The following is a 54,911-nucleotide window of genomic DNA, read 5'->3' on the forward strand; positions in this document are numbered from 1 at the left end:
ATGTCGAGCCAGGTATCATTCATGGCGCGGCTCCCCCGTTGGCGGCCAGGTCACTGGCAATCACCGCCCTATCGCCAGGTGACGGCGGCGGTTGCCAGTCGAATGCCTTGGTGACTGTTAAGGGGGTGGCCAGGGCCGCCGGCGTCAGACCACCGATGCCCATGGGCAGGCCGATAACACCGGCCGGCAGGGCCGCGGTGATGCGCACGCCCAGGCAAAACTCGAGGCCGGCGGCGCTGAAACTGATGCCGTCGCTGCTGCAAACCTGCAAGCGGGCGGCGTCATCCGGGTGCAGGGCGATATAGTCCCGGGGCCGGCGCGCCTGAATCGGTTCGGCCCGCTGGCTCAACTCTTCGCTGCCGAAGATATGGTAGAGGGGAACGGGTTGCAGCTTATCGCCGGCGGCCCGAAACGCGGGTGGTATCTCGGTAAACCAGGTTGCGGCAGCAGCGGCGGCCGGCTCATCGAGCAGCCGCACGCCGCTGGGGCCGCCCGCCAGTTCGCCGTTGACTTCCTGTTGAAACTTGTGGATCGACTGGTTCGAATTCCAGCCCGGTGCCCAGGTTGAGGGGCGCAGTGCCGGCGGCAGGTGGGTGGGATCGCCTTCCATGGTGAAACCCAGCGCTGACATCGGGTCCGGTGTCTGCTTCGGTTCGCTGACATTGATATGGGCGCGAATCGCGGTGCGGCCGCTGTAGCGGTGCGGCATACGCGGTACCTGTCGCCCCTGCGATCGCGCCTCGGCCGGCGGCGCGGCGGCGACAATCTGTGCCAACAGCGGCTGGCTGGCGGCGCAGGCTTTGGTGACCGCGTCGATTGTTACGTTACCGGCAGCCACTTTCCCGACAGCCACTTTCCCGACAGCCACTTTCCCGACAGTTGCTTTCTCGGTAGCCACTTGCTCGACAGCTACTGTCTCAGCAGATGCTCTATCGGCAGTCACTGCATCGATAGCTGCCCAGGCCCCGGGGTTGGCCGCGGTGAGCCACTGCCAGCCGGCGCGGACGTCGGCGACGCCGGGAAATACAGCGAAGAAACGCTGCGCGCGAGCCTCGCTGTTGACCAGCGTACCCTCGCTTTCGGCGAAGGTGGCGGCGGGCAGCACCCAGTCGGCTTTGGCCGCCGTTGCGGTCCATTGATGATCGATAACGATCAACTCGTCGAGTCGGTCGAGAGCGGCGTCCAGGCGCCGGCTGTCGCAGCGCCGGTACAGATCGTTTTCCAGCACCAGCAGGCGTTTGATCGCACCGTCTTCAACCCCTTCGAGCGTCTGCTCCAAAGTCGCACTGTCGGCGGCGAGCATTGCCGCGCCTAGGCTGTTGCACTCCGCCAGGCACTGGTGCAGCGGGCAGGGCGCATCGAGTTTGCGTGACAGGGACTTGGCGATATTAGCGGCAGCCTCTAATACGGCGGTCGACAAGAGCGCGGTGCCGGTAATCACCAGCGGGCGGTTGGCATGGTTCAGCAGCGCACACACCCGGTCTGCCAGTTCGGTTTCCGCCGCGGTCAGGTCGTTGGGGGCGGGTGCTTCTGAGTTGATACCGTGGGCGATGGCAAAACCGAGGCGGGCGATATCCGCCGGTGCCAGTTGCCGGTTGATGGCCGCGATAGCGTCGAGATCGGTATTGTCGACGGTGAGTTGTATCAGCGGGTTGCGCGACTGTTGCGCCAACTCCTGAACTGCGGCGTCCTGCCAGGCGGGAATCCCCGCCGCGGCGGCCAGATCCCGGGCCCGATTGCGCACCGCCTGACGCACTCGCAGCGCCAGTACCGGCGCGGTGTTAAGGATATCTTCACCGAGAATTAAAATGGCGTCGGCGGTCTCGATATCCGCCGGCGAGGGAATACCGATATCCGGCTGGCGGTAGTTGGTGACGGCAGTCTGCATAATCTGCTGTTCCGCCGCGCTAAAGCCGCCGCAAAAATGCTGCCGGGCGGCGGTGAGCAGGGCAAAATTATTTTCCAGCGACGTGCGCGGCGAACCGATAACGGCACTGTCGGATCGGGCCAGCAATTCAGCCAGCGCCCGGTGACCCGCGGCGGCCGTGGCCACCTGTGCCGCTTGGCCGGTGGTCTCCTCGCTGCCGCCCTGGCGGCGCATCACCTGGTGCAGGCGCTGGTCGCCGTTGACAAAGCCGTAACCAAAGCGCCCGCGATCGCAGAGAAAATAACCGTTCACGTCATTGTGATAGCGGTTGACGATACGCTTCAGGCGACCGTAACGCTCGCCGGGGCTGGTGTTGCAGCCTACGGCGCAGTGTTGGCAGATGGAGGGCGCACACTGTAGGTCCCACTTGCGGGTGTAGTCCTGGCTGAAGGTTTTGTCGGTAAATACTCCGGTGGGGCAGACCTCCACCAGGTTGCCGCTGAAGGGGTTCTCGAGCGTACCGTCGCAGTGGCGGCCGAAGTAGACGTGGTGGTGTGCACCCAGCATTTGCAGGTCGCTGCCGCCGGCGTAATCCTGGTAGTAGCGCACACACCGGTAGCAGGCGATACAGCGATTCATTTCGTGGTTGATAAAAGGCCCCAGATACTGATTGCGGTGGGTGCGTTTGGTCTGCTCGTAACGGCGAAACGTGTGCCCGCTCATTTCGGTCATATCCTGCAGGTGGCACTCGCCGCCCTCTTCGCACACGGGGCAGTCATGGGGGTGATTGGTCATCAACAGTTCGATAATGCCGGCGCGAAAGTCCCGCGCCTGGGGGTCCGCCACACTAATGCGGGCGCCTTCGCTGGCGGGCGTCATACAGGCCATGACGATGCGGCCGCGGCTATCGTTTTCGTCCTGGTACTGCTTGACCGCGCACTGGCGGCAGGCGCCCACCGAACCCAGGCAAGGGTGCCAGCAAAAGTACGGGAGATCGAGCCCGAGCGACAGGCAGGCGTGCAGCAGGTTGTTGCCCGCCGGCACTTCATACGCTTTGTCGTCTACGATAATTTTGGTCATGGCGCCTTCAACGGTGAGTTTGGTAAATGAGTCTTCAACGGTGAGTTTGGTAAATGAGTCTTCAACGGTGAGTTTGGTAAAGGAGCCTCCAACGGCGAGTCCGGTGGAGCGGTCTGTTCCGTCACGGACTTGCGCCGGGCAGCGGACTGCGCGAGCCGCTGCTCGAACTCGTCGGGGAAATATTTCAGCGCGCTTTCCAACGGCCCCATGGCGCCCGGCGCATGGGCGCAGAAGGTGTTGCCCATATTCAGCATCCAGGTGGCGCGCTTGAGCCAGTCGAGATCGGCGCGGCTGCCGCGGCCGTGTTCGAGGTTGTCCAGCGCTTTTTCCACCCAGGGCAAGCCGTCGCGGCAGGGCGTGCAGAAACCGCAGGACTCCTGGGAAAAGAAATGTTCCAGATTTTTCAGCGCGCCGATAAAGTCCACCTGATCGTCAATGACAATCATAGTGCCGGTACCGAGGCGGCTGCCGAGTTTGCCGATCTCGGTGTAGTCCATCGGGGTGTCCAGGTGTTCGGGCAATAACAGGGGTGTGGAGCCGCCCCCGGGTAGAAACGTTTTCAGTTGATAACCGTCGCACATACCCCCGGCGTGTTCCTCGATCAGTGTTCGCGCCGTGGTCCCCATCGGCAGTTCCCAGCAGCCGGGGTTGTTGACGCGACCGCTGACGCCGTAAAGTTTAGTGCCGGCGTCCCCGGTGAGGCTGAGCTGTTTGAACCAGTCGGCGCCGTGCTCGATGATCGGTGGCAGGTTGCACAGGGTTTCGACATTGTTGACGATGGTGGGCTTGCCCCACAGGCCGCTGACCTGGGGAAAGGGCGGTTTTGCCCGCGGCGTTGCGCGCTTGCCTTCCAGCGAGTTGAGCAGCGCGGTTTCCTCGCCGCAGATATAGCGCCCGGCGCTGGTGTGCACGTGGAGTTCGAAGCTCCAGTCGCCGCCGAGAATATGTTTGCCCAGGTAGCCTTTCTTGCGGCACTCGGCGATGGCGGCGTTGAGCAGTTGCGCCGCCTCCACATACTCGCCGCGGATAAAGATATAGCCGATATCGGCCTGCAGGATATAGCCGCCGACCAGCATACCCTCCACCAGCAGGTGCGGGCAGCCTTCCATCAACAGGCGGTCCTTGAAGGTGCCGGGTTCCATTTCGTCGGCATTGGCGACGATATACTTCGGGCGCGGTGCTTTGTCCCCGTCTTTATCCCCCTTTTTGTCCTTATCCCCCTTGTTGTCCTTATCCATAGGGACGAAACTCCACTTCATGCCGGTGGGAAAACCGGCGCCGCCGCGACCGCGCAACCCCGAATCCTTGAGCAGTTGCAGGCCCTCGGCAGGCGTCATACCGGTAATGACTTTCCTGGCGCCGCTGTAACCGCCGGCATCTTCATACTGCGCCAGGTCGTAGGGCGGGCGCGACAAATCGATATGCCGGGTCAGCGGTCTGGTGATCATGAGTTTTGCTCCGCCGCTGTATCGGCCAGCAGCGCGTCGATGCCCGCCGCTGACAGGTGCGTGTACAATTGCATATTTTTCAGCAGCACCGGTGCCCGGTCACAGGCGCCCTGGCAGGTGACCGGCAGCAGCGTAAATTTGTTGTCGGGGCTGGTCTCGCCGTAGTCGATGCCCAGTCGTTCCTGAATACGGGCTTTCACCTGCTCGCAGCCGAGCATCCAGCAACTGATACCGTCGCACAGCATCAGCATATTTTCCCCCACCGGGCGGCGGAAAATCAGGCTGTAAAACGTTGCCACACCGTCGAGTTGTTCCGCCGACATCTCCAGCAGTTTGGCCACCGCCCGCAGCGACTCGTCGGAGACCCAGCCGCGATATTTCTGCACCACCTTCAGCGCTTCGATGGAGGCGGCCTGGGGGTACTCGTAGTGAGAGACTTCGGCGCGAATCTCGGCAATTTCCGCTTCGCTGAGACTGCTTATCAGTGTCGGTTGCGCGTCTGTCATCGAATAACCTCACTTGGTTTGTCGGTTGTTACCCGGTGCTATCTGTCCACATCCGCCATCACGAAGTCGATACTGGCGATAATCGCGATCAAATCGGCGATAAACAGATCGCGGCTGATCAGCGGAATCATTTGCAAGTGCGGGAAGCTCGGGGTGCGAATCCGGGTCCGGTAACTGCTGGTGCCGCCATCGGACACCAGGTAATAGCTGTTGATTCCCTTGGTGGCTTCAATGCCCACGCAGGCCTCACCGGCGGGGATGACCGGTCCCCAGGTGGTGTTGACGAAGTGTTGGATCAGCGTTTCGATATCGCGCAGGGTGCGCTCTTTCGGCGGCGGCGTGGTGAGCGGATGAAACGCTTTGTAAGGGCCCGCCGGCATATTCTCGAGACACTGCTCGATAATGCGCAGGCTCTGGCGGATTTCCTCGGCGCGCACCGCCGCCCGGTCGTAGCTGTCGCCGCTGGCGCCGACTGGAATTTCAAACTCGAACTGGTCGTAGCCGCTGTAGGGGCGCTGTTTGCGGTAGTCCCACGCGTAGCCGGTTGCGCGCAGGCCGGCGCCGGTGACACCCCAGTCCAGGGCCTCGGCGGTGGAGTAGTCGCCGATGGCCCGGGTGCGCTGTTTGACGATGCTGTTGTCCATCACCATTTTCTGGTAGTGGTCGAGGCGTTTGGGCATCCAGGCGAGCAGTTCGCGGATGGCGATGTCCCAGCCCTTAGGCAGGTCCTGAGCCACGCCGCCGATGCGAAACCAGCCGCTGTGCATGCGCCCGCCGGTGATCGATGAGATGATATCGAACACTTTTTCGCGGTCGATAAACATGTAAAAGACGGGTGAGAGCTGGCCCACATCCTGGGCGAAGGTGCCGTAGAACACCAGGTGGCTGGCGACCCGGTAGAGTTCGCTCAACAGGACTCGAATCACTTGCGCCCGCGGCGGCACCTCAATGCCGGCAAGCTTTTCCACTGTCATTACATAGGGCAGGTTGTTCATACAGCCGCCCAGGTAGTCGACGCGGTCGGTATAGGGGATAAATGTGTGCCAGCTCTGGCGTTCCCCCATTTTTTCGGCGCCGCGGTGGTGATAGCCGATATCCGGCACGGCATCGACGATCTGTTCGCCGTCCAGTTGCAGGGCGATACGAAACACGCCGTGCACACTCGGGTGATTGGGGCCGAGGTTGAGAAACATAAAATCGCTGGTGTCGCGGGTGCGCCGCATACCCCAGGCCTCGGGATCGAAACGCAGCGCCTCCTGCTCGCGCTCCAGCTTTTCCTCCGGCAGGCTGAACGGTTCCATCTCGGTGGCTCGCGCCGGGTGATCCTTGCGCAGCGGATGGCCCTCCCAGGTGGGCGGTGTCAGGATACGGGCGAGAAAGGGATGGCCCGTGAATTCGATGCCGAACATATCCCAGACTTCGCGTTCGTACCAGTTGGCGTTGGGCCAGATATCGCAACAGCTCGGCAGTGTCGCATCGTCGATTGGCAGCGCCACTTTCAGGCGCAGGTCGCGGTTGCGGGAGAAGGACATCAGGTGGTAGACGGCTGTGAAGTCCGCCGGCGGCTGTCCGGCCCGGTGCTGGCGCAGGCGCTCGTCGATGGCGGTGAGGTCCAACAGCATCTCATAGCCCTGGCGTTTGGCGTCGGCCAGGGCGCGGTGGATATGGTCGCGCCCGATCCAGGCCGTGCTGATGCCGTCGGCGGTGTCCTGGGTGCTGACGCCGTCGTCGCCAAAGAGTCCGGTGAACAGCGCTGCCGGTGAGTCAGCGTTTGTTTGTTGCTGTTCGGCCAAGGCCATGATTTTTCCTTTGTTCTAAACTTGCTCCAGCCTGAGTAGCTCTTGCATTGGGTGCCTACTTTCGCCTAACGCGCCTAATTCTGGTGGCGCTTTAGCAACGATGTGCCAACTGACCCGGTCTGCCTCGGGATAGGGCTTTCAGAAACACGCCGTTAACCCCTCCCTGGGGACTCTCTTCGGCATCCGTGCCTCAGAAGGTTTCTGAAAGCCCTATCCCGAGGCAGACCTACCCCCGAAATTTTTAATCGAGATCGCTTAACCTAGTGTGACGGTCCATAGACTATGCAAATCCCCTCGATTACCACCAAATTTAGACGCCTGAAGCGACAGCAGGTGTTCGAAGCGAGCGCCAGTCTGGTCCGGCCTCAAACTTGATCCGGCGGCCGCAGTGTGGTCACCTGCCGGCGCTGTTCACGCAGTTCGTCGCGAAAACAACGGGCGCCGTCCTTGTCCATATGCGCCTGGTAAACACCCTGGTCGCCCACCAGCCACGACAGCGGTCGCCGCTCTTTGCCGATGGCCTCCTGCAGCAGTGTCAAACCCTGCAACAGGGCCTCCGGGCGCGGCGGGCAGCCGGGCACGTAGACGTCTACCGGTAAAAATTTGTCCACCCCCTGCACCACGGAATAAATGTCGTACATGCCGCCGGAGTTGGCGCAGGAGCCCATGGAGATAATCCAGCGCGGCTCCAGTAACTGGTCGTAGAGGCGTTTGACCACCGGCGCCATCTTGCGAAACACGGTGCCGGAGATCACCATCAGATCGGCCTGGCGCGGCGTTGCGCGGATGACCTCGGCACCAAAACGGGCGATATCGTGGCGACTGGTAAACGCGGTGGCCATCTCCACATAGCAACACGACAGGCCGAAGTTAAACGGCCACAGGGAGTTTTTGCGACCCCAGTTGATCATGTCGTCGAGGCGGGCGAATAACATGTTGCGCTTTAGCGCTTCGTCAAAGCTCTGGTCCGCGATCTTGCCCTCGGCATTGGGGCCGCTGGCATTGCCGCCGGCGAGCGGGGCGCCGCCGGGAAGCTGCTGGGCGGGAATTAAATCTTCCGGTTTGGTGAGACTCCAGCGCATTATTGCCGCTCCTGTGTCGATGCCGGCGGTTCGGGTGCAAGGCCGGGGGTGGGCGAGCCGGGTGCCGCTAAGTCGTCTGCAAGGTCGGCCGCACGCCGCTCGCGGCCGCTCAGGCGGCGGCTGTCGCGGCGCCAGTCGAGAGCGCCGAGCTTCCACAGATAGGCGAGACCGGTCAGCAGTATCACGATAAAGATCACCGCCTCGATAAAGCCGGCCATACCCGACTCGCGAAAGCCGATCACCCAGGCGAATAAAAATACCGCCTCCAGGTCGAAGATCACGAAAAAGATCGCCACCAGAAAAAACGGCGCGGAAAAACGCAGTTGCGCATCGCCGACGGATACCACGCCGGATTCGAATGGCTCGCCGGTGGCTTTGTCGCGGCGGCGCTGCCCGAGCAGGTGAGACAGCAGCAGGATCAAGGCTACCAGACCGATAACGGCCAGAAAGTACAGCAGCAAACCCGCCAGGTTTTCAGTATCCCCAGACATAACGCAGTCCCCTGGTTGACAGATGCGGTTAGTGGACTAGGTCACGGTGCTGGTTGCGGCGGGGCGGGGGCCGGTTGGCCCGCTGGTTATGCCCGGGGCCGGGTGGTTTGAGCAACAGTCGCCTGCGCGTCGATCGCCACCCGGCGGGGCCGGTCCCGGTCAGAAGACCAGGTGGAATCGTCTCGCAACATGTCGGTACATCATTCGTCGGACTACTACTCAGATTACTGCTCGGACTACATCTCAGGCTAAAGCTCGAACTACCTCTCGGACTACATCGACCCGGCATATGACTGTCTCCGTTTGGTTACGGAGGTCGTTGCCTTACTGCTGCCCTATTTCGATGTTCCTCTCTATCGCGTCATCGCGTCATCGTCTATCGCGTTACTGCAGCCGCGAGAGGGGTAACCGGAACATCCGGGTAAAGACGTCGGCCTTCGGTTTTGGGTGATCCATCGTATGGATGATTGAACCACTGAACCTCTGTTTTTTTGTATTAAGATGTCAGGCTATAAGCGAGTGACCCTTAATGACTTATTAGTATAGCTGTTTTTGTTAGACATGGTTGGCGGATAGGGTCGGCGCAAGTAAAGGAGAGATGCAGGCGTTTCTGTTTATATAGATTAGAAATATTAAGGTGCCTGCCACCAGCCGCTACAACCATCGGTAAAAGTACCGCGCTTTTTTCATCGGTGCAAGCGTGGCGCTGGTCCCGGCACTCGAGTACACTGCCGGCTGCCGCCAAGCGCCAAGTATAAAGGTAAGGAAAACAAAATCTTGTCTGATGTTCCTAAGCCAGAATCTGCACCGCCGCAGTTGTTGAAGTCCAGTGCGGTCGTGGGCTCGATGACGATGCTGTCGCGGGTGTTGGGCCTCGCGCGCGATATCGTGTTTGCCCGCTTTGTCGGCTCCGAGGCCGGCGCCGACGCGTTCTTTGTCGCCTTTAAGATTCCCAACTTTCTGCGCCGACTGTTTGCGGAGGGCGCTTTTGCCCAGGCGTTTGTGCCGGTGCTGTCGGAATACCGCCAGCGCGGCAACCGCGCTGCGGTCAGGGCGTTGCTGGATCGGGTGGCCGGTTGTCTGGGGCTGACCCTGGTGGGGGTAACGGCACTGGCGGTGCTCGGCGCGCCCGTTCTGACCATGGTCTTTGCCCCGGGTTTTATGGGGCAGGAGGCGAAATTTGCCCTCGCCAGCGAGATGATCCGCATCACCTTCCCCTACCTGCTGTTGATTTCGCTTACCGGCTTTGCCGGCGCTGTGCTCAACAGTTACGACCGTTTTGCGGTGCCGGCGTTTACGCCGGTGTTGTTGAATATTGCGATGATCTGCGCGGCGGTGCTGCTGTCGCCGTATTTCGATCCGCCGGTGTTGGCGCTGGCCTGGGGTGTCTTGACCGCAGGTGTGGTGCAGTTTTTATTTCAATTGCCGTTTCTGCTGCGGCTCGGATTAATGCCCCACCCCAAGGTCGACTGGGGTGATCCGGGGGTACGCAGAATTCTGGCGCTGATGGCACCGGCCATCTTCGGCGTTTCCGTCAGCCAGATCAACCTGCTGCTGGATACGGTTATCGCCTCGTTTTTGCCCACCGGCAGTGTCTCCTGGCTCTATTATTCGGATCGGCTGGCCGAGCTGCCGCTGGGGGTGTTCGGCATCGCCGTGGCGACGGTCATTCTGCCGAGTCTGTCCCGGCATCACGCCGGCGCCGGCGCACAACAGTTTTCCGCCACCCTGGACTGGGCCCTGCGCGTTATTTTGCTGGTTGCGGTGCCGGCGGCACTGGCGCTGATACTGTTGGCCGAACCTATCCTCTACACGCTGTTTCAGTACGGCAAGACCACCGCCCGCGATGTCGCCATGGCGGGTCTCAGCCTGCGCGCCTATGCTCTGGGGCTGGTGGCGTTTATGCTGATCAAGGTTTTGGCACCGGGTTACTTTGCCCGTCAGGATATGAAAACCCCGGTAAAAATCGGCATCGTCGCCATGGTAGCCAATATGGGGCTGAATGTGGCGCTGGTGCTGCCGTTGTATTTCTATTTCAATATCGGTCATGTGGGGCTGGCCCTGGCGACAGCGCTGGCGGCCTATCTCAATGCCGGTTTGCTGTTGCGGGGCTTGTGGCGGCGGGTGTATCAACCCGGGCCGGGTTGGGGCCGGCTGGCGTGGCAGTTCGGCGCCGCCAATGCGGCCATGGCGGCAATGCTGGTGCTGCTGTTACAGCAAGCCGATGGCTGGGATGTTTGGGGCTGGCAGACCAGAGTTGGGTATCTGGCTGGGCTGTGTGTTGCGGGTTTCCTGACCTACACGGTGGCGTTGGCGGTTACAGGTGTCAGGGCAAACGACTTTCGCAAGCGCTAGACGACTCCCGGCATTGCCATCCCGGCGGATTGAACTAGTATTGTGCTAACACCCGAGAATGAATAAAGCGTCCGGCGACACCCCCGGCGAACTTCAATGATTAGCGTAAGCAGCTCTGATACTCGCCTTAACAGCACAACCTCACATATTGTCTTCGCCGTTATTGTGGTGCTGATTTGCAGCCTGCCCACCGGCCTCAATCTCCTCGGTTTCGATTTCGGTGCGCAGACGGCTGCGGCCGTACCCGCGGCGCAACTCGATGGTTTCCTGCAGGTCTTGGCCGGTGCCATGTACCACGCGCTGCTGGAATGGAGTGCCGTCACCATGGCGGTGCTGACGGCGCTGGCTACCTGCCTGCACTATGTCGTGCGGCGTGATATCACCGTGCCGGTTATCGGCATGGCGCTGCTGAGCGCGGGTTTGGTTGATGCTTATCACACGCTGACGACGGCCCGCCTTATCGACGCGCAGATCGATGGCGGCGACATCAGTATTGTGCCCTTTACCTGGGTGATATCGCGCAGTTTTCACGCCGGTATTATGGTCCTCGGTGTTAGCGTCTGTTACTGGATAACGCGCAGTGGCGTCCGGCATTCGCACCCCGGTCGCTTGCACATTCACGGTACTGTGAAGCTGATGGTGATCGGCCTGTTCTTTCTGGTTATTGCCGGTGTGGTTGTCTACCTTGGCGCAGAGAGTGATGTGCTGCCGCGAACCGTGGCGGAGCACACGCTGCTCAGCCGACCACTGGGTGTGGCGCCGCTGGTGTTGTTTGCCGTGGGAGCCTGCCTGTTTTGGCTCTGGTATAAACAGGACCCGACGCTCGCCAGGTTAGCACTGGTGCTGAGTGTACTGCCGGGCATGATTGCCCAATTACATATAGCCTTGGGTTCGCGGGCACTGTTTGACAATCACTTCGCGATAGCCGATTTTCTCGACAACGTATTTTATGGCACAGTGTTTGTCGGCATTTTGACTGACCTGGTGAGTCAGATTGAGGAAAAGTCCCGCCAGCAGATGGATGCGGCGCGCCAGGCCGAAGAGACCTCGGCACGTATTCAGGCCATTCTTAACTCCGCCGCCGAGGCCATCATTACGCTCGATGCCAGGGGCAAAATCCTGTCTTTCAACAAGAGCGCGGTGCGAATCTTCGGCTATAGCGAGGCACAGGTGCGGGGACGCTCGGTAGACCGGTTGCTGCCGGCCAGGTACCGGGAAAAATACGGCGATACCCTGAGCGGTTATATTCGCGCGGGGCGCATCGTAACCGGGCGGGAACTGGAGTTATACGGCGTGCGTGAAAACGGTGACGAAGTGCCGGTGACGCTGTCGGTGTCGGAGGTTGTAGTACCTGGCGGGCGCATATATACCGGTTTTATCCGCGATATCAGCCAGCAAAAGCAGCTCGAAAAAGAGCGCGAAGCGGCACTCGAACAGGCCCAGGCATCGGCCAGAATGAAATCGGAATTCTTAGCCAGTATGAGCCATGAAATCCGCACGCCCATGAATGGAGTGCTCGGCATGTTGAGTCTCCTGCTGCGCGGCGAGCTGTCTGAAAAGCAGGGCCAGTACGCGCGCCTGGCCCGCGCCAGCGCCGAGTCGCTGTTGAGTCTGCTCAATGACATTCTCGACTTTTCCAAAGTCGAAGCGGGCAAACTGGCGCTGGAGATTCTCGAATTTGACCTGCGCAGTCACCTGGAGGCGTGTACCGAGGCCATGGCGCTGCGCACCCAGGCAAAAAAACTGGAGTTGGTGTTGGACGTCACGCAACTGCAGCAGACCATGGTCAGAGGTGATCCCAGTCGCTTGCGGCAGATTTTGACCAACCTGATAGACAACGCCATAAAGTTTACCGAAACCGGTGAAATTGTGGTGCGGGCGACGCTTGAAGATGTCCCGGTAGCGGGAGTTGCGGCAAAAAAAGTGCCCGCGAATGCTGCGGCAGAAAGTCTGCGACTGCGCTGTGCCGTAACCGACACCGGGATCGGTATTCCCCCGGATAAAATGAACAGTCTGTTTGACGCCTTTACGCAAGTGGACGCATCGACCACGCGCCAGTTCGGCGGCAGCGGGCTGGGGCTGGCGATTGTCCACCAATTGTGCGGGCTGATGGGCGGTGACATTCACGTGGCCAGTGAGGTTGGCGGCGGCAGTCGCTTCGAGTTCAGTGTGCTGTTGCAATCGGGCGAGAAAGCGGGGGAAGTGCTGCCGCAGCTCGATATGCGCGGTGCGCGGATTTTGATTGTCGACGACAATGGCGCCAGTCGCGAAGTCCTGCGGCGGCAGTTGAGCCTGTGGGGCGCACAAGTGACCGAGGCGAAGGACGGTTTCGCAGCACTGGGGCAGCTTGAGCAGCAGGTGGCCGCGCCGTTCACTGCGGCTATCGTGGATATGCAGATGCCCGCTATGGACGGCGCGACCCTGGGCGGCAGGATTCGGGCAGATAAACGCTTTGCCGCCTTGCCGCTGATTGGCACGACGGCCGTCGGTGAACAGGGCGATGCCGATGTTTTTGCCGGCCTCGGGTTTGCGGGCTGTATTCCCAAGCCCGTCTCTACCTCGGACTTGCTTGATGCCCTGCACACGGTGCTTGGGAGCAGCCAAACAGTGCGGGTCGCCGATCCGCTGGCGACCCGCCGCCGGCGCAAACCCTGGCGGCGGGCGCAGAGACAGACGGCGCGTATTCTGCTGGTGGAAGACAATGCGATTAACCAGGAGGTGGCGCTGGGTATATTGGACGAAATGGGTTTCAGCGCCGATGTGGCGGGCAATGGTCTGGAGGCGGTGGCGGCGCTGATCGGCGCGCCGTCGGGCGCGCCTTTCCAGTTGATTTTGATGGATTGTCAGATGCCGGAGATGGACGGCTATGCGGCGACGCGCCACATACGCGCGGGCGGTTGCGGCGCCCACAATCGCGATATCACCATTATCGCCATGACCGCAAACGCGATGAAAGGCGATAAAGACAAGTGCCTGGCGGCGGGGATGAATGACTACTTGGCCAAGCCCATCGATGCCGATGCATTACAGGCGTGCCTGCAGCGCTGGCTCGCGGCCCTGGCTGCGGTGGTGCCGCCCGCTGCTACGACAGTGCCCGGTGGTGACAGTCAGCCCGTCTCTTCCCCGGACTTTTCTCCTGACTCTTCCCCTGACACTGCCCCCCTTTGGGACCGGGCCGCCGCGCTGCAGCGCGTCAGGGGTAAGGAAAGCCGGCTGTTGTACCTGATCGGTTCGTTTCTGAGCGAAATGCCGAAGTCTGTGGCGCGCCTGCAGCAGGCGATCGACTGGGGTCACCGCGACGAGATTGCCGCTATCGCCCATGTTATCAACGGTGTTGCCGGCAACCTGAGTGGCCTGCAGGTCAAGGCTGTGGCCGAGCAGATAGAAGCGGCGGCGCGGGCGGCGGATCTGGTCGCCGTCGGGCGGCTGTGGCCGGAGTTTACGGAACAGTTTCAGTTATTGGAGGCGCGCCTCGAACAGGAAGTGCGACAGGTACCGGGCTCCAGGCGCGGTGCAGGTCCGGCCGGGGCGCAGCTCGGCCCCGATTGAGGCTTTTTTCAGTGCAAGCTTTTTCCGCACGAATGCGCCCCAAACTCTCCGAGCGAAGCCCGGCAAGGGCCAGATCAGTCGGTTCAGGTTTTTTCGGCAAACGGCCAACAGCGGATATCATCGGTAGACTGCCACGCGAGCGGCAGACGCCGGCCCGGTCAATCGATGGCGGCAGTCTACCCGGTATTGCGCAACCCCGCTGCGATACCCGCAATCGACACCATCAGCGCCTGCTCGAGAATCGGCGCCTCGCCGTCTTCGAGCTTGCGCAGCCGTCGCATCAGTTCCACCTGGGTGATATGCAGGGGATCGACATAAGGGTTGCGCACATCGATGGAGCGCCGCAGCACTGGAATGTTATGGAGTAATTCCTGGCCGGTAATGGCCTTGAGGGTGTCGATGGCCTGGCGCATACCGGCGCGCAGCTCGGTGCCGAGGTTTTCCAGATCGGCATCCTCGAGCAGGCGCTGTTCATAGTAGGTGGCGACATTCTCATCTGACTTGGCCAGTACCATCTCCTGCATACCCAACAGCATGCCGAAAAAGGCCCAATGCTCCGCCATATCCTGAATCAACGCCAGATTGCCCCGCTCCAGCTGTTGTGCCAGTGCTTTGCCGGTGCCGAGCCAGGCCGGCAGCATCATGCGCATTTGGGTCCAGGCGAAGACCCAGGGAATGGCCCGCAGGCTCTCCACGCCGCCGCTGGGCCGGCGTTTGGCGGGCCGGCTGCCGAGCGACAGGCGCTGCAATTCCAGCTCCGGTGTGACCGAGCGAAAGTAGGCGACAAAGCGCGGTTCGCGGTGCACGATGCGGCGGTATTCCGTCACCGACTCCTCGGCCAGGGTCTGTATTACCTGGCGCCACTCGGGCTTTGGCGGCGGTGGCGGCAACAGCGTCGCCTCCAGTGTGGCGCTGGCGTAGAGTTCCAGATTGCGCAGGGCAATGCCCAGCACACCGAACTTGAATTGGATGACTTCGCCCTGCTCGGTTACCCGCACCGCGCCCTTGATAGTGCCCGGCGGCTGTGACAGCAGGGCGGCGTGAGTGGGGCCGCCGCCGCCGCGGCTGGCGGAACCGCCGCGGCCGTGGAACAGCGTGAGGTGAATGCCGTGACCTTCGCAAACCCGGTTAAGTGCCTCCTGGGCCCGGTACTGCCCCCAGGAGGCGGCGAAAAAGCCGGCGTCCTTGGCCGAGTCGGAGTAGCCGATCATCACCTCCTGGCGCCCGCTGATATCGTCTTTATACCAATCCACCGACAGCAACCGGTCGATGGTGTCGGCGGCGCCATTGAGATCGTCGAGGGTTTCAAATAGCGGGGCGATGCGCTGCGGGTGGCGACAGCCCGCCTCCTGTTGCAGCAGGCGCACCGCCAGCACGTCGGAGGGATGGGTGGCCATAGAGATAATATAAGCACCCAGTGCCGAGGCCGGCTGGTCGGCCAGGGCCTTGAAGGTATCGAGGGTCTCGCGGGTGTCGTCGGAGGCCGGCAGATCGACAGGAATCAGCGGCCGGCGGCTGGCCAGTTCGCGCAGCAGGAAGGCCTGTTTCTCCTCTTCGTTCCAGTCCAGGTAGGTGCCGAGGCCCAGGTATTCAGTGACCTCGTTGATGGCGCGGGCATGGCGGCTCGACTCCTGGCGGATATCGAGCTGCACCAGAGTCAGGCCAAAACAGGCGATACGGCGGATGATATCGGTAAGGGCGCCGGCGGCGATAAAGGCCATGCCGCAGTCGACCAGTGACTGATAGGCCAGCCGCAGCGGCTCCAGCAACTCGGCGTCGTCCAGGTAGATGGGCTTGCCGGCGGCCGTATCGGCAGCGGCGCCCTTCAGGCGCGCCTCCGCCCAGGCACGGGTGTTGGCCAGACGCTCCCTGACTTCGCGCAGCAACTGCCGGTAGGGCTCCGGGTGGTCGCCGACCCGCTGGCGCAGGGCGGCGTTGCACTCGCTGAACGACAGGTCCTCGCGCAGTTCGTGAATATCTCGCAACAGTAAATCCGCCGCCTCCCAGCGCGCCAGCAACAGCACTTCGCGGGTGACGGCGGCGGTGACATTGGGGTTGCCGTCGCGGTCGCCGCCCATCCAGGAGGCGATGCGGATCGGCGCCGCATCCAGCGGCAGCGGCCGACCCGTGTGCACCTGCAACTGCTGATCGAGGTGGCGGCAGAACTGCGGCAGTGCCTTCCACAGGGTTTGCTCGATGGTGGCAAAGCCCCATTTGGCCTCGTCCACCGGGGTGGGTTTGTGGCGGCGTATTTCATCGGTGCGCCAGCTGGCGACAATGCGCCGGCGCAGTTGGTTCAGCAGGGTCTGGCGCTCGTCGGGGGTCAGGTCCGGGCGATCCAGGGACTCGAGCAGGTTATTGATATCCTTGTGCTTGCGCAGCAGGGTGCGGCGGGTCACCTCGGTGGGGTGGGCGGTCAATACCAGTTCCACGCGCATCTCCAGCACGGTTTTGTGGATTTGCTCAGGGGCGATGCCCGCCTGCGCCAGCCGCGGGATCAACTCCGCCAGGGTGCCGGCCTCGGGCGGCGCCTCGCTGTTCATCGAGTAGGCGCGCCGGCGCCGCACGCGGTGGTGTTGCTCGGCGATATTGGCATAGTTGAGGAACTGGGCGAAGGCCCTGGCCACCGGTACCAACTCGGTGTCGGTGAGGCCGCTCATGATTTCCAGCAGCGGTTGCCAGTCGCCGCTCTGGCGCGCAGACTTGGCCAGCGAGCGGATGGTTTCCACCTTATCGTAAATCTCCTCGCCCACCTGATCCCTGATGGTGTCCCCGAGAATTTCGCCCAGGCGTCGCACATCGTCCCGCAAAGGGGCGTGAATATCGCTTGTCATTGCTGCACTCCGAGTGTCTGTAACGGCTGAAGGCCTGGGATTTTACCTTAAATTTCAGTCTGTTCCGTTATTTTTGCCGGGTTTTTAGGTAGGCTTGCCGGGTTTAGCTGGGGTATACTGCCGCCTTTGTTTGTCCGACGCCGTCGGCCCGGGTTTTGACTTGGGTTTTGGCTTGGGTTCAGTCTCGGGTTCAGTCCCAGAGGCGAACCTGCGGTCAAACCTCTGTGCCAGTGTCGAGGACTGCAGCGTGCGGGGCCCCCTGGTTCCGTATTGGATAAGACAGTGATGCCACCCCAGCGAGAGATTATTCGCGGCTTGCACAACCTGCGGCCGCACCACGGAGGCTGCGTTGCCACAATCGGCTCCTTCGACGGCGTTCACCGCGGCCACCAGGTGATTATCGGGCAGGTGACCGACAAGGCGCGGGAGCTGGGCAAACCCTCGGTAGCGGTGGTGTTCGAGCCGCAGCCGACCGAGTATTTTATGCAATCACAGGCGCCGGCGCGGCTGATGCGGTTCCGGGAAAAAGCCGAGGCCCTGTTTGACGCCGGGGTGGAGCGGGTGCTGTGCCTGTATTTCAACGATGCGCTGCGGTTGCTGAGCGGGGCGGAATTTGTCCGTCAAGTGGTCATAGAGCGGCTGCGGCCCGACTATATGGTAGTGGGTGACGATTTCCAGTTTGGCCGCGATCGCACCGGCGGCATCGGGCTGTTGCGCGAGGCCGGTGCCGCACACGGCTTTACCGTGGCGGACACCCACACGTTTGCCATTGACGGCGAGCGGGTCAGCAGCACGCGGATTCGCAAGCTGCTGGCCGCCGGCGACTTTAGGGGCGCCGCGCGCCTGCTCGGCAAACCTTACCGGTTGACCGGGCGGGTGATCCACGGTCGGCAGTTGGGGCGGCAATTGGGCGTGCCGACGGCGAATGTGTTGCTGCACCGCCACCGCTCGCCGCTGCAGGGCGTGTACGCGGTAGAGGTCGCCGTTGCCGGTGATACTGCCGTTCGCTATCGGGGTGTGGCCAACGTGGGTGTGCGGCCGACGGTGGCACACGGCAGTCGCCCGGTGCTGGAGACGCACCTGTTTGATTTTGGCGGCGATTTATACGGCCGGCGGCTCCTTGTGACCTTCAGGCAGAAGCTGCGCGAGGAGCAGCGTTTTGCGTCGGTGGACCTGCTCAAGGACCAGATACACCGCGATATCGAAACGGCCAGAACACTGTTTGAAGCCGGGCTTTAACCGCCGCTTGCGCCGCGGCGGGAGTGACGGATTTAGCGAGCCAACTGAATTAGGGTCAACAGGCCCCAGTTGCCGACATTGATTTTACTGGCACCTACTTTACTGGTAATTACGCAGATTACCGACATTTACACAGGGTAAAACCGACGCACAATGACCGATTACAAGCCGACATTAAATCTCCCCCAGACCGCGTTTGCGATGAAGGCCAATCTGGCCCAGCGCGAACCGGGTATGCTTAAGCAGTGGCAGGAGCGCGATACCTACGGGCAGATCAGGGCGGCGCGGGCGGGTCGCGAAAAGTTTATTCTCCACGACGGGCCGCCCTACGCCAACGGCGAAATCCATCTGGGTCATGCGCTCAACAAGATATTGAAAGACATTATCGTCAAGGCCAAAACCATCAGTGGCTTTGACGCGCCTTATATACCCGGTTGGGACTGCCACGGTTTGCCGATTGAGCACCAGGTAGAGAAAAAAGTCGGCAAAGCCGGCACCAAAGTCGATTTTAAAACCTTTCGCCAGAAGTGCCGCGACTATGCGCTCAAGCAGGTTAACGGCCAGAGGCGGGACTTTATTCGCCTGGGGGTGTTTGGCGACTGGGACAACCCCTACCTCACCATGAATTATCAGTTTGAGGCAGATATCGTCCGGGCCCTCGGCAGGATTGTGGAAAACGGTCACCTGCACAAAGGCTTTAAGCCGGTGTACTGGAGCGTGGTGGGCGGTTCGGCGCTGGCGGAAGCCGAGGTGGAATACCAGGAGAAAACCTCTTTTTCCATCGACGTGCGCTTCCCGGTCGCCGATGAGGCGGCGCTGGCGGCGCGACTGCCGGGGTTGGGAGGCAGCGGTCCGATCTCGGTGGTGATCTGGACGACCACACCCTGGACCCTGCCGTCGAATCAGGCGGTCAGTCTCAACGGCGCTCTCGAATACGTGGTGGTGCAGGTCGCCGGCGAACGCCTGTTGATGGCCGCGGCGCTCTACGAGAGCGTGTTGACACGGGCCGGTCTGGAGGGGGAGGTGGTTGGTCGCGTTGCGGGCAGCGCGCTGGAGCGTTTGCTGTTGCAACATCCTTTTTACGATCTGCAGGTCCCGGTTATTCTCGGCGACCACGTCACCACTGAGGCCGGTACCGGTTGTGTGCACACCGCGCCCGACCACGGTGTGGACGACTTTAACGTCGGGCGCCGCTACGATATCGGCACCCTCAACTATATCGATGACGACGGTGTGTTTCGCGCGGATGTGGAACTGTTTGCCGGCGAGCATGTGTACAAGGTGGATGAGCATATACTGGCTGTATTGGCTGAGCGCGGGGCGCTGTTGCACCGCGATACCATCACCCACAGCTATCCCCACTGCTGGCGCACCAAAACGCCGCTGATCTATCGCGCGACGCCCCAGTGGTTTGTCAGTATGACGAAAAACAACCTGCTCAACGACGTCAAGGCGGCGGTTGAGGGAGTGCAGTGGATGCCCGATTGGGGGCGCGCCCGTATCGACAGTATGCTCGAGTCCAGCCCCGACTGGTGTATCTCCCGCCAGCGCACCTGGGGCGTGCCCATTGCGCTGTTTGTCGACAAAGAAACCCAGGAACTGCACCCGCAGACGGCCGAGTTGATCGAACAGGCTGCCCGGTTGATTGAGGCGCGCGGCATGGATGCCTGGTTTGAACTCGACCCGGCCGAGTTGTTGGGCGAGGCCGCCGAGCGCTACACCAAAGTGACCGATACCCTGGATGTGTGGTTCGAGTCCGGTGTGTCCCACTTTGCGGTGATGAACCGGCGCGAGGAACTGGGCTACCCCGCCGATTTGTACCTGGAGGGCTCCGACCAGCACCGCGGCTGGTTTCAGTCGTCGCTGAAGACGGCGGTGGCCATCAACGGTTGCGCACCCTACAAGGCGGTGTTGACCCACGGCTTTACCATCGACGCCGAGGGGCGCAAGATGTCCAAGTCCCTGGGCAATGTGATTTCGCCGCAGAAGGTGGTCAACGAACTGGGTGCCGATGTGCTGCGGTTGTGGGTTGCGGCGACTGATTTCAGTGCCGAGATGAGTGTCTCGGATGAGATTCTTAAACGCACCGCGGATTCCTACCGGCGCATGCGTAACACTGCGCGCTTTTTCTTGGCCAATCTCAACGGTTTTGATCCGGCGACCGACCTGGTGGCCGCCGCCGATATGCTGGCCCTGGACCGCTGGGCGGTGGACCGCGCGGGCCGCCTGCAGGATGAGATTCGCGCAGCTTATGACAGCTACCAGTTGCACCAGATTTACCAGAAGCTGCACAATTTCTGTGTGTTGGATATGGGCGGGTTTTACCTGGATATCATCAAGGATCGCCAGTACACCACCCGCACCGACAGCCGGGCCCGGCGCTCGGCGCAGACCGCGCTCTACCATATCGTCGAGGCGTTCGCGCGCTGGATAGCGCCCATTCTTAGCTATACCGCCGATGAGCTTTGGGAGCATATTCCCGGTCCCCGCAGCGGACCGGTGTTTGCCGCCGAGTGGTACGACCTGCCGCGCCTGTCCCGGGACCAGGCGATGGGGGCGGACTATTGGCAGTTGGTCGCCGCGGTGAAGGCGGCGGTCAACAAGGTGATTGAAAATAAACGCAATCAAGGTGAACTGGGCAAGACTCTCGAGGTGGACATCACCCTCTATGCCGATACCGAGCTGCGCGAACAATTGCAGGCGCTTGGTGATGAGTTGCGGTTTGTATTGATCAGTTCGCAGGCGCAAGTGGCCGAGCGTGACGGCGCCCATGAAGGGGTGGCGACGGAAATAGACGGGTTGAGCGTACTTGCCGTGAAATCCGCCGAGCCCAAGTGTGCCCGCTGCTGGCATCACCGCAGCGACGTCGGCGCCAGCAGCGAGCACCCGGACATCTGCGGTCGCTGTGTCGACAATGTTGCGGGGGCTGGGGAACAGCGTTTGTATGCCTGATGGTGAGAGCAGATCGCCGGCTTAATGTTTTCGAACGAGTGTAGGTCTTTATGAGTGTTATCGGTCGTCATGCGCTGTTGTGGTATGCCATCGCTTTGGTTGTGGTGGTCCTGGACCAGTGGAGCAAGGCCTGGATTTCCGCCAATTTTATCTATGGTGAGCCCCGCGTCTTCACCTCGTTTTTCAATTTCACCCGCCTGCACAACACCGGCGCCGCCTTCAGTTTCTTGAGTGAGGCCGGGGGTTGGCAGCGCTGGTTTTTCAGTGTTATCGCATTTGGTGTCAGCGCCGCGATTGTGGTTTGGATCGCGCGGCTGCCCGCCTCCCAGCGCTGGGAGGCGGCGGCACTGGCGCTGGTATTGGGCGGCGCTATCGGCAACCTCTACGACCGTATTGCCCTTGGGTATGTGGTCGATTTTATTGTGTTTCATTACGAGCACTACTACTTTCCCGCTTTTAACGTAGCCGACATGGCCATCTCCACCGGCGCGTTTATGCTGATTGTCGATATGTTGTTTTTTAAGCATGAAACCGAACCGGACCCTGAGTCGGAAACCCAGCCGGAACCTAAACGCGAACCCAAGCACGAAAAGAGTTATGACTGATTGCAATGCCGGCCCGGACACCGTCGGCCCGGGCAAGCAGGTGACCCTGCATTTTGCCATCAAGCTGGAAGACGGCGCGGTGGTGGACTCCACCTTCGATCGCGATCCGGCCACCTTTGTGGTCGGTGACGGCAGCCTGCTGCCGGGTTTCGAGCAGTCGCTGTTCGGCATGACAGGTGGCCAAAAGGACAGCTTTGTTATCAAACCGGAGCAGGGTTTTGGCCAGCCCAACCCCAACAATGTGCAGGAATTGCCCCGGGACCAGTTTGCCGCCGATATGGAGTTGGTGGAGGGGTTGCTGGTGTCGTTTGCCGATGCCCAGCGCGCCGAGCGGCCCGGGGTGGTCACGGCGTTTGACGAGGCGGTGGTCACGGTTGATTTCAATCACCCGCTGGCCGGGCGCGATGTGATTTTCGATGTCGAGGTTATCGGTGTCGAGGATGCTAGCGGAGAGTAGTGAGATGGAAATAAAACTTGCCAACCCGCGCGGCTTTTGCGCCGGCGTGGACCGGGCCATCGATATTGTGAACCGGGCGCTGGATGTGTTCGGGGCGCCGATTTATGTGCGCCATGAGGTGGTCCACAACAAATTTGTCGTGGACAGCCTGCGCGAGCGCGGCGCGGTCTTTGTCGATGAGTTGCACGAAGTGCCGGACGATGTGATTGTTATCTTCAGTGCCCACGGGGTCTCCCAGGCGGTGCGGGCGGATGCCCGGACGCGGGGGCTGCGGGTGTTCGACGCCACTTGTCCGCTGGTGACCAAGGTGCATATGGAGGTGGTGAAGTATTCCCGCGCCGGGACTGAGTGTGTGCTGATCGGTCACCAGGGGCACCCCGAGGTGGAGGGCACCATGGGGCAATACGATACCAGTAATGGCGGTGCTATCTATCTGGTCGAAGATGAACAGGATGTGGCGGCACTGCAGGTGCGCGATCCTAAGCGTCTCAATTATGTGACCCAGACCACATTATCGATGGACGATACTGCTCGGGTTATCGATGCGTTGCGGCGCAAGTTCCCGGCCATTCGCGGGCCCCGCAAGGACGATATCTGCTACGCCACCCAAAACCGCCAGGACGCGGTCAAGCAACTGGCGCTTGAATGTGATCTGGTGCTGGTGGTGGGATCGCCGAACAGCTCCAACTCCAACCGGCTGTGTGAGCTGGCCGAGCGCTGCGGTGCCGAGGCCTACCTGATCGACGGCGCCGCGGATATCGACCGCGGCTGGACTGTCGGTAAAGCGGTGATCGGCGTGACCGCCGGGGCCTCGGCGCCGGAGGTGCTGGTGCAGGAGGTCGTTGACCAGTTGCAGAGCTATGGTTTTCAGTCGCCGAAAGAGCTGGCCGGGCGCGAGGAGAATATCAGCTTTTCGCTGCCGAAAGAGTTGCGCATCACCTAGACCCCACGGTGGCTGTGGGGCCGGTCCGCTTTCCGTTGTGACCGCCCCCACGCCGGGTGCGCCAACCCGCCCTCTGGTATGTCCCTTGAGCGGGCAAAAACCCCCGTTTATCCCTTTCCGAGTGACTCTGGTTAATGCTTGCGTATAGTGCTGATTAGAGTACTCGCAGTGCTTGCACGGGCGGTACTCCCCAGGTAGCCCGACAGATTGGTTTTGTATTGCTTCTATGATGAATAAAAACAAAGGATTTACCCTGATCGAGCTGATGATCGCGCTGGCGATCTTCGGTATTTTGCTGGGGGTGGCGGTGCCGAGCTTCACGGCGCTGATGAACGACAAGAATATGATCAGCCAGATGACCAAGTTGACGGCCGTGATTGCCTACGCCCGCAGCGAGGCGGTGACCCGGTCGGTAGCAGTGGTGGTCTGTAGCAGCACCGACGGCGCTACTTGTGCCGGTAATAACACCTGGGAGCAGGGCTGGATTGTATTTACCGATTTGAATGGCAACGGTGCCCCCGATCTGGGTGGCGGTAACTGTGCTGCCACCGTCGACTGTCTGCTGAATGTACAGGGCGCAATGCCCGCCGGTGTCACCTTGCGGGCCACCGCCGCTTCCATAGTTTACACCCCGACAGGTGATCCCGCTGGTGGTGGCGGCACCGCGTTTCGATTGTGCGGCGCCAGCGCTCAGGCCAACAACGATACCGATTACTCGAGAACCGTGACCATCAGTGCCCCCGGCAGTGCGTCGGTGGTGAAGGGAGCCGCAACATGCCCGTAAGTGTGACAACCCGTATGCGTAAATCGGCACAAGCGGGCGCCGGCCTGATTGAAGTCATGGTTTCCATGTTTATATTGGCGGTGGGGCTGCTCGGTGTGCTGGCTATGCAGGCCAACGGTGTCAAGAGCAACCAGCGGGCTTATTTTTCCACCGAGGCGCAGTTGTTGGCCGGAGATATGGTGGATCGTATTTTTGCTTACAACAGTATTAATCTCGCCACAGACAATGGTGATTACAATGGCATTGATACGAGTGAAGATGATCCAAATAATCAAAATTGCATCGACACTGCGGGCGGCTGTAGCGCCGCGCAGCAGGTCCAATATGATATCTGGGACTGGAGGCGGCAACTGACCTCGCGGCTGCCCGGTGGTGTCGGTACGGTGGCGTTCGATGCAGCCCGAGGTGTCTACACCATTACTGTTATGTGGGATCAGGAGCTGACCGGTGCCGCCGGCACGGGTTGCGGGGGAACGGCAGACGATCTGACTTGTTATCAATTGGAGGTAAGGCTGTGACAGGAGCACCGATGCCCCGACAGTTGCGCAGTCAGCGCGGTGTAGGTCTGGTAGAACTGATGGTATCGATTACCATCGGCCTGGTCATTCTGGCTGGGGTCTTGCAGCTCTATGCCACCTCCATGGAAAACCAGCGCTCCCAGGAAGGGTTTGCCCGCATCCAGGAAAATATGCGCTACCTGCTCAACCGCCTGGAGACTGATATTTCCCAGGCCGGTTTTACCGGTTGTTTTCCGTTTACCAGTGACCGGATTACGGTAACCCTGCAAAACGATGTCGGAGTCGGCATGCTCTATGATTTCAGTAGCTTTATCACCGGCACTAACGACACCAATGACAACGGCGGTTTGTTGAGCGATACGCTGACCATTCGCTATGCCTCGGGCAGGGGGGCGATTCCACTTGCCTCACCCATGGCCAATAGCCTCGCCGATGTTGTTTTGGATACCAACGACCCCGATTACGACTCTCTCGAACAACACGATATTGTTATGGTTTCAGATTGTTCTCGTGCCGCGGTGTTTATGATTACCAATGATCCGGGTGGTGACGGTGCCCTGAAGCACAATACGACAACGCAGGATGGTGATGGGCAAAAAAATGTGACCGAAGACCTGGAAAATCAGTTTGGTTTAGCCGGGGTTGACGGCGGCTCCAGGGCGTTTGTTTATTCCGGTGCGACCGGTGCCCACTCTTATGCGATACGCACCAGCGCCGCCGCCGGTGCCGGTCAGACCTGTGCGACGGCTACACCGCAGTTCTGCGCCATGTTTCGCAACAACGTGGAGCTGGTCGATGGTGTTGAGGATTTTCAGTTGGAATTCGGTTGGCGCACTGCAGCCGGGAATTTGCGTTTCGCCACCGCCGCCGGTGTTGGCGCGGCTAACTGGTCCGAGGTCGATCGGGTGCGGGTGAATTTGACATTTAACTCGGTGCAGCGTTCTCGCGCCAATGACGGTGATGAACTGGTCAGGCGCACGGTGGAGCGGGTGGTTATGATACGCAATCAGTTGCCTGCGATATGAGGAGGTCATTAATGAGCGAGCGATTTGTTGTGCCGCACCGCCAACAAGGGGCGGTATTGGTGGTTTCCCTGGTTATTCTGCTGGTGATGTCGGTGGTTGGCGTGTCCTCGATGGTAAGCACCACGCTGCAGGAGCGGATGGCCGGTAACGCCCGGCAGAAAACCCTCGCCAACTCGGCGGCGGAAACCGCACTGCGAAATGCAGAGGCCTATTTGGTAACCCAGATCACCAGTACGCCCCGGTTAGCGAGATTTGACGGCACCAATGGACTCTATGCGGACTATCAGTTTATTCCGGAAATTATCAACAGAACCCCTGCCACGGGCTCTTTTAAAGATAACGATTTTAACAACTCTGAGAACTGGACCAATGCGAACAGTGTTGCAGTGGCCGATTTGAGTGCAGGTGTAACGGCGCAAAATCCGCGCTATTTTATCGAGTATATGGGACGCGATAAGGGTACAGCCAATAAAGTTGTTGTCGACCCGAATGACCCGACGCCGACGACCTATCCCCACCTATTTCGAGTGGTGGCTATCGGCTGGGCGCAAGACCCCAATATTTACTCTATCTATCAATCCACTTTTAAAACCGGCTCAGGCAAGGACAATTTTGTTTATTAGCGGGTTCTGTCACAACGGCTTGTACTCAGTGAGAGTCTAACTTTGTATTCGGGTAAAAAGTATGAAAAAGAAAGCCACACTAGCTAAAGCCAGCTTACAGTTGTTCATGTCGGCCGGTATCGCTGTTACGGCGAGCGCTGCGCCCGGAAAGCTGGAATTGCAACCCTTGTTTCTGGGCACACAGGTGCAGCCGAATATTATGCTTCTGATGGACGACTCCGGGAGTATGGATTGGGAAGTCTTGCGTGTTGGTGGTGGCGGTGACGGCACACTCAAATTTGTTCCCGATGGGCGTAATAGTGATAACGAGTTCAATTTAAATAGATTGCGTAGGGAGAGAAGGGAGTTGTGTGCGGGCTATAATGTAATGGCTTTTGACCCGACTAAGGTGTACACGCCTTGGGTGGGTGTAGATTCGGCAAAAAGTCCCTATGCTGATTTGACGCTTACAACCGCACGGAGCAATCCTTATTCGACGAATACCAGAAATATCAGCGGACATTTTTATTTTCTGTGGAACGATAGCGACGGGGATGGTAATTTTGATAACGGCGAATGTGGAGAGTTTACAAGTGGCAACAATGGAGGGTTTAGGGTTAGCAACCTTTCCCCGGCACAACAGATAAATTACGCCAATTGGTACAGCTACTACCGCAAGCGCGAGTATGTGGCCAAAAAGGCCCTGTCGGAGATCATAGCGGAGTCCACCTCGCGTATGGGGCTGGCGACCTTGCACAACAACGAAAACGTCGGCACTATCGTGCGTGATATAGACGATATCAATACGATCGGTGCGACTCAGGAAGCGAACGGCAACAATAAAGTTGCCCTGGCGAGAAATCTTTTTCGCATTAACTCTTCAGGTGGCACGCCCTTGCGCAGAAAGTTGGAAGAGGTAGGGAAGTACTTTGAAGTAGGTGTTGATCCCGGCTCAGATTTGTTTGGTTTTACACCCAACCCAACCTCTCCGATACTGAGTTCGACTGAAGGCGGCCAGTGTCAGCAAAACTATACGATACTGATGTCAGACGGTAGATGGAATGGTAGTGCCCCCTCGGTCGGCAACGCCGATGCCAATACCGGTAATCAGTTTGATGGAAAGTCCTACGCGGATACGGTATCCAATACCCTGGCTGATGTGGCCATGTATTACTATAAGCGGGACCTCGCCCCGGGTCTTGCCAATAAAGTCTCCACCATACCCGGAGTGGATGAAAACGATGCGCAGCATATGGTGACCTATACGGTCGCCTTCGGGGTGACCGGTTCGCTGACGGCCAATCCCACCGACAAGGATGCGCCTTTCGCCTGGCCTACCCCTGTTAGCGACGAGGCGAGTACCATCGACGATATGCGGCATGCTGCATGGAACGGTCGCGGTGAGTTTTTAAGCGCTGGGGATGCGGATCAACTTATCGCTCGTTTAAGGCAGGCGATCGGCGGCATAGCCGAGCGCGAAGGCGCCGCGTCTGCCGTTGCCTTCAACTCCACCACGCTGCAGGATGATACGCTGGTGTTCCAGGCGCGTTTCAATTCCGATGGCTGGAACGGGCAGTTGTCGGCTTTTGAATTCGACAGTAAAGGTGTGGGCACGTTGAAATGGGAGGCGGCCAACAGGCTGGATACAAGAGACCTGGCGAACAAGTCTCGCGACATTATTACTTATAACGGTACTGCAGGCGTTCCCTTTAGGTTTCCCGCCGACTACACCGAGCAGCTTGCGGACAAGGTTGTGCCCGGAGAGCTCAATACCCTGCAGGTAAAGGATTTGTTGACAAATGCCGCTGCCGCCGTCGGTGCCGGAGCAGTCGCTGATGAAGCGGAATTTGGCACGAAGATCGTCGACTTTTTAAGAGGTGATCTCACCAATGACGGCACGCTCTTTCGCGACCGGGATACACACCGGCTTGGCGATATCGTCAACTCGAGCCCCGTCTTTGTCGGTGCGCCGAGAGCCCGCTATCCGGATGCTATCGAAGGGACTGAACCGGAGAAAGCCTATAGCAAATATGTGAAAGATAATGCAAGCCGTCCTCAGGTCGTCTACGTTGGAGCCAATGACGGTATGCTGCATGCCTTTGACGCGGAGACCGGTGACGAGTTGATGGGATATATCCCGGGTGCTTTGTTTTCCGACCGCAATGCTGCAGGGTTGCATTATCTCGCCCAACAGGATTATACCCACCGGCCTTATGTGGACGGTTCGCCGGTGGCGGCGGATGTTTTTGTCAATAACAAATGGAGAACCTACGTAGTGGGTGGCTATCGTGCCGGCGGTAAGGGTATTTACGTTATCGATGCCAGCGACCCTAGTGTGATTGGTCAGGCCGAAACAGGTAACAACCCAGATTCGATAGTAAAGTTTGAATTTACCGACCCCAATCTTGGGCATACGTTCAGCCGTCCGGTAATTGCCAGACTGAATAATGACAAGTGGGCGGCGATATTCGGCAATGGATACAACGATGATCCCACTGGGGACGGCAAAGCCAAGCTGTTTATTATTTATCTCGATGGTAGTAACCTCGGAGGCCCTGGCAAGGAGAAACCCTTAGTCATCACGACTGAGGTCGGAAATATGGTGAACACCAGTTGCGCTGATACCAACAGCGATTGTAACGGTTTGTCCTCACCGACAGCGCTCGATATCAACGGCGACGGAAATGTCGACAGGGTTTACGCCGGGGATTTACACGGCAATATGTGGGCTTTTGATTTAAGCGATAAAGATAGCGGTAAGTGGGAGGTTGACTACGGAACCGAGGCCAACCCCAAACCGTTATTTACGGCTTGTACCGGGCCACTGCCCTGTGCCAAGGCTAATCGCCAGCCTATAACTTCGAAACCGACGGTATCTGTTCATCCAAACCAGCGTAGCCAGTCGACAGAGCCCAACCTGTTGGTTTATTTCGGCACGGGCCAATATATTGCGGAAAACGACAGCTTCTCCCGGGCTATCCAGTCTATGTATGGTGTTTGGGACGCAGGTGAAGACAACGCAGGTCTGAATCGCAGCAATTTACAGGAACAGACCATCACTGAAAGGGAAATATCCTTCACTCGTACCACGACAGCTGACAACGGGACCACGTCAACGGAGACCATCACGGCCACTGCGCGTGATCTAAGCACTAATAATGTGACCTATGGCCCCACCGCTGTCAGTGGCAGCGAGCAAGGTTGGTATATAGATTTAAGGGTAACAGGTAAGGACCCGGCGGGAGAGCGAATGGTGGTCGATGTGACCGTCGCCGGTGATTTGGTTTTCTTCAATACCTTGATTCCCGACTCGAGTATCTGCGGCTTTGGTGGCTCGGGCTTTCTGATGTTTACGGATCGCGTAAGCGGAGGTCAACCGGACTTTACGGTTGTCGATCTTGACAATGACGGAGATTTCGATGATACGGCAATTGCCGGTCTGGTTCTGGATGCTATCCCGAGCGCCGGCAGACTGATTGGCGACAAACTCGTTATTTCCGAATCGTCGGGAAAAATTAAATCGATAGACGTGCAACTCGAACCGCAGCGCCGGGGGCGTCGGGCTTCATGGACGAAAATCAGGTAAATCCAGACAGGTTATCCGGAGAGAAAAATGGTGGCTAAACTAAGAGAATTCGCGGTACTTGTGTTTATCCTGGCGACTGCCGTTATACCGTTTGCCCGGGCTGACGAAGTAGCCATGGTGCCGTTCGGGATTGTCGACCGCGTAGATTACGACAAGGAAAATGCGCTGGTTATCGATGACAGGTACTATCGCATGGCTTTGAATATGGTAGTTAAAGACCGCAGAGGCGCAACGGTGACGCGCTTTGCATTGAAGCAGGGTCAAAAGGTGCGATTCAGGGTAATGACCAATGCCGGTGGCACAAGGCAGGTAGATCAGATATGGATACTGCCTGATCGCACCGAGCGGCCGGAAGAAGATTAGACTTAGGGTAAATAATAACCATGACCAGAACAGACTCCCGCGTATATCAATTCGCAAGCGACGGCTTTACGCTTATAGAAGTAATGATTGTTGTCGCCATTATCGGCATTATCGCTGCGATTGCGGTACCGGCCTACACCGAGCAGGCAGCCCGGGGCCGACGCGCCGAGGCCAAGGCGTTTATGCTGGACCTGGCGTCGCGGCAGGAGCGATTTTTTTCTCAGTATGTTTCCTACACCGATGTATTGGGAGATGGTGCCGGCTGTGCCGGGGCGGCCTGTGGGCTGGGGTTAGGTAATGCAGCGGGTCATGATAAAAGTGAGGATGGCCACTACAGCGCGACGATTGTTGTTGGACCCGCTGGTTGTGCGCCGGGTGGCACCAGTTGTCGAACCTATACGATTACCGCCACTGCGGAGACCACCGACGCCAAGTGCGCCACTCTGACACTAACCAGCGCCGGCGTGCGCGGCTCTACCGGCAGCGGCACCGTCGATGATTGCTGGCGCTGAGCCGCTCAGCACTCACCAGTAAGCTCCTTCGCAGAGGCATAGCGCACCCGCCCGGTTTTATGCACGATAAGCTGGCGCCGATAACTGTTTTCTCCACTGGGCGGGCAATAGCTAAAACGACCGTTCTGCGTTCGGGTGACGCCGCTGCTGGTGAACTGTAAATAGGGTTTGCCGCGAAATGCGCGCCAGGTCAGTTTACTGCGCGACTCGAACGTCGGTGATACCCGCAGCACCTCTTCATCGTCGTCGCGCTCGCCATCCTCATCGGTATCCACAAACACCACTATGCCATTGGTCCAGTCCTCACCGCAGGCGAGGTCATCCGAGGCCGGGCACAGAGCGACGGTTTTTCTATGTGCCAGCGCGGTGTATCTGGAAAAATTCAATAAGGCATTTAGTCGATGGCGAGCCATATCGGCTTGGACGGAGCGGTATAGATGGGTCAAGGCAGGTGTTGCCGAAGAGACCAGTATGGCGATAATTGCCAGTGCTAGCAGTAGTTCCAACAACGTAAAACCGCGGAGTTTGGTTACAGTTTCCCTGTTCATGATAAAAATCCTATCCTTGGATTCTTTCTGGATTAAGCCACTACAACCTGCCGTATGGCTGTGACATATTTTGATTGTAGCAAGCTGCTTTTTTCAGAACAACGGTGTCTGAAAGAGGCTTGCGCATCACAGGTGCTCGGGACTCTAGAGAACCTGCGGCCGGCTATATCGATGTTTGTCGAGCATACCGGTGGGCCGAAAAATTAGCACTGTTTTTTGCGGAGCTGTTCCCTCGGCACTACTCTAAAACACATTGGCGTATTGTTCTGCGTTAACACAGTACACGGGGAAAATGCTGAGTCGCTGCTAAGGCTGACATCAGTCGTCCTCAAGCCCCAACTTTTTCAACCGATACCGCAGCGACCGAAAACTGATGCCAAGCGCCTTAGCGGCATTGGTTTTATTCCATTTGGCCCGCTCCAGGGCCTCCAGCAACAGCTCCCTCTCAATGTCCTCCAGATAGTGATCCAGGCTCTCATCCCCCGCTATTGGGCGCGCCTTACTTGCGCCGGATGGCGACGGTGTCGCGTGGCCGTCCATGGCGGGCGACAGTGACAAATCCTTAGCGTCGATCTCATCACCGTCACACAGCGTGTAGGCCCGCTCCAGAATATTTTCAAGCTCGCGCACATTGCCGGGAAAGCGGTAGCCGCGCAGCGTCTCCAGTGCCGCTGCGGACAAATGCACGGCCGGCGCATTGAGTTCCCGCGCCAGGCGCTCGAGAAAAAAATCAGACAGCGGCTCCAGATCCTCGAGCCGATCCCTGAGGCTCGGCACCTTCAGCTCTATGACGTTGATGCGGTAAAACAAATCGTTGCGGAAACGATTGGCAGTGATCTCGGCCAGCAGATCTTTATGGGTGGCGCTGAGAATACGCACGTCCACGCGAATCTCCTCCTGCGCGCCAATCGGTCGCACAGCCTTTTCCTGAATCGCACGCAGGAGTTTAACCTGCATATCCAGCGGCAGGTCCGCCACTTCATCGAGGAACAGAGTGCCGCCGTCGGCTGCCTGGAACAGCCCCTGCTTATCCTGATGGGCCCCGGTAAAACTGCCTTTCTTATGGCCAAAGAACTCACTTTCCATCAGCTCGGTGGGAATCGCACCGCAGTTTACCGGTATAAACGGACCGCTGCCGCGGGGACCTTGGTAGTGGATGCTGCGGGCTACCAGCTCTTTACCGCTGCCCGATTCGCCGCTGATATAGATAGGCGCCTGCGAACGGGCCAGCTTGTCGATTTTCTTTTGCAGCTTTCTGATCTCACCGGAATTGCCGATCAGCAGCGTGGATATTTCGCTTTTTTCCCGACTCGACTGACCCGCTGTCAGTGCACTGCTGACCAGTTTTCTCAAATTTTCCAGGTCCACAGGCTTCGACAAAAAATCAAAAGCGCCTGCTTTCATCGCCTCGATGGCGATATCCATATTGCCGTGGGCGGTAAACACCGCCACCGGCAGTTGCGGCGTGTGCTTTTGGATTTCCTTGACCAATTCGATGCCGTTGCCGTCAGGCAGCTTCAAGTCGGTTAAGCACAGGTGATAGTCGTTGTGCTCCAGGAGCTTTCTCGCCTTTGACAGATTCTCGGCGCAGTGGGCGTCGATCTGCATACGCCCCAGCGTGATTTCCAGCAGTTCGCGAATGTCCGGTTCATCGTCGATAATCAAAGCCAGTGATTGGGTCATGGCGGGCCTAAAAGATGCGTTGGTAGTGGGTGAGATCAATTCTAAAACAGCTCTTGCCGGCTGTGTTCATATAATAGGTCAGCGATGCCTGGTTGGCTTCGCAGAGTTCTTTGGAGATGTACAACCCCAGACCCGAGCCGGTCGCCTCGGTGGTAAAAAACGGCTCGAAGATGTGGGCGATATGCTCCCCGCTGATCCCGGCGCCGTCGTCGACGACTTCGATATACGGCAGGTCGGTGACCTCATCGGTGCCCGCCTTGAGCAGCAGGTGGTGATTGCCGGTATGACTGTGGCTGTGGCGCAAGCCGTTTTCACAGAGGTTGGTCACGACCTGCGTCAACTGGCTGGGGTCCACTTTGGTTTTGATATCGGCCGACTGTAACTCCAGATCGATCGAGACATCCCGATTGCCGGTAAAGTCGTTGAGAAAGCTGTTGAGGTAATCGGCCAGGTTGACGACTTCCGGCTGCGCCGATTTGCGTCGCGACAACTGCAGCACATTTTCAATAATGTGATTGACCCGCTTGGAGTGATTCTGAATGATTTCCGTCATCCGGGTGTCCTTGCCGTCGATAGTCGGCGATTCGCTCAACAGCTGGCTGGCGTGGCTGATAGCGGCCAGCGGGTTGCGCACTTCGTGGGCGATACTGGCGGTCAAGCGCCCCAGTGAGGCGAGCTTGAGCTGTTGCGCCTGCTGGGCCATCAGGCGACTGTCCTCGATAAAGATCAGCGTATCGGCCTGGTCGTGGGGCTCGAGGCGGGAAAAGCTGATGCGCAGTTCGCGACCGCTGCCGTCGATATTGATACCGGCGGAGCGGGTGTGGGGGTAGGCCCGCCAGGTGTTCAACTGCTCTTCGAGGTAGGGAATATCACTGAGGGGGCGCGGCGCATCCAGGTAACTGCTGTCGTGGTGTAGCAATTGGGTGGCAGCCTGGTTGCACAGCACGATGTCGTTGTGCTGATTGACGACGATAATCCCGGTGCGCATCCGCTCGACAATCAGGTGGGTCAGGCGTTGCTGGTGTTCAGCCTGGCGCGATTGCTCCGCCGCCGCCAGGGTGGTGGACTTGATGCGGTTGGCCAGGTAGCGAAATGTCCAGGCGCTGATAAAGAGCAAAATACCGAGTGTACCGGCGGAAAACAGCTCTTTGTTGCTGGAACTGGTGGTGTAGGCGTTGATCACGCTCTGGCCGATAACCATCAGGCTGGCAAGCGCCGCCAGCGCGGTACTGATCTGGCCGGTAATAAAGATGCTGCCGGCGGCGACGCAGACCAGCAGCAGGTAGCCCAGTCCGCTGTCGACGCCGCCGCTGGCATGCATCAACAGGGTGATGGCGCCGATGTCGATGCAAAGCATGGCAAAGATGTGTTCGGTTTTCGGCGCGAACTGGCGTTTCCACAACAGCATCAACGTCAGCAGATTAAATGCCGTATAGGTTACCGACGTGTAGAAAAAAGCCTGCGGATTATGGGTGCCCAACACTTCGGAAAATACACCGGTGCCGTACATCACCCACAACAGGCTGCTGAGCATCAGGCGGTAGTAGGCGTAGACTCCCAGCAGGTCGTAGTTGCTGTAGACCGACGCTATCGGTTGTGATGTCGCCGGCAGGTGGTTGCTTTGCATAGAGCTATAGTAAAAAGAGCTATGTAATCGAAAAAACTATGTAGTAGAAAAAATTATGTAGTAAAAAACCATAGTAGCGAACCGATTTCGGGTCATAACGCCAGCATATAGGTTATCTCAGTGCTCTGGAGGAAGATAGTAGCGCGGGTTAATTTTGCCAAACCGGGACCGATGCGGGAAAATAGCGCGGCCGGCAAACCCGCTGAGCGCAGACCGTTAAACAGAGGCAGATATGTCGACGCTGAAGATTGTAATGGCGCAGGTAAATACGTTGGTAGGGGACATTCCCGGCAACACGGAGTTGGTGCTGAGTGCGGTCCGTCGCGCCTGTGAAGAGCATCGGGCCGATATCGTTGTGTTTCCCGAGCTTACCCTGACCGGTTACCCGCCGGAGGACCTACTGTTGCGACCGAGCCTGGCGCCGCGGGTGCAGCGCGGGTTGGAGCGACTCAAGGCGGCGGCACCGCCCGCTCTGGTGGTGGTGGGTTACCCGCGGGTGGTGGCGGGGCGGGTCTTCAATATGGCGGGCGCGTTTGCCGGCGGTGAACTGCTGGCAGAGTACGCCAAGCAGTGCTTGCCGAACTATCAGGTTTTTGATGAGAAGCGCTATTTTGTCGCCGGCGACAAGCCCTGTGTGCTTGACTGGCAGGGCGTACCGATTGCACTGACCATCTGTGAAGATATCTGGTTTCCCGAGCCCACCCGCCAGGCCCGCCAGGCCGGCGCCCGCCTGATGCTCAACCTCAACTCCTCCCCTTTTCATAGCGGTAAGGTCAAGGAGCGTCTGGACCACCTGGTCGCCAGGACCACCGAAGGCAATATGCCGATCGTCTATGTTAACCAGGTGGGCGGCCAGGACGAATTGGTGTTCGACGGCAGCTCCATGGCCGTCGACGCCCGGGGGGTATTGGCGATGCAGGCACCGGCCTTCGAGGAGGGGCTGTATCCGCTGGCGCTCGAGACCGACGGTCGCGAAGTGAGCCTGCCGCCCCAGACCCTGGCGCCGCAACCCGATCATCTGGGCGCCATCTACCAGGCACTGGTGGTGGGGGTGCGCGACTATGTCGACAAGAACGGTTTCAACGGGGTGGTGTTGGGGTTGTCCGGCGGTATCGATTCGGCGCTGACGCTGGCGGTGGCGGTGGACGCCCTCGGCAAAGAGCGGGTCGAGGCGATCATGATGCCGTTTCGCTACACCTCGCAGTTGAGCCGGGACGATGCCGCGGATGAAGCCGAGCGGCTTGGTGTTGCCTACCGCTCTATCAGTATCGAACCGATGTACGAAGCGTTTATGGGAGCCCTGGAGGAAGTCTTCGAGGGCACCCGGCGCGATACCACCGAGGAGAACCTGCAGGCGCGCTGCCGCGGTGTATTGCTGATGGCGGTTTCCAACAAGAAAGGTTGCCTGGTATTGACCACCGGTAACAAAAGCGAAATGGCGGTCGGTTACTCCACGCTTTACGGCGATATGGCCGGCGGCTTCGATGTGCTGAAAGACGTGCCCAAGGTTTTGGTCTTTGAACTGGCCCGTTACCGCAATACCCTCGGGGCAGTCATTCCGGAGAGCGTGATCGAGCGACCGCCTTCAGCGGAACTGGCACCGGATCAAAAAGACGAGGACAGCCTGCCGCCCTACACCGAGTTGGACCGTATTCTGGAGCTGTATGTTGAGCGCGATTTCAGCGCCGATGCGATAGTGGCGGAGGGGTTTGAGCGCGCTCAGGTCGAGCGCGTGTTGCGCCTGGTGGATATCAACGAATACAAACGCCGGCAGGCGCCGATCGGGGTCAGAATCACCCAGCGCGGTTTTGGCCGCGACCGCCGCTACCCCATCACCAACGGCTGGAAGCTTGGGGACTAGCACCTGTTTTCACTAATTGAGCCGGGGCCTCAATCCACCAGCCCGAATGTCACCCACTTGAGCCAGGAGCCACTCTCCTTTTCTGCCGTCCGGTCCAGGTTTTCGGGTGCTTTCCTGAACTCGGGATTGTAGAGCTCCCGGGTGTCGAAGCCGGGTGGCTCTCTTTTATCAAACAGGCCGAACGTCACTTTACTGATCCAGCTCTCACCCACGGCAACCGCACCGTAATCGTAGTTGAAGACACCGTTTTCCAGTGCCGGATGGTTGGGGTAGTTGGTGTGCAACACTTTGATGGCGGCATCGGACAGTTCCTGCATGCCGAGCAGGTAATAGCCCTGGGCCATCACCGCCAGGGCGTCCGGCACCGCCGGGGTTTGCTGGAAGTTCTCCACCACGAAGCGGCCGCGGTTAGTAGCGGCCAGGTAGGCGCCGCGCCGGAAATAGTAGTTGGCGACGTGAATCTCGGAGCGCGCCAGCAGGTTGCGCAGGTAGATCATGCGCTTTTTGGCATCCGGCGCGTAGCTGCTGTCCGGGTAGCGGGCCAGCAGTTGGGCGAAATGGGCGAAGGATTCGCGGGCCAGGCCGGGGTCCCGCTGGGTCAGATCCGTGGGCACAAACCGCTCGAACAGGCTGTTGCCCTCGGTGAAGGAGGCCAGCCCCTTCATATAATAGGCGTAGTCGACGTTGCGGTGCTGGGGGTGCAGGCGAATAAAGCGGTCGGCTGCTGCGGTCGCCGCTTCGTGCTCGAAGTTTTTGTAGTAGGCGTAAATGAGTTCCAGTTGCGCCTGTTCGGCGTAGGCGCCGAACGGGAAGTTTTCCTCCAGGGCCTGCAGGTTCTGGATCGCAAACTCCCATTGGTTGGCCCGCAGTTGTTTCTGTGCGGCTTCGTAAAAATCCTGTTCCGTGACGCCCTTGGGTTCGCGCGGCTCGTTGCTCGAGCAGGCTCCCAACAGCAGGCTGACGGCGATAACGCCGAGTGAAAAAGCCGATAACATTAACCTTCGCATAAATCTGTGACTCTACCTCTGTATTGTGCCCATCGCTTAATCGGGTATGGCCGCGCGCAAACCGGTTGCGGACTGCCTGTTGGCTGGGAAAGTTGTTTCGTCGATATTCGCGACAAATGCCGACACAATACCGGTGAATACCCAAGCTTGTTGTTATTTTCGCCACCGCTTTGCGGTGCGGGTGGCCAAAGGCGCCTAAAGATAACGACAGTCGCCTGTATAATTAAAGGCGCCTATTTAACCATAGTGGGGGCTGATGACTAAAGCCCTGTTATCATATCAGCGCCTCGGGCGTCAAAGTCCGATGGTTGTGGCGCCGGTCCCGCAGCCACCGGCGGCGATTCGAAGGTAGTCGTTCAGCGCCGGTCAGTCAAAGTATCAGCAAGGTAAATAAGGTATACCCCGCCAATGACCCAGACGATAGAGCAGCACACCCGAGTACCGGAAACCAGTGCCGGTGTGCGTTTGGACCAGGCTGCCGCCGAATTGTTTCCCGACTTCTCCCGCTCCCGGCTGCAGGCCTGGATCAAGGCGGGCGCGCTGCGGGTCAACGGCGCCGCGGCGCGGCCGCGGGACAAACTGCTCGGCGGCGAAGCCCTGTCTCTGTGCGCGCAGCTCCAGCAGCAGGGCGATTGGGAGGCCCAGGATATGGCCCTGGATGTGGTCTACGAGGACGCCGAGCTGCTGGTGGTCAATAAACCCGCCAATCTGGTGGTGCACCCGGCGGCGGGCAACCGCAGCGGCACCCTGTTGAATGCCCTGCTGCACCGGGTGCCGGCCCTCACCGAGCTGCCACGGGCCGGCATTGTCCACCGCCTCGACAAGGACACTACCGGGCTGATGGTGGTCGCCAAGAGCCTGCCGGCCCATACCAGCCTGGTGGCGCAATTGCAGGCCCGCAGCGTCAGCCGGGAGTATGAGGCGGTGGTGCAGGGCGCGTTGACCGGTGGCGGCAACGTTGAAGCGCCGATTGGCAGACACCCCAAACAGCGCAAAAAGATGGCGGTGGTGGCGGGCGGCAAAGCCGCCGTTACCCACTACCGGGTACTGGAGCGTTTTGCCGGGCATACCCATGTCCGACTGCGGTTGGAGACCGGGCGCACCCACCAAATCCGGGTGCATATGGCGCATATCGGCTATCCGCTGGTCGGTGACGCTACCTACGGCGGGCGCCTGAGGTTGCCGAAGCAGGCCAGCGCCGTACTGACAGAGTGTTTGCGTGACTTTCCCCGCCAGGCTTTGCACGCCGCCGGACTCGGGTTGCAGCACCCTGCCAGCGGTGAGTTGCTGCACTGGCGTGCCCCCCGGCCCGATGATTTTGAGCGATTGCTGGCGGTGCTGCACAGTGGTTGAGCCGGCCGGTTGCCACGCGAGGCGAGGACAGCAGCCATGACCGATGCCGATTTGTTGCCCCTGGTCCCCGACTGGCCTGCGCCCGCGTCGGTGCAGGCTCGCATCACTACCCGGGCGGGCGGGTACAGCCGTGTGCCTTACGACAGCAATAATTTAGGTCTTCATGTGGGCGACGATCCGGTGCCAGTGGGTAAAAACCGGGCGGCATTGACGCTCGACTGCGATCTCGAGGCTATTCAGTGGCTGCGGCAAGTGCACGGTACCGATGTGTGTGAGGCGCGGCCGGGGGAGGGGGAGCAGACCGCTGACGGCTGCTTTACCCGCGCCACCGGGCTGGCCTGTAGCGTGTTGACGGCCGACTGTCTGCCGGTGCTGGTCTGCGACCGGCGCGGTACCCAGGTGGCGGCCCTGCACGCCGGCTGGCGTGGCCTGGCGGGCGGTATTATCGCCAGCGGCCTGGCGACTTTCGATACGGCGCCGGCGGGGCTGATGGCCTATCTGGGGCCGGCTATCGGGCCGGCCCATTTCGAAGTGGGCGGTGAAGTGCGGGAGGCGTTTATGGCCGCGGCGCGCAACCCGGCGCAGCGCCGCGCCGCCGCCGCGGCATTCACGCCGGCAAGAGCGCGCCGCGGTCATTACTTTGCCGATCTCTATGCCCTGGCCCGGGCCGAACTCACTGCTCTCGGCGTCGGCGAGGTTTATGGCGGCGGTGACTGCACCTTTGCGCAGTCGCAGCGGTTTTACTCCTATCGCCGCGACGGTATTACCGGTCGTATGGCGAGCCTGGTGTGGTTGAGCGCCGATTGCAGTTGACGCAGGTCAAGCTAATCGAGACGCGATTGTTGAATTTCTCCGCCGCGCCCCCAAATTTCAGGGAGGAAGCCTTTGGAAAAAGTGGGGTAGCCCGTGCGAATCGATCGTTTGACCAACCAACTGCAAATTGCTCTATCAGACGCCCAGTCCCTGGCGGTCGGGCGCGACCACAACCAGCTGGAGCCGGTGCATGTGCTGCTCGCCATGCTCGACCAGCAGGGTGGGACCGTGCGGCCGTTGTTGGCCCAGGCCGGCTTCGATGTCACCGGCCTGCGCAACGAATTGGCCAAGCAGCTCGACAACCTGGCGCGGGTGCAATCGCCCACCGGCGATGTGCATATGTCCGCAGAGACCGGGCGCCTGCTCAATCTCGCCGACAAGCGCGCCCAGGAGGTCGGCGACAAATTTATTTCCAGCGAATCGCTGCTGCTGGCGGCAATGCACGACGGCAACAGCGCATTGGGCAAGCTGCTCAACCAGTTTGGCGACAAACAGCGCCTGGAGTCGGCGGTGGACAAAGTGCGCGGCGGTGAGACGGTGGATGACCCCGATGCCGAGGGCAATCGCCAGGCGCTGGAGAAATACACTATCGACCTGACGGCGCGGGCCGAAGCCGGGAAACTCGATCCGGTGATCGGGCGCGACGATGAAATTCGCCGCACCGTGCAGGTGTTGCAGCGGCGCACCAAGAACAACCCGGTGTTGATTGGCGAGCCGGGGGTCGGCAAGACCGCCATTGTCGAGGGATTGGCCCAACGTATCGTCAACGGCGAGGTGCCCGAGGGCTTGAAGAACAAACAGTTGCTGTCACTCGATCTGGGCTCGCTGTTGGCCGGTGCCAAGTTCCGCGGAGAGTTCGAGGAGCGTTTAAAGGCCGTGCTCAACGAATTGTCGAAGCAGGAAGGCCGCATCATTCTGTTTATCGACGAGTTGCACACCATGGTGGGCGCGGGCAAAGCCGAGGGCGCCATGGATGCGGGCAATATGCTGAAACCGGCGCTTGCCCGGGGCGAGCTGCACTGTGTCGGTGCCACCACGCTGGACGAATACCGCAAATTTATCGAAAAAGATGCCGCGCTGGAGCGGCGTTTTCAAAAAGTACTGGTCGATGAGCCGAGCGAAGAAGATACCATTGCCATCCTGCGCGGCCTCAAAGAGCGCTATGAAGTGCACCACGGTGTCGACATTACCGACTCGGCGATTATCGCTGCGGCCAAGTTGTCCCAGCGTTATATCACTGACCGGCAACTGCCGGACAAGGCCATCGACCTGGTGGATGAGGCGGCCAGCCGTATCCGCATGGAGATCGATTCCAAGCCCGAAGAGATGGATCGCCTCGAGCGGCGCCTGATTCAATTGAAGATTGAGCGCGAGGCGGTCAAGAAGGACACCTCGGAGTCGGCCAAGAAACAGTTGCAACTGCTGGACGACGATATCGAACAGGCGGAGCGCAAATTCGCCGACCTGGAAGAAATCTGGCGCGCCGAGAAGGCGGCGCTGCACGGTTCCCATGAGATCAAAAGCAATCTCGAACAGGTGCGCCTCGACCTGGAAGCGGCGCGCCGCGCCGGCGATCTGGCGCGCATGTCGGAGTTGCAGTACGGCGTTATCCCGGAGCTGGAAAAACAATTGGATATGGCCAGCCAGGCAGAAATGATGGAAATGAAACTGCTGCGCAACAAGGTCACCGATGAAGAAATTGCCGAGGTGGTATCGAAATGGACCGGCATACCGGTGGCCAAGATGCTCGAGGGCGAACGGGAGAAGTTGCTGCGTATGGAGGATGCCTTGCACCGGCGGGTGATCGGCCAGCAGGAGGCGGTGGTCGCCGTGTCCAACGCCGTGCGCCGTTCGCGGGCCGGACTTGCCGACCCCAACCGCCCCAATGGTTCGTTTTTGTTTCTCGGACCCACCGGCGTTGGTAAAACCGAATTGTGCAAAGCCCTGGCGGAATTTCTGTTCGACAGTGAAGACGCTATGGTGCGTATTGATATGTCGGAGTTTATGGAAAAACACTCCGTTGCCCGCCTGATCGGCGCGCCTCCCGGCTATGTCGGTTACGAGGAGGGCGGCTATCTGACCGAGGCGGTGCGGCGCAAACCCTACTCGGTGTTGTTGTTGGATGAAGTGGAAAAGGCCCATGCCGACGTGTTCAATATTCTGCTGCAGGTGCTGGAGGATGGCCGCCTGACCGATGGCCAGGGGCGCACCGTGGACTTTCGCAATACCGTGGTGGTGATGACTTCCAACCTCGGTTCCGATCGCATTCAGGAACTGGCCCAGGATCGCTCGTTCGACACCATCAGTTTCGATAGCGATGAAAACAGTGATACCGCCGCCAACGAGCACCGCCGTGCCGCCATCAAAGAGGCGGTTATGGAGGTGGTTGCCAGTCACTTTCGCCCCGAGTTCGTCAACCGTATCGACGAACTGGTGGTGTTCGATCCGCTGGGCCAGGCACAGATTCGCGGTATAGCGACTATCCAGTTGGATCTGTTGCGCCGGCGCCTGGCGGAGCGCGAACTGAAGCTGGAACTGGATGATGCGGTGATGGACAAGCTGGTGCAGGTGGGTTTTGATCCTGTCTACGGCGCGCGTCCGTTAAAGCGGGCGATACAGCAACAGATCGAAAACCCTCTGGCACAGGATGTGCTGGCCGGGAAGTTTGCGCCCGGCGCCACTGTGGTGGGACGTCTGGATGAACGCGGGCAGCTTGTGTTTACCGGGTAGCCCCCAATGGCAATGCCTTAAGCAAATATGTGCTAATTGACAGGTCTGGTACACTTAATCGAGGTCGACGTGGCTGGATCAGCTATCGATAAACTGATGTAAATACACTTATGCAGTGTTGTTGGGGTAGCTCCTTGCCAGTGTGGCACTGCCCGGCCGCTTGTGTCTGCCGGGCGGTTTCGGGGTTCGCTAGCAGGATTCGTCGATGGCCTGCTGTGATTCTTTAATGCGCTCGCTGTGTTCTTCAGGCGTGAGGTAACGGAATTCGCCTTCAGCTTCCTTGATGCGAACCCGGGCGTTTTGGCGCAGGGTTTCCAGGTTTTTTCTGGCAATATTGCAGCGCTCCGGGTCCCGGTTTTTGGTCGGCTCTGCACGTGCGGTAAGCGGGTCGCCGGCGGCAGGCTGCCGCGGCTGTGCCGGCGCGGTGGCGGAGGCGCTGTCGCCGGCGGGTGTTGAGGCCGTTTTGCCCCGCTTCTTAAACTTCATCACCTTCTCCGAGGGGCGGTTCTTGGGTGGGTGGGCGGTGTAGTTAATTCCGCCGTCGTCGTCCACCCAGCGGTACACCTCACCGGCACTGGCGGTCGCAATGCCAAGACCTGCCAGCATGACTGTCAGGGCGAGGTTTATGATTATTGTAGTCAGCCGTGCCATAAGATTGGATCCCCTGCCTGGATGTCAGCGCCCGAGCCGCAGTGATAACAGTTGGGCGCCATTAACTGTAAACCGCCGTTAACTATAAACGGAAACTGACCGCAAACCCATCCAATTTGCCGCGATTTGCGGCCAAGGTGCCGAAATAGGCTCTAAACCCTTGACATTACTGTACAAATTGACAGAATTATGGGTTCGCTAGATGGCGTGTAGATTTACCGAAAACCGCGGACCCATTCTACCCCCCGATAAGCCAACCGCTTGTCGAACCATCCGGAAGTGCGAAGGTGCGTCCACCGGCGTTACCTGCTCAAGTAGCCTACTCTGTAGATAAACGACCCTACAGTTACCGCCCGGCTCCCAAGTTGCCGTGTGGTTTGCAATAGACGGGTTCCAAAGCCTTCACACTAACCGGCTTGTGTTAGCGGGCTTGTGTTATGGCTTGTCGAAATTGTCCCGAATTGCCTGACAGTAACAGCCCTGACAGTAACAGTAGAGTTGCCTAAAGTAGAGTTACCTAATTAGTCGAGTTGCCTGGTATCAGCGTTGCCTGAAATACAAGGTTACCTAAAATTAGGGTCGTCTGGAGTTGCGCTAAAAGCGCAAGCTACGTGGGAAAGCTTCATTGGAAATATATATAACTGTCCAGCCGGGGCCCTGCCCGGGTTGGGTGGCGTGCGGTTAATAGCCCGCCTATTTTTCGCTGATAGGTCTGGCATATTGCCGCCAATACCCTGAGACTGGTGTGCCGAGATAGCGCTGGCTGCGCTTTCGGAACGCTGGAGGTTTACTTTCACTAGGGGATTCAAGGTGGAAATGCTATCAGGCGGAGATATGGTGATCCGCGCTCTGCAAGACGAAGGTGTTGAATATGTTTTCGGTTACCCCGGCGGGGCCGCACTGCATATATATGACGCTATTTTTCGCAACCAAGCCGTCAAACACATACTGGTGCGCCACGAGCAGGCCGCTACCCACGCCGCTGACGGCTATGCCCGCGCCACCGGCAGGGTCGGCGTGGTGCTGGTTACCTCGGGCCCCGGGGCCACCAATGCCATCACCGGTATCGCCACGGCCTATATGGACTCGATTCCGATGGTGGTGATTTCCGGCCAGGTGCCCACCGACAAGATTGGTGAAGACGCGTTCCAGGAAACGGACATGGTGGGTATTTCACGACCCATCGTCAAACACAGCTTCTTGGTCAAAGACGCCCGCGAAATTCCCCAGACCCTGAAGAAGGCGTTCTACATTGCCGCCACCGGACGCCCGGGTCCGGTTGTGGTGGATATACCCAAGGACGTTACCAATCCGAATGAAAAATTTGAGTATGTCTATCCCGCGAAAATGAAACTGCGTTCCTACACGCCGCCGGGCCGCGGCCACAGCGGCCAGATTAAAAAGGCGGTGCAGTTGCTGCTCGAGGCCAAGCGACCGGTGATTTATGCCGGCGGCGGCGTTATTCAGGGCGAGGGCTCGTCACTGTTGACGGAACTGGCGCAGGCGTTGAATTTTCCCGTGACCAATACGCTGATGGGGCTGGGTTGCTATCCCGCCACCGACCGGCAGTTCTTGGGTATGCTCGGGATGCACGGCACCTTCGAGGCCAACACCGCCATGCATCACAGCGATGTCATCCTGGCGGTGGGGGCCCGTTTCGATGACCGGGTTACCAACACGCCGAGCAAGTTTTGCCCCAGTGCCAAGATCATTCATGTCGATATCGACCCGGCCGCCATTTCCAAAACGGTGCAGGCCGATGTGCCGATTGTCGGCGCGGTTGATCTGGTGCTCGGTGAGATGCTCGAACTGGTCAAGCAGTCCGCCGAACAGCCGGACCAGACGGCGCTGGCGGAGTGGTGGAAGCAGATTGACGACTGGCGCGATCGCCACGGCCTCTACACGCAGCCGCGCTATCGCACCGACGGCGATCAGATTATGCCGCAGGAAGTGATTCGGGCGCTGTACGAGGTGACCGATGGCGAGGCGATAGTGTCCTCGGATGTCGGGCAGCACCAGATGTTTGCCGCCCAGTATTATCCTTTTGACAAGCCGCGCCGCTGGATTAACTCCGGCGGCCTCGGCACCATGGGGTTTGGCCTGCCGGCGGCCATGGGGGCACAGTTTGCGATGCGCGATGCGGTGTCGGTGTGTGTCACCGGCGAGGGCAGTATTCAGATGTGTATTCAGGAGTTGTCCACCTGCACCCAGTACCATCTGCCGGTCAAGATTATCTGTCTCAACAACCAGGCCCTCGGCATGGTGAAGCAGTGGCAGGACCTGCACTACGATGGCCGCTACTCGGAGAGCTTGTACGAAGAGTCGCTGCCGGATTTCGCCAAATTGATGGAAGCCTTTGGCCACGTGGGTATCAAAGTGACCCGGCGCGAAGAGCTGCGGGAGAAGATGCAGGAGTGCTTTAGCGAGAAATACAAAAACCGTGTGGTGTTTATGGATATCTATGTCGACCCCGCCGAGCATGTGTACCCGATGCTGGTGGCGCCCAACGGTTCTATGCGCGATATGTGGCTCAGCAGAACGGAGCGAACCTGACCATGAGAAGAATTATTTCCGTGTTAATGGAAAATGCGCCGGGTGCCCTGTCGCGGGTTGTGGGGCTGTTTTCCCAGCGCGGCTACAATATCGAAAGCCTGACAGTGGCGCCGACGGAGGACGAGACGCTCTCGCGGCTGACGTTGACTACCATCGGCAACAATCACAAGATCGAGCAAATTACCAAGCACCTGAATAAAATTGTCGATGTGGTAAAACTCGTGGATTTAACCGAAGGTGCGCACATCGAGCGCGAATTGATGCTGATCAAAGTGAAGGCAACCGGTTCCCAGCGCGCTGAAGTCAAACGCTGTGTCGATATTTTCCGCGGCCAGATTGTGGATGTGAGCAGTACCGTTTACACCGTGCAGGTAACCGGTACCAGCGACAAGCTGGACGCTTTTGTCGACTCGGTGGGTGAGGCGGTGATCCTCGAGGTGGCTCGCACCGGGGTGTCCGGGATTGCGCGCGGAGAGAAAGTATTGAGTCTTTGATCACTTCCCCGGGTTCTCCATTGAGATCAGCACATACACTGATTTCAAATAGGGGAGCTTCGAACCGGCTGCTGTATCGGTAGGTCTTTTCAAGACACGCAGCAAGTACATCCCTGTAGGCTCTGTGGCGGCATCCCTGCCGCCAAAGGTCTTGAAAAGACCTACCGATACAGCAGCCTTACCAGGGTGCCAAACCGATCTACATACCCTATAATGCACGCCACCCTACCCTCCGAAAAGAAACGTTTCAGAGCACATTGCCCAAGATTTTCTCTGAATATGCTGAATAGTTACTACACTTTTTGACTCGTGTTACTGTGCATCGATGCGGTGGGACCGCTACATGTGCATGGCAAGCGGCGCTCAATTTAATACAACAGACTTATCCTGACGACTCCAGACCGCTTCGGTCGCTTTTAAGTATGCCTCGGTACAACCCAACGCACAGGCAATGGCATGTTTCTGCCAGCTATGCATATTCGTCATAACTTATGCAAACAACGGACTTGGCCAAACACCGTCATCTCAGTATATGCTGGCTGAAAATTATCCCAAATAAAAAAAGCCCGGAACGCTCGGTATCACTGCCGGTGATGAGAATTATCGTCGACCAAAAAATAAGCGTAAAAAAGTGGAGAGCCAATTGATGTTAAGACTCAAAGGTAAGTATCGTTTCGTCTCTGCCGGTTTGGTGCTGCTGTCGGCCAGCGGGCTGACCCAGGCGCAAGGAGAGACCGCGGTACCCGAAGACAGCACAACCGTTGCCGGGGAAGACGACGGACTGCTCGAAGAGATTGAGGTGACGGGCACACGTATCAAACGCGATGCATTCAATTCTCCGACACCGTTGATTGCGATCGACAAAGAGGACATCCTCGACTCCGGGGTCAACGAACTCAGTGAGGTACTCACCGGCAGGCCAGGTGTGACCACCGCGATCAATACCAGTGAATCGCAAAATGATGTACAGACTGCCGGACTCAGTTCCGTGGACTTGAGAGCCCTGGGGGCCAACCGCACGCTGACCCTGATCGACGGGCGTCGCACGGTATCCAACAGCGTCAACGGCCGCCGGGTGAGCCTGAGTACCATTCCCGATGCCTTTGTCGACCGGATTGAAATCATTACCGGTGCGGCCTCTGCCGTATACGGTTCCGACGCCATTGCCGGGGTCATTAACATTATCACCGAGGATGACCTGGAGGGCTTCAGGGTGGGGTTACGTGCGGGCGGGGCCGTTACCGGCGGCGCCGAGGAGAAAACCCTGGACCTCGCTTTTGGCACTGACTTTGACGATGACAGGGGATATTTTCTTATCGCCGGCGAGATCGATACCGACGAGGCGTTGACCGCGCGGGATGTGGGTCGCTATGCGTTTGAGGAAATTGACCTGGACTACGACGACGGTGTCAATGAATTCGACAGCGGCCGGGTGGTGGATGGCTTGACTGGAGACTTACCCGCCAGCCGGTTTTTGCCCGGTGGTGATCTGTTCGGCGTTATCGAGCCGAGGGACCGCTCCCTGGGGACGTTCGGCGGTGTGTTCGACAGCCGGCGTTTTTTTTACGACGACAATAACAACCTGATAACAGAGCAGACCGACCCCAACTTTTCCAATGCGAGGGCGTTCCTTAACGGCAGAGATGGTCTCAACACCCGTCTTTTCAACATTATGACACTGCCCCGTGAAAGACATAATCTCTCGACCAAGGTGAAGTATGCCTTCACTGATCATCTGGAGGCATTCGCGCAACTCTCCTATTCCAATGTGGAAACTGTCTCGAGACGTTTACCTGAATATGCGGCAGACGGAGACGATTCCATCATCATTGACCGGGTTACCGGCGAGGCGGATTTTGTCATTGTCGACCGTATTCCAGAGACCAATCCATTTATACCCATACCCAATAGTGAGCGCGAGCGGAGCGGGAGTGTTATCTGGGATCGGCGTTTGCTGGAGGTGGGTTTCCGGGAAAACAAGGCCAAACGTGAAACGCTGCGTTTCCTTGCCGGCATTGATGGCGACGCACTGTTTGGAACGGACTGGGAGTGGCACGCGTCGCTGGCGTATGGACGCTATGAACAGGAGAACCGGCGCACTAACGAAATCAACTACAACCGGCTCAATTTCGCTCTCGATGCCGAAGTTGATCCCGCCGACCCCGATAACCCGGACCGATTTCGCTGTGCGGATGAGGCGGCCCGTGCCGCCGGCTGCGTGCCGCTGAATCCCTTTGGTATTGGCTCTATATCACAGGCGGCGGCCGATTATGTTCGCGCCAACCTGACGCTGGAGGCCGTCGCCGAGCAGATAAGCGTGGTCGCTTACACCACGGGAGACTTGTTCCAGTTGCCGGCCGGCGCTGTCGGCGGCGCTTTCGGGGTTGAATATCGGGAAGACAGCCAGAAGAGCAAGAATGACCTGGAGAGTCGCTTTGGCGGTACCAGTGGACCCACGGTGCCGAACTCGAATGCCGATATCGATGTGGCCGAAATTTTCGGGGAGGTCAGCGTGCCCCTGCTGGCCGGCGTGACCGGGGCCGAGTACCTCGGGCTCGACGCTTCGGTGCGGGCCGCCGATTATTCTCTCGAGGGTGTGGGTACCATAGGCACCTGGAGTCTCGGGCTCACCTGGCGGCCGATCGAAAGTTTGCTGGTACGGGCCAAGCAGGGCACTGCCGTGCGGGCGCCCGATCTGTCCGAGGCCTTTTCGCTGCCGAGGGGCGACTTCGATGATGTCAGGGATATCTGCACGGGTGTGACGGCGACCAGTGAGGGTGTTGTCGATGAGAACTGTCGCAGTGTCCCCGGTATCCGGGAAGATATCGAAAGCGATGAGAACGAAGAGGGGGTATTCGAAGGTGATGGCAACACGTTCTCCCCAAATGCCGGTAACCCGGAACTCAGCGAGGAGACGGCAGACACCTTGACTGTCGGACTGAGCTACGAGCCGTTCGATTGGCTGGCCGCTTCGGTCGATTTCTACGATATCGAAGTGGAAGATGTTATCAGCGAGATTGAAAACGAGGAGATTTTGCGCCAGTGCTACGAGGATGCCGAAAACTTCGGTCCGGATAATCCCCGCTGTGCCGATATTACCCGCGCGCCCAACGGCCAGCTTGCACAGATCATACAGCGGCAGTTCAACCTCAATAAACTGGAACTCCGGGGCATTGACTACGGCCTGCGAGTCCGCTTCGATCTGCAGGACTGGCAGGTGCCCGGGCGCTTTACCTTGAATGTGAATCACTCCCGCCAGTTGGAGAACCGGCAACTGTCGACCGATGTGGCGGGCGAGGAAGTAGTTACCGAGTTTCTGGGCGAGGTGGGCACACCGCGCGAGCAGTCCTTCGGCTCGCTGACCTGGCGCCATAATGGATTGCGGTTGCGCTGGTCGATTGAATACACCGGACCTGTGATTGATGACCATAGACGCATAGAGGAATACGAGGAACTTGTCGCCGAGCGGCTCGAAGAAGGTGGAGACGAACCCGAGCGGCCCCTGTTTCTGGAATTCGGCAGCTATATCGAGCATGACTTCAGTGTCAGCTACCGCACGGAGATCAGTGATATCGAGACGCGTTTTTACGGCGGTATCAACAATGTGTTTGACAGGGACCCGCTGTTTATCCCCTGCTGTGATGTATTGAGTGGCAGCAGCAGAAATTACAGCGGTGAATACGGCTCGCCCAGGGGCCGCTTCCTGTTTGTCGGCGTCGATATGGAATTCTGATTGCCGTTGCCAATCCCGGCCAGTGCTCGGCCGGCAGTGCGTCCTTCGTGAGCGGCTGCCGGCCTGAATGACACACACGCAGGCAGGCTTAAGTAGCTCATGGAGCCTTGCCTCATCGCCACTGATCTCAAATACAAAGGGATAGGTCTGCCTCGGGGCGGCCGATCAATCGGCACTTGCTCGTTGGGGTAAATGCCATTACACCTCGGCCCACTCATGAGGTCTCGGCTAGGTGTATCTGCCCCCAGAGCGCGCTGAGCAGCGGGCTCTTCAGGCGTTTTTTCAACGCGCAGACCCCGACTTCATACGCCGCCAGTTGCGGTTGATCCGGCAGTACTTTCACCCGCCGCGACAGCGGACTGTTATCGAGCACGATTTTCGGGACCACACCGATACCAAACCCCAGGCTGACCATGCTGACGATGGCCTCGTGACCCGCCACCTGAGCGTAGATGCGAGGGGCAATGCCCTGTTGCTGAAACCAGGCATCGACTCGCTCGCGGATCAAGCCTTCCTCCGACAAGATCATCGGTATGTCTGCCCAGGTTTGCGGCGCGCTGCGACGGCTCGGCAAGCTTGCCGAGGAGTCGCCGGTGCTGGCTGTAATAAAAACCAGGGGTGAAACCGTGACACGGCGAAAATCCAGGTTGTGCGGCAGCTTGTCCGGTCGCGCGGCTATGGCGATATCCTCCAGGCCGGCGGTAACCCGCGATATGGCCAGGGTCGGGTCGCCGGTGTGCAGTTTGATCTCAATCTTCGGGTGGCGCGGGCGGAATTCACTCAGGATATCGTAGAGAAAACTGTAGCTGGCGGTCACCGAGCAGTAGATACTGATCTCACCGCGCAGCTCGCGGCTGTCGTTCAGCAGCGAGTCGCGAAAACTGTCCCACTGCAGCAGTGTATCCCGCGCGTAGTGCTGCAGCCGCCCGCCCGCGTGAGTGAGGGCGACAGTGCGGTTATCGCGCTCGAACAGTGTCACGCCGAGTTCGGCTTCCATCTGTTTGATGGTGCGGCTCAGGGCCGACGGGCTGATATGGCAGGCCTCGCTGCTGCGGCCGAAATGCAGGGTCTCCGAGAGGCTTAGAAACAACTTCAGCGATCGATTGTCCACCGGGGTGTGTGCCTCATGAGTATTGCTAATTTCAAAACATAATATTGCAAATATATCATTTTACGCAACGAGGGCGGTTCGCTAAACTCCTGCTCTCAGTTTTCATCACTCACAGTCAGGGGGTTCAACATGCAGGTCTACTACGATAAGGACTGCGATCTCAGCATTATCCAAAGCAAGAAGGTGGCGGTTATCGGCTATGGTTCCCAGGGCCACGCCCACGCCTGTAATCTCAAGGATTCCGGTGTTGATGTGACCGTCGGCCTGCGCCCCGGTTCTGCCTCCATCGCCAAAGCCGAGGCCCACGGACTGAAAGTATCTGCCGTACCCGAAGCCGTAGCCGGCGCCGATGTGGTGATGGTGCTGACCCCGGATGAGTTCCAGAGTCAGCTTTACCGGGAAGAGATCGAACCCAGCATCAAGTCCGGCGCCACCCTGGCATTTGCCCACGGTTTTGCCATTCACTACAACCAGGTTGTACCCCGCGCCGATCTCGATGTGATTATGATCGCCCCTAAGGCCCCGGGTCATACGGTGCGCAATGAGTTTGTCAAAGGCGGCGGTATCCCGGACCTGATCGCTGTATTCCAGGACGCCTCCGGGCAGGCCAAGCAGGTGGCGCTGTCGTATGCCAGCGGCGTCGGCGGCGGTCGCACCGGTATTATCGAGACGACGTTCAAAGACGAGACTGAAACCGATCTGTTCGGTGAGCAGGCGGTGCTTTGCGGCGGTGCCGTGGAACTGGTCAAAGCCGGTTATGAAACACTGACGGAGGCCGGCTATGCGCCGGAGATGGCCTATTTCGAGTGCCTGCACGAACTGAAGTTGATTGTCGACCTGATGTACGAGGGCGGCATCGCCAATATGAATTACTCTATTTCCAACAATGCGGAGTACGGGGAATACGTGACCGGTCCCGAGATTATCAATGAAGAGTCCCGGGCGGCCATGCGCCGGGCCCTGAAGCGCATCCAGAATGGTGAATACGCCAAGATGTTTATTGCCGAAGGCGCCGCCAATTATCCATCCATGACGGCCTATCGGCGCAACAATGCCGCCCACGGGATCGAGCAGGTAGGTGAAAAATTGCGCGCCATGATGCCCTGGATCGAGTCCAACAAGATTATCGATAAAGCCAAAAACTAGCGAGAGCCGCTCCGCCGGACCGAAAACGCGGCTTTGGCCGCGTTTTTTGTCACCGCCGGGCGAAATGTTTGGTGCCGGTCCGGGGCTCGGCGTATCATTCCCGTCCGGACTGTGAAATCGATGGCTGTATGAACGACAAAGAAAAATCCCACGACAATAATAATATTCACGCGCTGGAAGACCACCGCGAGGACGACGGCCTGTTACCGGTGGACGAGCATGTGGAGGAGGTGTCCGAAAACGGCCAGAAAGTTCGGCGCCGGGGCATTTACCTGCTGCCCAACCTATTTACCACCAGTGCGCTGTTTTCAGGCTTTTATGCCGTTATTGCCGGCATGAATCAGGACTTCGAGGTGGCCGCCATTGCGATCTTTGTCGCCATGGCGCTTGACGGCCTCGACGGCCGCGTCGCCAGGTTGACCAATACCACCAGTGAATTCGGTGTCCAGTACGACAGCCTGTCGGATATGGTGTCGTTTGGCCTGGCCCCGGCGCTGGTGATGTTCAGTTGGGCGCTGGCGCCCCTGGGCAAGCTGGGATGGGCGGCGGCATTTGCGTTTGCCGCCTGCGCGGCGCTGCGCCTGGCCCGCTTTAACACCCAGGTCAAAGTGGTGGATAAGCGCTACTTTATCGGCCTCTCCAGCCCTGCGGCGGCCGCCGTGCTGGCCAGCATTGTCTGGTCCGGTCACGACTGGCAGGTATCGCCGGAGTTTAGCGTGCTGGCGGCCCTGGTAACCCTGGTCGCCGGTTTGCTGATGGTTTCCAATATCAAGTACAGCAGTTTCAAAGGCATTGATTTTAAAGGGCGGGTCCCCTTTGTGGCGATGCTGGCGGTGATTTTTGTGTTCGTGGTGATTACCATTGATCCCCCTCGGGTTTTGCTCGGACTTTCGGTGGTTTACGGCCTCTCCGGGCCGGTGCTTTGGGCCTGGTCCAGGCTGGTGGCGTTGCGGCGCGAAAAAAAGTCGGATGACTGAATCCCGGTCTCCCTGCCGCTACTTCAGCACACGTGCTGACGCTTTCGAGTAGCCAATAAAAATCAATGACTTAGAGTGCATTATTAAGTTTGTTTCGGCATTGTAAACTTTTTTTCACAAATCCCTTGCAGGGATGTAGGGAGTGCGTATAATGCGCGCCTCTTGCGCTGTGAGAGCGACCACCGGAGACTGTGGTCTGAGGGTTTTGAGGCCGGCCGGCAGAGGCGGTTAAAAAACGGGAATGTTGAAGTACATTAACAGTTTACAAGCGCGCAGAGATGCGTATAATTCGCATCCCACGGTTCGGGGCCAGGCAGTCTGGCAGGGCCGTGATCGGCAAAGGCGCAGCCCCTGGCCGAGCTCTTTAACAAGTCATCAAGCAATGCGTGTGGGCGCTTGCGATATGATAAGACGCACAAGATTATCATTTGCAAGTGACCTAACAATTCATTGCTCGGCGTATCATTCCCGTCCGGACTGTGAAATCGATGGCTGTATGAACGACAAAGAAAAATCCCACGACAATAATAATATTCACGCGCTGGAAGACCACCGCGAGGACGACGGCCTGTTACCGGTGGACGAGCATGTGGAGGAGGTGTCCGAAAACGGCCAGAAAGTTCGGCGCCGGGGCATTTACCTGCTGCCCAACCTATTTACCACCAGTGCGCTGTTTTCAGGCTTTTATGCCGTTATTGCCGGCATGAATCAGGACTTCGAGGTGGCCGCCATTGCGATCTTTGTCGCCATGGCGCTTGACGGCCTCGACGGCCGCGTCGCCAGGTTGACCAATACCACCAGTGAATTCGGTGTCCAGTACGACAGCCTGTCGGATATGGTGTCGTTTGGCCTGGCCCCGGCGCTGGTGATGTTCAGTTGGGCGCTGGCGCCCCTGGGCAAGCTGGGATGGGCGGCGGCATTTGCGTTTGCCGCCTGCGCGGCGCTGCGCCTGGCCCGCTTTAACACCCAGGTCAAAGTGGTGGATAAGCGCTACTTTATCGGCCTCTCCAGCCCTGCGGCGGCCGCCGTGCTGGCCAGCATTGTCTGGTCCGGTCACGACTGGCAGGTATCGCCGGAGTTTAGCGTGCTGGCGGCCCTGGTAACCCTGGTCGCCGGTTTGCTGATGGTTTCCAATATCAAGTACAGCAGTTTCAAAGGCATTGATTTTAAAGGGCGGGTCCCCTTTGTGGCGATGCTGGCGGTGATTTTTGTGTTCGTGGTGATTACCATTGATCCCCCTCGGGTTTTGCTCGGACTTTCGGTGGTTTACGGCCTCTCCGGGCCGGTGCTTTGGGCCTGGTCCAGGCTGGTGGCGTTGCGGCGCGAAAAAAAGTCGGATGACTGAATCCCGGTCTCCCTGCCGCTACTTCAGCACACGTGCTGACGCTTTCGAGTAGCCAATAAAAATCAATGACTTAGAGTGCATTATTAAGTTTGTTTCGGCATTGTAAACTTTTTTTCACAAATCCCTTGCAGGGATGTAGGGAGTGCGTATAATGCGCGCCTCTTGCGCTGTGAGAGCGACCACCGGAGACTGTGGTCTGAGGGTTTTGAGGCCGGCCGGCAGAGGCGGTTAAAAAACGGGAATGTTGAAGTACATTAACAGTTTACAAGCGCGCAGAGATGCGTATAATTCGCATCCCACGGTTCGGGGCCAGGCAGTCTGGCAGGGCCGTGATCGGCAAAGGCGCAGCCCCTGGCCGAGCTCTTTAACAAGTCATCAAGCAATGCGTGTGGGCGCTTGCGATATGATAAGACGCACAAGATTATCATTTGCAAGTGACCTAACAATTCATTCGTGATCGCGGGGTTTCGACCCTGAGATTATGGAAGGTAACGACGTTAAGTAACGATTCATGCAAATGAGCCAAGTTTAGGCAGTGCGCTTTCAGCGGTAGCGAAAGTGTCGTCTGTCGAGCACTTTAAACTGAAGAGTTTGATCATGGCTCAGATTGAACGCTGGCGGCAGGCCTAACACATGCAAGTCGAACGCGAAAGTGACTTCGGTCGCGAGTAGAGTGGCGGAC

38 protein-coding genes and 1 rRNA gene (1 of these 39 cut by a window edge) are annotated in these 54,911 nt (G+C 58.9%); 25 read left to right on the forward strand and 14 right to left on the reverse strand.

Features of this window, described 5'->3' with window-relative positions; all coding sequences use genetic code 11:
* The 7 genes from nuoH to ndhC form a co-directional block, all read right to left on the reverse strand.
* Nucleotides 1–23 carry the 5' portion of an NADH-quinone oxidoreductase subunit NuoH gene (gene nuoH, locus FKG94_RS20055; protein WP_142928724.1) on the reverse strand. It extends 952 nt beyond the left edge of the window, so 23 of the gene's 975 nt are visible here — the first part of the coding sequence; its start codon is at nt 21–23; its stop codon lies beyond the left edge, outside the window.
* Nucleotides 20–2,947 carry an NADH-quinone oxidoreductase subunit NuoG gene (nuoG, locus tag FKG94_RS20060; protein ID WP_142928725.1) on the reverse strand — a complete coding sequence of 976 codons (2,928 nt, stop codon included), beginning with the start codon at nt 2,945–2,947 and terminating at the stop codon, nt 20–22. Before nuoG ends, nuoH begins: the two co-directional genes overlap by 4 nt.
* Nucleotides 2,944–4,395: an NADH-quinone oxidoreductase subunit NuoF gene (gene nuoF / locus FKG94_RS20065; RefSeq protein ID WP_142928726.1), complete on the reverse strand. Its 1,452-nt coding sequence runs from the start codon at nt 4,393–4,395 to the stop codon at nt 2,944–2,946. Before nuoF ends, nuoG begins: the two co-directional genes overlap by 4 nt.
* The gene (gene nuoE / locus FKG94_RS20070; protein ID WP_142928727.1) at nt 4,392–4,901 is read right to left on the reverse strand and encodes an NADH-quinone oxidoreductase subunit NuoE; all 510 of its coding nucleotides are present in this window, start codon (nt 4,899–4,901) and stop codon (nt 4,392–4,394) included. Before nuoE ends, nuoF begins: the two co-directional genes overlap by 4 nt.
* Nucleotides 4,902–4,939: 38 nt before the next feature.
* Nucleotides 4,940–6,700, reverse strand: coding sequence for an NADH-quinone oxidoreductase subunit C/D (gene nuoC / locus FKG94_RS20075; protein ID WP_142928728.1), 1,761 nt, complete (start codon nt 6,698–6,700; stop codon nt 4,940–4,942).
* A 365-nt stretch (nt 6,701–7,065) separates the two neighbouring features.
* Complete coding sequence (locus tag FKG94_RS20080) at nt 7,066–7,782, reverse strand: NuoB/complex I 20 kDa subunit family protein (protein WP_142928729.1); 717 nt, start codon at nt 7,780–7,782, stop codon at nt 7,066–7,068.
* Nucleotides 7,782–8,273 (reverse strand): NADH-quinone oxidoreductase subunit A, encoded by a 492-nt coding sequence (gene ndhC / locus FKG94_RS20085; RefSeq protein ID WP_142928730.1) that lies wholly within the window; start codon nt 8,271–8,273, stop codon nt 7,782–7,784. The genes FKG94_RS20080 and ndhC overlap by 1 nt, the downstream gene beginning before the upstream one ends.
* Nucleotides 8,274–9,050: 777 nt before the next feature.
* On the opposite strand from ndhC, the gene murJ reads away from it, so the two are divergent.
* Nucleotides 9,051–10,628: a murein biosynthesis integral membrane protein MurJ gene (murJ, locus tag FKG94_RS20090; protein ID WP_281284267.1), complete on the forward strand. Its 1,578-nt coding sequence runs from the start codon at nt 9,051–9,053 to the stop codon at nt 10,626–10,628.
* A 96-nt stretch (nt 10,629–10,724) separates the two neighbouring features.
* Entirely contained in the window at nt 10,725–14,177 is a 3,453-nt protein-coding gene (locus tag FKG94_RS20095) for a response regulator (RefSeq protein ID WP_142928731.1), read from the forward strand.
* A gap of 176 nt (nt 14,178–14,353) precedes the next feature.
* On the opposite strand, the gene ppc is transcribed toward FKG94_RS20095, so the two are convergent.
* A complete protein-coding gene (gene ppc, locus FKG94_RS20100) occupies nt 14,354–17,011 on the reverse strand; it encodes a phosphoenolpyruvate carboxylase (RefSeq protein ID WP_142928732.1) in 2,658 nt (885 codons plus the stop codon).
* Nucleotides 17,012–17,296: 285 nt separating this feature from the next.
* Here ppc and ribF point away from each other — a divergent pair, with 285 nt between their 5' ends.
* The 12 genes from ribF to FKG94_RS20160 all read left to right on the forward strand — a co-directional run bounded on the left by ribF (nt 17,297) and on the right by FKG94_RS20160 (nt 30,597).
* Nucleotides 17,297–18,250: a bifunctional riboflavin kinase/FAD synthetase gene (gene ribF, locus FKG94_RS20105; RefSeq protein ID WP_142928733.1), complete on the forward strand. Its 954-nt coding sequence runs from the start codon at nt 17,297–17,299 to the stop codon at nt 18,248–18,250.
* Nucleotides 18,251–18,403: 153 nt separating this feature from the next.
* Nucleotides 18,404–21,202 carry an isoleucine--tRNA ligase gene (ileS, locus tag FKG94_RS20110; protein WP_142928734.1) on the forward strand — a complete coding sequence of 933 codons (2,799 nt, stop codon included), beginning with the start codon at nt 18,404–18,406 and terminating at the stop codon, nt 21,200–21,202.
* A gap of 50 nt (nt 21,203–21,252) precedes the next feature.
* Complete coding sequence (lspA, locus tag FKG94_RS20115) at nt 21,253–21,807, forward strand: signal peptidase II (protein ID WP_142928735.1); 555 nt, start codon at nt 21,253–21,255, stop codon at nt 21,805–21,807.
* A complete protein-coding gene (locus tag FKG94_RS20120) occupies nt 21,800–22,264 on the forward strand; it encodes an FKBP-type peptidyl-prolyl cis-trans isomerase (RefSeq protein ID WP_142928736.1) in 465 nt (154 codons plus the stop codon). Before lspA ends, FKG94_RS20120 begins: the two co-directional genes overlap by 8 nt.
* Before the next feature lie 4 nt (nt 22,265–22,268).
* Nucleotides 22,269–23,207, forward strand: a complete 939-nt coding sequence (ispH, locus tag FKG94_RS20125) for a 4-hydroxy-3-methylbut-2-enyl diphosphate reductase (RefSeq protein ID WP_142928737.1) — start codon at nt 22,269–22,271, stop codon at nt 23,205–23,207.
* Between the two features lie 226 nt (nt 23,208–23,433).
* Nucleotides 23,434–23,991, forward strand: coding sequence for a GspH/FimT family pseudopilin (locus tag FKG94_RS20130; RefSeq protein ID WP_142928763.1), 558 nt, complete (start codon nt 23,434–23,436; stop codon nt 23,989–23,991).
* 14 nt (nt 23,992–24,005) lie between these two features.
* The gene (gene pilV / locus FKG94_RS20135) at nt 24,006–24,509 is read left to right on the forward strand and encodes a type IV pilus modification protein PilV (RefSeq protein WP_246125277.1); all 504 of its coding nucleotides are present in this window, start codon (nt 24,006–24,008) and stop codon (nt 24,507–24,509) included.
* An 11-nt stretch (nt 24,510–24,520) separates the two neighbouring features.
* On the forward strand, nt 24,521–25,534 hold the full coding sequence (locus FKG94_RS20140) for a PilW family protein (protein ID WP_142928764.1): 1,014 nt from the start codon (nt 24,521–24,523) through the stop codon (nt 25,532–25,534).
* Between the two features lie 11 nt (nt 25,535–25,545).
* Entirely contained in the window at nt 25,546–26,157 is a 612-nt protein-coding gene (locus FKG94_RS20145) for a pilus assembly PilX family protein (RefSeq protein WP_179957737.1), read from the forward strand.
* 61 nt (nt 26,158–26,218) lie between these two features.
* On the forward strand, nt 26,219–29,722 hold the full coding sequence (locus FKG94_RS20150; RefSeq protein ID WP_142928740.1) for a pilus assembly protein: 3,504 nt from the start codon (nt 26,219–26,221) through the stop codon (nt 29,720–29,722).
* A 27-nt stretch (nt 29,723–29,749) separates the two neighbouring features.
* Nucleotides 29,750–30,085, forward strand: a complete 336-nt coding sequence (locus FKG94_RS20155) for a hypothetical protein (RefSeq protein ID WP_142928741.1) — start codon at nt 29,750–29,752, stop codon at nt 30,083–30,085.
* A gap of 20 nt (nt 30,086–30,105) precedes the next feature.
* Nucleotides 30,106–30,597 carry a type IV pilin protein gene (locus FKG94_RS20160; RefSeq protein ID WP_142928742.1) on the forward strand — a complete coding sequence of 164 codons (492 nt, stop codon included), beginning with the start codon at nt 30,106–30,108 and terminating at the stop codon, nt 30,595–30,597.
* Between the two features lie 5 nt (nt 30,598–30,602).
* Here FKG94_RS20160 and FKG94_RS20165 read toward each other — a convergent pair whose 3' ends face one another.
* The 3 genes from FKG94_RS20165 to FKG94_RS20175 form a co-directional block, all read right to left on the reverse strand.
* Nucleotides 30,603–31,145 carry a GspH/FimT family protein gene (locus FKG94_RS20165; protein ID WP_142928743.1) on the reverse strand — a complete coding sequence of 181 codons (543 nt, stop codon included), beginning with the start codon at nt 31,143–31,145 and terminating at the stop codon, nt 30,603–30,605.
* Nucleotides 31,146–31,463: 318 nt separating this feature from the next.
* Entirely contained in the window at nt 31,464–32,828 is a 1,365-nt protein-coding gene (locus FKG94_RS20170) for a sigma-54-dependent transcriptional regulator (RefSeq protein ID WP_142928744.1), read from the reverse strand.
* A gap of 7 nt (nt 32,829–32,835) precedes the next feature.
* Nucleotides 32,836–34,455, reverse strand: coding sequence for a sensor histidine kinase (locus FKG94_RS20175; RefSeq protein ID WP_142928745.1), 1,620 nt, complete (start codon nt 34,453–34,455; stop codon nt 32,836–32,838).
* 232 nt (nt 34,456–34,687) lie between these two features.
* On the opposite strand from FKG94_RS20175, the gene FKG94_RS20180 reads away from it, so the two are divergent.
* Nucleotides 34,688–36,316 (forward strand): NAD+ synthase, encoded by a 1,629-nt coding sequence (locus FKG94_RS20180; protein WP_142928746.1) that lies wholly within the window; start codon nt 34,688–34,690, stop codon nt 36,314–36,316.
* A gap of 29 nt (nt 36,317–36,345) precedes the next feature.
* Here the strand turns inward: FKG94_RS20180 and FKG94_RS20185 are convergent, their stop codons facing one another.
* On the reverse strand, nt 36,346–37,323 hold the full coding sequence (locus FKG94_RS20185; protein ID WP_246125279.1) for an outer membrane protein assembly factor BamD: 978 nt from the start codon (nt 37,321–37,323) through the stop codon (nt 36,346–36,348).
* 408 nt (nt 37,324–37,731) lie between these two features.
* Between FKG94_RS20185 and rluD the strand changes: the two genes are divergently transcribed.
* The 3 genes from rluD to clpB all read left to right on the forward strand — a co-directional run bounded on the left by rluD (nt 37,732) and on the right by clpB (nt 42,219).
* Nucleotides 37,732–38,676, forward strand: coding sequence for a 23S rRNA pseudouridine(1911/1915/1917) synthase RluD (gene rluD, locus FKG94_RS20190; RefSeq protein WP_142928747.1), 945 nt, complete (start codon nt 37,732–37,734; stop codon nt 38,674–38,676).
* Nucleotides 38,677–38,712: 36 nt separating this feature from the next.
* On the forward strand, nt 38,713–39,489 hold the full coding sequence (pgeF, locus tag FKG94_RS20195; protein WP_142928748.1) for a peptidoglycan editing factor PgeF: 777 nt from the start codon (nt 38,713–38,715) through the stop codon (nt 39,487–39,489).
* A gap of 93 nt (nt 39,490–39,582) precedes the next feature.
* Nucleotides 39,583–42,219 carry an ATP-dependent chaperone ClpB gene (gene clpB / locus FKG94_RS20200; protein WP_142928749.1) on the forward strand — a complete coding sequence of 879 codons (2,637 nt, stop codon included), beginning with the start codon at nt 39,583–39,585 and terminating at the stop codon, nt 42,217–42,219.
* Between the two features lie 189 nt (nt 42,220–42,408).
* Here clpB and FKG94_RS20205 read toward each other — a convergent pair whose 3' ends face one another.
* On the reverse strand, nt 42,409–42,870 hold the full coding sequence (locus tag FKG94_RS20205; RefSeq protein WP_142928750.1) for a DUF4124 domain-containing protein: 462 nt from the start codon (nt 42,868–42,870) through the stop codon (nt 42,409–42,411).
* Between the two features lie 810 nt (nt 42,871–43,680).
* Here FKG94_RS20205 and FKG94_RS20210 point away from each other — a divergent pair.
* The 3 genes from FKG94_RS20210 (at nt 43,681) to FKG94_RS20220 (ending at nt 49,650) form a co-directional block, all read left to right on the forward strand.
* Complete coding sequence (locus FKG94_RS20210) at nt 43,681–45,423, forward strand: acetolactate synthase 3 large subunit (protein ID WP_142928751.1); 1,743 nt, start codon at nt 43,681–43,683, stop codon at nt 45,421–45,423.
* 2 nt (nt 45,424–45,425) lie between these two features.
* Nucleotides 45,426–45,917 carry an acetolactate synthase small subunit gene (gene ilvN, locus FKG94_RS20215; protein ID WP_142928752.1) on the forward strand — a complete coding sequence of 164 codons (492 nt, stop codon included), beginning with the start codon at nt 45,426–45,428 and terminating at the stop codon, nt 45,915–45,917.
* A 646-nt stretch (nt 45,918–46,563) separates the two neighbouring features.
* Nucleotides 46,564–49,650: a TonB-dependent receptor domain-containing protein gene (locus tag FKG94_RS20220; protein WP_142928753.1), complete on the forward strand. Its 3,087-nt coding sequence runs from the start codon at nt 46,564–46,566 to the stop codon at nt 49,648–49,650.
* A gap of 214 nt (nt 49,651–49,864) precedes the next feature.
* Here the strand turns inward: FKG94_RS20220 and ilvY are convergent, their stop codons facing one another.
* On the reverse strand, nt 49,865–50,761 hold the full coding sequence (ilvY, locus tag FKG94_RS20225) for an HTH-type transcriptional activator IlvY (RefSeq protein WP_142928754.1): 897 nt from the start codon (nt 50,759–50,761) through the stop codon (nt 49,865–49,867).
* Nucleotides 50,762–50,890: 129 nt separating this feature from the next.
* On the opposite strand from ilvY, the gene ilvC reads away from it, so the two are divergent.
* From ilvC to FKG94_RS20245, 4 genes are all read left to right on the forward strand, one after another.
* Nucleotides 50,891–51,907, forward strand: coding sequence for a ketol-acid reductoisomerase (ilvC, locus tag FKG94_RS20230; RefSeq protein WP_142928755.1), 1,017 nt, complete (start codon nt 50,891–50,893; stop codon nt 51,905–51,907).
* A gap of 128 nt (nt 51,908–52,035) precedes the next feature.
* A complete protein-coding gene (gene pssA, locus FKG94_RS20235; RefSeq protein ID WP_142928756.1) occupies nt 52,036–52,884 on the forward strand; it encodes a CDP-diacylglycerol--serine O-phosphatidyltransferase in 849 nt (282 codons plus the stop codon).
* Between the two features lie 496 nt (nt 52,885–53,380).
* On the forward strand, nt 53,381–54,229 hold the full coding sequence (pssA, locus tag FKG94_RS20240; RefSeq protein ID WP_142928756.1) for a CDP-diacylglycerol--serine O-phosphatidyltransferase: 849 nt from the start codon (nt 53,381–53,383) through the stop codon (nt 54,227–54,229).
* A 579-nt stretch (nt 54,230–54,808) separates the two neighbouring features.
* Nucleotides 54,809–54,911: ribosomal RNA gene (locus FKG94_RS20245) — 16S ribosomal RNA — on the forward strand; the annotation flags it as partial.

Origin of the sequence: Exilibacterium tricleocarpae (assembly GCF_007004655.1) — a bacterium.
Taxonomy (GTDB): domain Bacteria; phylum Pseudomonadota; class Gammaproteobacteria; order Pseudomonadales; family Cellvibrionaceae; genus Exilibacterium; species Exilibacterium tricleocarpae.

What these genes read in the sequence shown, in the direction of transcription:
- pilV (WP_246125277.1), top strand. Translation starts at nt 24,006, where the DNA reads ATGCGTAAATCGGCACAAGCGGGCGCCGGCCTGATTGAAGTCATGGTT.
- FKG94_RS20165 (WP_142928743.1), bottom strand. Translation starts at nt 31,145, where the DNA reads ATGAACAGGGAAACTGTAACCAAACTCCGCGGTTTTACGTTGTTGGAA.
- FKG94_RS20175 (WP_142928745.1), bottom strand. Translation starts at nt 34,455, where the DNA reads ATGCAAAGCAACCACCTGCCGGCGACATCACAACCGATAGCGTCGGTC.
- FKG94_RS20205 (WP_142928750.1), bottom strand. Translation starts at nt 42,870, where the DNA reads ATGGCACGGCTGACTACAATAATCATAAACCTCGCCCTGACAGTCATG.
- rluD (WP_142928747.1), top strand. Translation starts at nt 37,732, where the DNA reads ATGACCCAGACGATAGAGCAGCACACCCGAGTACCGGAAACCAGTGCC.
- FKG94_RS20145 (WP_179957737.1), top strand. Translation starts at nt 25,546, where the DNA reads ATGAGCGAGCGATTTGTTGTGCCGCACCGCCAACAAGGGGCGGTATTG.
- FKG94_RS20170 (WP_142928744.1), bottom strand. Translation starts at nt 32,828, where the DNA reads ATGACCCAATCACTGGCTTTGATTATCGACGATGAACCGGACATTCGC.
- lspA (WP_142928735.1), top strand. Translation starts at nt 21,253, where the DNA reads ATGAGTGTTATCGGTCGTCATGCGCTGTTGTGGTATGCCATCGCTTTG.
- FKG94_RS20080 (WP_142928729.1), bottom strand. Translation starts at nt 7,782, where the DNA reads ATGCGCTGGAGTCTCACCAAACCGGAAGATTTAATTCCCGCCCAGCAG.
- ribF (WP_142928733.1), top strand. Translation starts at nt 17,297, where the DNA reads ATGCCACCCCAGCGAGAGATTATTCGCGGCTTGCACAACCTGCGGCCG.
- pssA (WP_142928756.1), top strand. Translation starts at nt 53,381, where the DNA reads ATGAACGACAAAGAAAAATCCCACGACAATAATAATATTCACGCGCTG.
- nuoE (WP_142928727.1), bottom strand. Translation starts at nt 4,901, where the DNA reads ATGACAGACGCGCAACCGACACTGATAAGCAGTCTCAGCGAAGCGGAA.
- ilvC (WP_142928755.1), top strand. Translation starts at nt 50,891, where the DNA reads ATGCAGGTCTACTACGATAAGGACTGCGATCTCAGCATTATCCAAAGC.
- ndhC (WP_142928730.1), bottom strand. Translation starts at nt 8,273, where the DNA reads ATGTCTGGGGATACTGAAAACCTGGCGGGTTTGCTGCTGTACTTTCTG.
- FKG94_RS20120 (WP_142928736.1), top strand. Translation starts at nt 21,800, where the DNA reads ATGACTGATTGCAATGCCGGCCCGGACACCGTCGGCCCGGGCAAGCAG.
- ppc (WP_142928732.1), bottom strand. Translation starts at nt 17,011, where the DNA reads ATGACAAGCGATATTCACGCCCCTTTGCGGGACGATGTGCGACGCCTG.
- FKG94_RS20185 (WP_246125279.1), bottom strand. Translation starts at nt 37,323, where the DNA reads ATGCGAAGGTTAATGTTATCGGCTTTTTCACTCGGCGTTATCGCCGTC.
- nuoC (WP_142928728.1), bottom strand. Translation starts at nt 6,700, where the DNA reads ATGGCCTTGGCCGAACAGCAACAAACAAACGCTGACTCACCGGCAGCG.
- FKG94_RS20155 (WP_142928741.1), top strand. Translation starts at nt 29,750, where the DNA reads ATGGTGGCTAAACTAAGAGAATTCGCGGTACTTGTGTTTATCCTGGCG.
- FKG94_RS20160 (WP_142928742.1), top strand. Translation starts at nt 30,106, where the DNA reads ATGACCAGAACAGACTCCCGCGTATATCAATTCGCAAGCGACGGCTTT.
- FKG94_RS20180 (WP_142928746.1), top strand. Translation starts at nt 34,688, where the DNA reads ATGTCGACGCTGAAGATTGTAATGGCGCAGGTAAATACGTTGGTAGGG.
- FKG94_RS20130 (WP_142928763.1), top strand. Translation starts at nt 23,434, where the DNA reads ATGATGAATAAAAACAAAGGATTTACCCTGATCGAGCTGATGATCGCG.
- ilvN (WP_142928752.1), top strand. Translation starts at nt 45,426, where the DNA reads ATGAGAAGAATTATTTCCGTGTTAATGGAAAATGCGCCGGGTGCCCTG.
- nuoG (WP_142928725.1), bottom strand. Translation starts at nt 2,947, where the DNA reads ATGACCAAAATTATCGTAGACGACAAAGCGTATGAAGTGCCGGCGGGC.
- ileS (WP_142928734.1), top strand. Translation starts at nt 18,404, where the DNA reads ATGACCGATTACAAGCCGACATTAAATCTCCCCCAGACCGCGTTTGCG.
- FKG94_RS20140 (WP_142928764.1), top strand. Translation starts at nt 24,521, where the DNA reads ATGCCCCGACAGTTGCGCAGTCAGCGCGGTGTAGGTCTGGTAGAACTG.
- FKG94_RS20095 (WP_142928731.1), top strand. Translation starts at nt 10,725, where the DNA reads ATGATTAGCGTAAGCAGCTCTGATACTCGCCTTAACAGCACAACCTCA.
- nuoF (WP_142928726.1), bottom strand. Translation starts at nt 4,395, where the DNA reads ATGATCACCAGACCGCTGACCCGGCATATCGATTTGTCGCGCCCGCCC.
- pssA (WP_142928756.1), top strand. Translation starts at nt 52,036, where the DNA reads ATGAACGACAAAGAAAAATCCCACGACAATAATAATATTCACGCGCTG.
- pgeF (WP_142928748.1), top strand. Translation starts at nt 38,713, where the DNA reads ATGACCGATGCCGATTTGTTGCCCCTGGTCCCCGACTGGCCTGCGCCC.
- ispH (WP_142928737.1), top strand. Translation starts at nt 22,269, where the DNA reads ATGGAAATAAAACTTGCCAACCCGCGCGGCTTTTGCGCCGGCGTGGAC.
- FKG94_RS20150 (WP_142928740.1), top strand. Translation starts at nt 26,219, where the DNA reads ATGAAAAAGAAAGCCACACTAGCTAAAGCCAGCTTACAGTTGTTCATG.
- FKG94_RS20220 (WP_142928753.1), top strand. Translation starts at nt 46,564, where the DNA reads ATGTTAAGACTCAAAGGTAAGTATCGTTTCGTCTCTGCCGGTTTGGTG.